Raw genomic sequence first — 56842 nt, forward strand, 5'->3', positions numbered from 1 at the left:
GTGGAAATGGACGGCTTCGAAAGCAAGCACGACATCATCATCTTGGCGGCGACGAACCGTCCGGACGTGCTGGACGCGGCGTTGCTGCGCCCGGGTCGCTTCGATCGGCAAGTGGTGGTGGACGCGCCGGACGTGCGCGGCCGAGAAATGATCCTCAAAATCCACGCTCGTAAAAAACCTCTCGATCCCACCGCTAACTTGCACCTCGTCGCGAAGCGCACGGCGGGCATGGTGGGCGCGGACTTGGAGAACCTGCTCAACGAAGCCGCCCTGCTCGCTGCGCGGGCCAACCGCAAGCGCATCACCATGAAAGATCTCGACGAGGCGCGCGACCGCGTTCTGATGGGCCCCGAGCGCCGCTCGCTCGTCATTCCCGAGAAGGACAAGCGCGTCACGGCCTACCACGAGGTGGGACACGCCCTGGTGGCGCAGTTGCTGCCGCACGCGGACCGCGTGCACAAGCTCACCGTCGTGCCGCGCGGTCGCGCCGCCGGAATGGCCGCGTACACGCCGCAAGACCGCATGCACTACACCCGCGCCGTCCTCGAAGACATGATCACCGTCGCCCTCGCCGGACAAGCCGCCGAGGAAGCGGCCCTCGGCGAGATCACCACGGGCGCGCAAAACGATTTCCAAAAGGCGACGAACATCGCCCGCAAGATGGTCACCGAGTGGGGCATGAGCGACCTTCTCGGCAAGGTGGCGCACGTGGGCGAGCAGGAAAACTTTCTCGGCACGGCGTCCGAACGCGGCAACTACTCCGACTCCACGGCCGAACTCATCGACATGGAAGTCAAGCGCATCCTCGACATGCAGTACGACCGTGCCAAGCTGATCCTCGCCGACAACCTCCACCTCGTCCACCGAATCGTGGAGGTCCTCTTGAGCCGCGAGACCCTCACGGGCGAGGAGTTCGAGACGGTCTTGCGAGGCGGTACCCTTCCCGAACTCGAGGTGGAAGAAACGCCCCCGAGGGAGGACGCGCCGCCCTTCGGCCACCTCAAACCCGGGCAGGCCTGAACGCCGAGCGGTCGCGAGGACGGGTCACGTGACCCGCCCTTTCGCCGTCCGGTTAAAATCCGCTCATGTACACCTTCGCCGAGGCCGCGCGCCTTTCTCCGCTCCTCGTGGGGCGCGAAGCCGCGCGGCTCGCCGCACAGACCTCCCTGCTCGCGCCGGGCTTCGTGATCGACCGATTGTTCGAGGAGGACTTCTACACCAGCAACAACCTTCCCGAGCAACTGCGCAATCTCTTCTCGCCGATCAATCCTCGCCGAATCGACGAGGACGCCTTGGAGCCCTTGTGCGACAAGGCCCAGACGCTCGTCCGCGCGTCGTACCTTCTCGACGACGCCGTGCAGAAGTTCTACCGCGCCGTGCGGAACGCCGACGTTCTCGGCGGCAAAGTGCACGTTCGGCGAGACGGCGAGCCGACCGGGGAGGTGGCGACGGCGTTCGCGCCGGGCACCGAGGCGCTCGTGGCCTTGAAGAAACTTTGGGTGAGCGACTGGACGTTCGAGGCGGTGCTCGCGAGGCTCGACGAGGCGGGCAGCGTCGGGCTCGAAGCGCGCCCGGCGCTCATGTTCGCGGGCGGCCCCGGGCAACTCGACGCGGAGGTCGCCGCGAAGCTCGGCGTCGGCCACGCCTTGATGAACGAGCGGGGCCTCGTCGGCTTGAGCTGACCGGTCTTGGCAGCCACCAGTGGGAAAGAGCAGTCGGCGCGTGGCCGATTCACGCGACGTCGGATGCGAGCGACGTCGCCGTCCCACCCCTTCTCGTCGAGCTGCATCGAAAAAAGCTCCCCTTGAAGTAGGGGAGCTCGCGTCATGACGTCGAAGCTTACTCGGTCGCCACGCTTTGATCCATCGCTTGCGCCGCCGGGATGACCATGCGGAAGTGCGTGGCGGGATCCACGAGGAGCTCGGCGACTTTACGCGCCGCACCCGGTTGCTCGCTGGCCACGAGCGCTTGATGGTAATCGCCGAGAAGCTCGCGCACGTCCGCCACGCCCGACGCGCTCAGGGGCAGCACGACGACGTTCGCGCCCTTGGCGAGACGGCGCCGCAGCGCTTCGTCGTCCAAGCCTTGCTCGGGCGCATGCCGCAAGTACACGACGCCGCCCGACATGCCCGAGCAGATCCACGGCCCCGGATCGCCCATCACGAGGGCGCGTCCGGCGGTCATGTACTCGAAGGCGTAGCCTTTGGCGTTGGCGCGCGTGGCGAGCATGCCGAGCGAGTCGTCGACCTTGCCTCGCAACTCGCCGCCGAGGACGACGTCCGCGCCCGACAAGCGCACGCAGAAGCGCGAGTCCGCGCTGCCCTGCACGAGGAAACGCCCTCCGATCGCGCCGTACGCGAAGGACTTGCCGACCGAGCCGTCAATGCGCTCGCCTTGGTGGTTGCGGCCCTTGAGAATCAGAATGCGGCCGCCGAGCGCGCTCTTGCCGACGCCGTCTTGCGCGCCGCCCTCGACGTGGATTTCGACGGGCGCGTTGTTGAAGGCCCCGAGGCCGTTGCCGGGAATCGAGCCCGACTCGAAGTGCAACTTCACGCGGCCCGGCACGCGGCGCTTTTCACGCGTGAGCGTGCCGACCAAGTGCGTGCCCATCGCGCGGTCGCTCGACTGGATGGGACCGTCACGGTAAATGATCTCGTCTTCGTCGAAGGCGTCCGCGATCCACTCGGACAGCATGCGCGTCGTGGAGTTGAGCGGACGGTGGATGACGCGCCGCCCGAGCTTCTCCCATCCTTCGGGTTTCGGCGCGACTTCCAGCATCTCGGAAAGATCGAGGGCGTCCGTGTCGGCCTTCAAAAGGTCGGTGCGGCCGCGCAGTTCGCGCAAGCTCGTCAGGCCGAGGCTGGCGACGAGGCCGCGAAGTTCGTCGCCGAGACCCGTGAAGAAGCGGCTCAGGCGTTCGACTTCCACGGGCAGTTCGCGCGGCACGAAGCGCTTGAAGCCGTGCGCCTTGGCTTCCTCGGCGGTCGTGACTTGCGTCGTGATGCCGACGTGGCACGTGTCGAGTTGACAGCCACGGCAGATCGTGCAGCCGATCGCGACCATCGAGAGGGTGCCGAAGCCGACTCGGTCCGCGCCGAGGGCGACGATGCGGGCGACGTCGAGGGCCGTCTTGAGGCCGCCGTCCGCCCAAAGCTCGACCTTGTCGCGAATCCCGGCCGCGCTCAACGCGCGGTGTGCCCGGGCCACGCCGTACTCGACGGGCATCCCGGCGTACTTGAGGGCGTGCATGCGAGCGGCGCCCGTTCCGCCTTCGAAGCCGGATACGGTGATGATGTGGGCGCCCGCCTTCGCCACGCCGAGCGCGATCGTCCCGATGCCGTGTACGACGGGCACCTTCACGGAGATCTTTGCGGCGGGCGCGATGGTCTTGAGCTCCTCGATGAGCTGCGCGAGGTCCTCGATGGAGTACACGTCGTGGTTGTTGCTCGGCGAGATGAGGTCGACGCCTTGCGCGGCGTGTCGAGCCGCCGCGACCTTCGCGGAGACCTTCTTGCCCGGCAAGTGGCCGCCTTCGCCGGGTTTGGCGCCTTGGCCGACCTTGATCTCGATGACGGCGCAAGAGTTGAGCATGACGCTCGACACGCCGAACCTTCCCGAAGCCACTTGCTGACCGCGCCAGTGGTTGTAGTGCATCAGCATCTCGGGAATTTCGCCGCCTTCGCCGTTCATGGCGACGATGTTGAGCTTCTTGGCCGCCTCGACGTACGAGCGAAAGGCCGTTTCGCCTTGCGAACCGAAGCTCATCGCCGAGATCACGAACGGCAGGCTGTGGCCGCCCACAGCGATGTCCACGGCGTCCGGATCGACTTTCTCGACGTCGCTCGGAACGTCGAGGTCGAGAAGGCTGCGCGCCGCGAGCGGCATCTCCAACTCCAAGGCGCGAATGCGCGCCGAGTAGTCGCTCGGCGAAATTTCGCCGTTGGCGAGCGAGAAGGCCGCTTTGAACAGGCGTGGATTGAAGCGCTGGTCGCGGTCGGGCGCGAGCGTCCCGGCTTGCAGCTTGGCGAGGCGCGAGGACGCGGTCGCTTCGAGATCCTTGAGACCGTAGCCTTTCTCGGAGCCCCAAATGCCCGTGACGTTGAGGGTCTCCAAGATGTCGCTGGCGAGGCCCATCGCCGTGAAGATGCGGCCGTAACCGCGAATCTCGTGGATGCCCATGGTGCTCATGACCTTCTCGATGCCCTTCGACAAGCCCGAGACGATCTGGTCGCCGTGATCGGGGTACGCGGCGAACATGGCGGCGGGCTCGACCGCCTCGGCGCCGAGGCCGATCAGGAGCATGACGTCGTGCAAGTTGCGAACGGCGGCCGAACGCACGACGACCGAGGCGCGGCGGCGCAAGCTGATGCCGCTTTCGTCACGCGCGCCCGCGAAGGCCTTCTCCAAGACGGCGACGGCGAGCAGCACGTCGAGGGCCGCCTCGCCGTTGGCGTACAGCCGCGTGTCGTCGAGAATCAGCAGTTCGGCGTCGGCGCGTAAGGCTTCCAAACCGTCCGCGACGAGGCGGGCGAGCGCGACCTTGATCGATTCGCCCGCGCGCAAGTTGGGCGTGAGTTCGGCGTGGCGGAAGCGCTTCTTGAGCTCGGAGACCGTGAGGGTCTTGTGCTTTTTCGCGACGTCGCTCGTCGCGGCGAGGATCGGCGTGACGAGCTCCACCGAGTGCCCGTCGCTGGAGCCGGGCAGGGGGCGGCGTCCGACGAGCACGCGCGTCGAGAAGTGCTCGATTTCGCGCTCGCGGTCGATGGCGGGGTTGGTGACGACGGCGACGGTCTCCTTGAAGAACTCCGCCAAGTTCGGCTTCTCCGCGCGAAGCGCGGCGATCGGGCCGTCGTAACCGAGACTGGAAATCGGCTCGGCGCCCTTCTCGGCGAGGGCCTTGACGTACTCTTCGTCCCAGCGGTCCCAGCCGAAGGCGACGCGCACGTTCGAGGGAAGCTCGGCGACGTCGCTCTCGGCGACGTCGCCGCCAGGGCCGAGAAGGCGCAGGTGGGCGTTTTCCAAGCCCGCCTCCTTGCCGTGCACGCGCTCCAAGATGAGGCGCTGGACGTTCTCGTTGGCGTGAAGCCTCACGACGCCGTCTCCGAGGCAAGCGACCATCTTTTCGCCGGGAGAGAACGGCGCGGGGTCGCGCACCATCGATCCGAGCGGGATGACGCCGCGCTCGGACGACCAGAAGTACTCCTTTTCCGTCTCGCCGAACCAAAGCGGGCGCAGGCCGAGGGCGTCGACGCTGAACACGCACTCGGTGCCCGAGCGCGCGATGATCGCCGCCGGTCCTTGCGCGAGCGGGCCGCCCGCCGCGCGAAGGCCGAGGTAGGCGTCTTGCAACGAGGACGAGAAGGCGCGCACTTCGCTCAGGACGGGCGGAAAAACGCTCTCGACCGCTTCGAGCAGCGTCAGGCCGTGGTCGTGGATGTAGCCGGCCATGACGCGGTTGAGGTCTTGGCTGTCGGAACCGCCGGTGAGGGGCACACCGAGCTGAAGGCCCTCTTTGCGCAAACGCTCGATGGTGTTGATTTCGCCGTTGTGCGCGAGCATCGTGAACGGCTGTACCTGCTCGAAGGTGGAGAGGGTGTTCGTGGAGTAGCGGTTGTGCCCGATCGAGCACACGGACGTGTAGTCGTTGCGGGCGAGGTCCGGGTAGTATCGCGCGAGGATCTCGGCCGAGCCGCGCACCTTGTACACCACCGTCGCGACAGAGAAGCTCACGACGTGCACGGGCTGCTTTTCTTCGAGTTCGAGGCCGAGGTCGAACAGCTTGCCTTCGCGTTCGCGCAGCGTGTCGCCCTTGATGAGGCCCACGACTTGGACGAAGAGCGGCTCGGTGAGGCGCGCGACGGGTCCGAGCGCGCGCGAGTACACCGCGCCTTGACGTTCCATCAGAATCGACAGGCCGTAACGGCCCGAGGCGGCGTGCAACGCGTCGAGCAACTCGCGCGGCTTGTGGCCTTGCGGAACGAAGAAGTGCCCGACGAAGAACGACGGGTCGTACGCCTTGTCACCGTCGAGGCCCTCGTCGCCGAGCAGCTTGCGCCACAGCTGACGGGGAATGTCGGTTTGGACGCCGCAGCCGTCGCCTTCGCCTCGCACCTCGCCACTCCGGTGCGCCATTCGTGCGAGCGCTTCCACGGTGCGCGTGACGTTGCCGTGCGTGGCCTCTCCCGTTTTGCGAACGTTGGCGATGATGCCGCAAGCGTCGTGGCCGATTTCGTCGAAGGAGCCGGGAAAGTCGCGCTCGAGGCGACGGCGCTCGGCGGTGCGGTAAAGGCTTTCGGGCAGAGGCTGTGAATGTCGCTTCATGTCGGCTCCTCGTTGGCGTCGCAAGGTTTGTGTGACAACTACGCCATCGTAAAATTATTCAAATCAGGCCATAACATTGCTCCTCGTGTTGCGCCTCTGCTTAGACGAGGGAAGACATTCTGATCAAAGATGAGAACTCCTATTGACTTCATGAAGAATCTAAGTCACAATTGAATCAAGCGGTTTTTCGTCGCGGAGGTATTACATCGTGGAAACGTTGCGCGTATCCGGCAAATCACGTCCAAACGCCGTCGCCGGGGCGATTGCCGCTTTGCTTCGAACGCAAGGAGAAGTCGAGGTTCAAGCGATCGGCCCCGCCGCCGTCAACCAAGCGGTCAAGGCGATCGCCATCGCTCGAGGCTACATCGTCCCGGACGATCTCGACCTCAACACCCAGCCCGCGTTCGTCAAGCTCGACCTCGAGGAAGAGGAACGCACCGCCGTGCGCTTCAACATCACGTGCTTTCGCACGAACAGCTGACCGTTCTTTCTCGCGTCACAACTTCGATTGACTCGTGCCTCACGGAGGTGACGTTGGCGTCTCTAGACTGATGTCGGAGACGCCATGAACGACTACTACCTCTTGATGCTGCTGCTGTTCGGCGCGTCGGTGCTCGTGCAAAGCTACTTGTCGAGCACCTACCGCAAGTACTCGCGCGTCGCCAACACGCGCGGCTTCACGGGCGCGCAAATCGCCCGCATGATCCTCGACGAGAACGGCTTGCGAAACGTTCCCGTCGAAATGGTTCCCGGTCAGCTCACCGATCACTACGACCCGATTCGAAAGGTCGTGCGTCTGTCGCAAGTCAATTACGGCGTGCCAAGCGTCGCCGCCGCCGCCGTCGCCGCCCACGAAGTCGGGCACGCCATTCAAGACAAGGTGCGCTACCCCGCCTTGAACCTGCGCGCCCGCCTGCTGCCCGCCTTGCAGATCGGCGCGAACTTCGGACCGCTTCTCGTCATCGTCGGCTTGGTCCTCACGAGCCCCGGCCTGTTTTGGCTCGGCATCGTCTTCTTCGCGGGCGCCTTGATCTTCCACCTCGTGACGCTGCCCGTCGAATTCGACGCGTCGCGCCGCGCCCTGGAGATCCTCTCCGCGCGCGGCTACCTCGTCGGGCCCGAAGTCGTCGGCGCCCGCACCGTGCTGAGCGCCGCCGCGCTCACCTACATCTCCGCCTTCGCGATCGCCCTCGTCCAACTGCTGTCCTTTTTGGGCTTCGCCCGCCGAGACTGATACACTTGGGGGTCATGCCAGCCCCGTTCAATCCTGCCCGCCGCCTCGCCGTCAACGCCCTCGTGCGTGTACGGCGAGGCGACGCGTTCGCCGCGACCGCCCTCGACGAGGGCTTGTCCAAAGCCCGACTCGAGCCTCGCGACGCGGGCCTCGCCACCCACCTCGTGTACGGCGTTTTACGCCACCACTTCACCCTCACGGCGGCCCTGGCGCCGCTGCTACGCGGCAAGACGCCCGACAAGGCGATGGCCTTGCTGCTCGCCGGGGCCTTCGAGAAACTCATATTGGGAACGCCGCCGCACGCGGTCGTCAACGAGTACGTGTCGCTCGCCAAAGCGGAACTCGGCAAGCTCTCGGGGCTCGCCAACGCCGTGCTGCGCCGCGTGGAGGCGCCCGAGGTGACGCCCGAGACGGAGTTCAATTTGCCCGCGTGGCTCGTTTCGGAATTCGAAGGCGGCTACGGCGAGCAAGCCGAGGCGGTCATGCGCGACTTCCTGACGCCCGCGCCGCTGTGGCTGTGGACGACCGACTCGGGCGCGCGCGCCCTCGAAGACGAAGGAGCTTTGCTCGAACCCGGCGTCGGCGACGTTTTGAAGGTCGTGCTGGGAGGGTCGCTGCGCGCGTCGAAGGCTTGGCGCGAAGGAGGCGTGCAGCCCATCAATCCGGCGTCGTACGCCGTGACCGAGTTGCTCGGCGACGTGAAGGGACGGCGCGTGCTGGACCTCGCGGGCGGCTCGGGCGTCAAGGCCGCGATGCTCACCGCCCGTGGAGCGCGGGTCACGTCGCTCGACGTGGACGCCCGCAAGCACAAGGCCGCCGAGGAGAACTTCAAGCGCCTCAACTTGCAAGGCGAGTTTCGCCAAGCGGACCTTCGCACGCCGCCCGACGTGCCGCCCGCCGACCTCGTCCTGCTCGACGCGCCTTGCACGGGCACCGGCACGCTGCGCGCACATCCCGAGATCAAACTGCGCCTCACGCCGACGTCCATCGCCGAACTCGCGGAGTTGCAGCGTCACATGCTGGAGAGTGCCGCCACGGTCACGTCGCCGGGCGGCACCCTCGTCTACTCGGTCTGTTCGGTCACGGACGCCGAAGGACCGGCGGTCGTACGCGACTTTCTGCGCCACCACGCCGACTTCGAATCCGTCGGCGCGCACCTCACGGTGCCGAGCGTGCAAGACGATTTCGGTGCTCGCACGCTCGCCGTGAACGGCATCGACGGGTTTTACACGGCGAAGTTGCGCCGCCTCTGATCAATCCGCCGCTCCCAAGACGGTCGGCGTCTCTTCACGGGTATCGCGGAAGAAGCGGTGCAAGGCCGAATCGAAGGCAGGCATGATACGGCCACGCTCGCTCGACAAGACCGTGTAGGCGGGTCTCGGCGCCCGCAGGTTCAACTCGCTCGTCGCCACGCCGCGAACGAGGGCGGAGTCGAGGTTCGCTTGCTCGGCCACGACGCGGGCGAAATCGGCCCAGCTGAGCGCTCCCTCGTTGGCGAGGTGCCACACGCCGAACTCGGCGTCGATCAGGAGGTCGAGCGAGGCGTTCACGAGGTCGGGCACGTACGTCGGGCTCACCACCGCGTCCTCCGCCGCGACGACCTCGCCTCGTTCGCGCAAGCTTCGCAGAACGTGCACGACGAAGTTGTACTCGTCCCACGGTCCGAAGAACGCCGACGTTCGCACGACGAGCGCGTGGTCGTGCGCGGCGAGCGTCGCTTCCTCGGCCGCCCGCTTGCTGCGCCCGTACGCGTTCAAGGGATTGGGCGCGTCGCTTTCCACGTACGGCCTGCCCTTCGAACCGTCGAACACCAGATCCGACGAGTACGTCACGAGGGGAATGCCGCGCAAGGCGCACTGAGCTGCCAAAATGGCCGCGCCGTCCACGTTCTCGCGGTCGTTTCGCGAATCGCTCTCCGCGTCGTCGACGCGCACGAAGCCCGCCGCGTTGACGACGGCCCACGGTCGCACGGAATCCAACGCCGACTTCACGCTCTCGGCGTCGGCGATGTCGAGGACGTCTCGGCGCGTGAGGACGTACGGCAAGCCGCGAATTTCGCAGACGCGCGCGAACGCTCGCCCCAAGGTGCCCGTCGCTCCGGTCACGAGGATCGGCCTGGCTCGGCGCCGCTCCACCGTCACCGCTCCAAACGCCGGATACAGCAGTCGGTGCGACCGAGCCCACCAGCCGGGCGCGTCGAGGACGGGATGCGACGGTTCCTCGCCGCGCGCGAGTTGCCGCGCGAGCGTCACGAGGGCCGTCGGACGCGGCTTCTCGGCGCGCACGTCCCACAAGCCGGGCTCGTAATGTCCTTCACGGCGCGTCAGGAGGCTGTTCCACTCGAACGCTCCGAACGCCGACCAGACGGTCACGGCGCGCACGTCGGCTCCTTCGAGCCGAGCGTCCTCGGCGGCGTGCCACGCGTCGTGCAACCAACGCAACTGCTCTTCTCGCGTGCAGCCGAGGTGCGCTTCCGTGATCGCCATCGGCGCGCCGTAGCGTTCGTGCGCTTCGAGCAAGCGCGCTCGAAAGCCGCCCATGCCTTCGCCGAGGACGCGCACGGCCTCCACGTCCGCGTACGCGTCGCGTTCGTTGCCGCCGTGCACTTCCTTCGGATAGAGGTGCAAACGGTGGTCGAGAAAGCGTTCGCTCGTCACGTACGCGTTGATTCCCAGAATGTCGGGCGGCAAGGGATTGTCTTGGAACCACGCGAGGTCGCGCTCGTCCGCGCCGATCCAGCGCAAAAACTTCCACATGGTGTGCTCGCGGTCCACGCGTCCCGACAGCAAGTCGAACGTCAGCCAGCGCCGCACGTTCTCGAAGTCCGCCTGGTACTGCAACTTCGGCGTGGCGCGCGTGCAGCCGAGGTCCTCGGTTTGCACGAGCAAAGCGCCCGGAGTGACGTCGCGAATGGCGCGCATCGCGAGGACGGTGCCCATCAGTTCGTTTTTCAGGCACGCCCACCACGTTCGTTCGTCGCGGCCGTGCGGATACCAGTGGCCGTACAATCCCGCGAACCGCGCCGTCGTGAGCGGTTCGTTCACGGGCGTCCACGCGTCGATCCACGGGTAGCGCTCGGCGACTTGCCGCGCGTAGCGCGCGAGCAACTCGGGAAAGGCGTCGTCCACGAGGCTCGTGCCCGTGGGGCCGCTTCCGTGGTGCAGCAGGCCCGCGATGGGCTTGAGGCCCGAACTCTTCACGACTTCGAGGCGTCCGTCGCTCCACGTCCAGTTCGGCTCGTCTCCGAGGGCTTTCGTCACGCGTTCCCACAGCACGGGGAAGCGCACCCGCGACGCGCCGAGGCTGGCGAGGCGAGCGACGTCCTCGGGTCGAGACGCGAAGCCGCTCAGTTCGCTTTGATCCAGATATTCGTTGCCGACGCGACTCACGGTCGCTTCCGGACCAACCCACAACTCCAGAGGCGATCTTGGTAAATGCGTCATGTGCCTCCCGCTCGATGTGAACGGGCGGGTCGTCGACCCGCCCACACGAGGAATATGCTCAGTCTCCGAGCGCCGCGTCTTCTTGCAGCAGCCCTTCATGTTTGGCGCGTAGCTTTCCGAAGACCGTGAGGGCTTGGGCCACGACTTGATCCATGTTGTAGTAGCGGTACGTCGCGAGCCGCCCGACGAAGGTGACGTTGTCGAGTTGCTTGGCCTCGGCTTCGTAGAGCTTGTAGATCTCTTGCGTCTCGGGCTTGGGCACCGGGTAGTACGGATCGCCTTCGGCGCGCGGATACTCGTACACCACCGAGGTCGCGTCGTGCTTTTGGCCCGTGATGTGCTTGAACTCGCTGATGCGCGTGTAGCCGTAGTCGTTGGGGTAGTTCACCGTGCCGACCGGCTGGAATTCGTCTTGCATGAACGTCTGGTGCTCGAAGTGCAGCGAGCGGTAAGGCAACTTGCCGTACTTGAAGTCGAAGTACGCGTCGACGGGTCCCGTGTAGATCATGTGCGTCCAGGGAATGACGTCGACGATCTCGCGGTAGTCGGTGTTGAGCATCACCTTGATGTTCGGGTGGTCGAGCATGTTTTCGAACATCCGGGTGTATCCGTGCAGCGGCATCGCTTGGTAAGTGTCGGCGAAGTAGCGGTCGTCGCGGTTCGTGCGCGTGGGAACGCGCGCCGTCACGGAAGCGTCGAGCTCGCTCGGGTCCATGCCCCATTGTTTTCTCGTGTAGCCGCGGAAGAACTTGTTGTACAAGTCGCGCCCGACCTTAGACACGACGACGTCCTCCGAGGTGCGGACCTGCTCGACCTTCTCGGCGACGGACGCGAAGAACTCCTCGACTTGAAACGAGGTGAGATTGAGGCCGTACAGCTTGTTCACCGTGTCGAGGTTGATCGGGATGGGCAGCAGTTGCCCGTCCACGCTCGCGAGAACGCGGTGCTGGTAGGGACGCCACTTCGTGAACTGCGACAGGTAATCGAAGACTTGCGCGGAGTTGGTGTGGAAGATGTGCGGTCCGTACGGGTGGATCAGGATGCCCGCGTCGTCGTACTTGTCGTAGGCGTTGCCGCCGATGTGCGGACGCTTGTCCACGATGAGGACGCGCAAGCCCAGTTGGGACGCCAAACGCTCGGCGAGTACGCTGCCCGCGAAGCCCGCCCCGACGATGAGGTAGTCGAATCCGTAGGCCGTATTAGTCATCCGCCACCCCCGCGACGTTCGCGCCGCTCGCATGATCGGGCGCGATCACGCGCACCGCCTCCAAGTCCTTCGTTCGCGCGACGTCGCTCGTCCGATTGCTTCCCGTCACGCGGTTGACGCTGGCGTCGTCGTAGTTCGTGACGCCCTTGATCATTTCGCGGTTCGTCATCGCTTCGAGAATCAGTTCTTCCATGCCCGCCCACGTACGGTCCCACGACAAGCGCGCGAGCATCCGGTCGGCCTTGGCTTGCCGCGCGGCGTTGTCCACCGCGAGCGCCTCTTCAATGGCCGCTTCGAATTCGTCGGCGTCGACGGCGATGCGCACGACGTCTTCTTCGCCCCACGGACGGATGACGTCGCGAATGTTCGTCGACACGACCGGGACACCCGCCGCGAGGTACTCGGGCGTCTTCGTCGGCGAGATGTACTCGGTCGCGTCGTTGCGCGCGAACGGCAGCAGCGCGACGTCCCAGTGCGCGAGGTACGCGGGCAGTTCGGTGTACTTCTTCATTCCGAGGTAGTGGATGTTCGCGCCCCTGGGAAGATCGTGCTCGGAGATCTTGACGACGGGCCCGAGGAACACGAATTGCCACTCGGGACGTCGCGCGGCGACTTCACGCACGAGGTCGATGTCGAAGCGCTCGTCGATCACGCCGTAGAAGCCGAGCTTCGGCCCTGGAATACCGATTTGGTCTTGCGGTTCGGCGAGGCCCGCGCGCGCCTGCGCGAAGTGCGAGACTTCCACGCTCGACGGGAAAGGGTGGGCGTTGTCGTGCTGCAAACGCTTGTTTTCCCAAATGCGGTAGCCGCCGGTGAACACGACGTCGGCGAGCCCGAACAATTGGCGTTCGCGCTCGCGCAGTTCGGGCGGCGCGCCTCTGAATTGCGCGAGTTCGTCCATGCAGTCGTACACGGTGCAGGCCGGGGCGGGGCCTTCCTCGAACAACGGCGCGGTCACGGGCAATTCGAAGGGCGTGTAGACCCACAAGACGTAGTCGCGAACGTCGTGCTCGCGCATGTAGGCGTGCAACAGCTTTGCGGTCAGCGCTTGTGATTCGGCGGGACCGTGCCCCGCTTCGACGTGTGGGGTGAGCACGACGACGCCGCTCGGGTCGACTTTGCATTCCAGAAAGTCGCCGTCGCCGAAGATGGGCTCTTCGAAGTAGAGCACCCGGCGGTGCCGGGCAGCTCGGGTCATGAGGTGTTGTGGACGTTGAAAGACGAAATTCCAGCGAAGGTGGGAAATGCAGACCAAATCTGGGGAAGCGTTCAATTCGGGTCCTTTCTTGGGCGCTCAGAAATGAGATTGTGCGCTTGCCCAACCGTGTAGTGCAATGCACACTGAGCGTACCCTGTACACCAAGGAGGGCGGTGAAGCGAGCCTTAAGGCGCGCTCCGACTTTTCATGATGATTCCTCCATCTTTCGAAGCAAATGGCAAGGAAAGCCGGGGGGCTGTTCGAGGCGGATGCTAGGCTCGTTGCATGTGGTTGCACTCTCTTACGGTCGGTGAGGCGCGCGTCACGTCGCTTTCCGACGGCTTTTTGCGTCTCGACGGTGGAGCGATGTTCGGCGTGGTGCCGAAGAACCTTTGGAGCAAATTGCACGCGCCCGACGAGCAAAACCGCGTCGCGTTGCGCATCAATCCGCTGCTGATCCAACTGGGTGGCAAAAACGTTCTCGTCGAGACGGGCATGTGGGATCGCGGCGGCGAGAAGTTCGAGGCCATTTACGGCGTCGAGCGCGACACGACCGTGTTCGACGGACTGCGCGCGATGGGACTCGCGCCGTCGGACATCGACCTCGTCATCAACACCCACCTGCACTTCGATCACGCCGGACGCAACACCACGGCGCTCGGCCGACCGACCTTCGAGCGGGCGCGCTACGTCGTTCAGGCGCAAGAGTTGCACGACGCTCTGCATCCGCACGACCGCGCGCGCGCGAGTTACATTCCAGAAATCTTCGAGCCGCTCGCCGAGGCTGGGGTCTTCGAGATCGTGGAGGGCGAAGCGGAGTTGCTCGCGGGGTTGTCGGTCTTGCCGCTTCCCGGGCACAACCTCGGCCAGCAGGGCGTGGTCCTGCGCTCGGAAGGGCAGACGCTCGTGTGTACGGCGGATCTCATGCCGACCCTCGCGCACGCGCCGTATCCGTACGTCATGGGCTACGACCTTTATCCGGTGACGTGCGTGGACGTTCGGCAGACCTACTTTCCGCGCTGGGCCGAAGAAGGCGCGATCATCGCGCCGCCTCACGATCCACGGATACCGTTCGCGAAGTTCGAGGCCAATCCGAAGGGGGGCTACGTCGCTCGACCGCTGCATTGACACCACGGCAAAAAAATCACGCGCTGTTTTATCGTGAAACAAATCACTTGGCTTACGATGTCCCCATGCGGATTCTCGTCATCAACAGCGGCTCCAGCAGCCTGAAGTATCGCTTCCTCGCCTCGAACGGCGAAGTGATCGCCAAAGGCTTGATCGAGCGCGTCGGCACGGACGTTCCGAACCACCGCGCCGCACTGGAGGCCGCGTTGCGCGACATCGACGTGCCGACCGTCGACGCGGTCGGTCACCGCGTCGTTCACGGAGGCGAGCGCTTTCGAGACGCCACGCCGATCACGCCCGACGTCATCGCCACCCTCGAGGAACTCACGCCGCTTGCCCCGCTTCACAACCCGCCGGGTCTGGAAGGAATTCGCGCCAGCCTCGACCTTTTGAAAGGCAAACCCAACGTCGCCGTGTTCGACACCGCCTTCCACGCGACCCTGCCGCCCGAAGCGTACTTGTACGCGCTCCCGTACGACTTGTACCGAGAGCACGGCGTGCGCCGCTACGGCTTTCACGGCACCAGCCACGCGTTCGTCGCCCGAGAAGCCGCCCGCATCGTGGAGCGCCCTCTCGAGACGCTCAAGATCGTGACGCTGCACCTCGGAAACGGCGCGAGCGCCACCGCCGTGAAAGGAGGCGTCAGCGTCGACACCTCCATGGGCTTCACGCCCCTCGAAGGGCTCGTGATGGGCACGCGAAGCGGCGACATCGACCCCGCCATCGGCTTGTGGCTCGCCGAACGCTTCGGCGCGGCGCAAGCGAACGACATTCTCAACCGTCGCAGCGGCGTCCTCGGCGTGTCGGGCGTCTCGAACGATCTGCGCGACGTGCACCGCGCGCGCATCGACGGCGACGAGCGCGCCCTGCTCGCGCTGCAAGTCATGGTGCACCGACTGCGCCAATACGTCGGGGCCTACGCCGCCGTGCTCGGCGGACTCGACGTATTGGCGTTCACGGGCGGCGTCGGCGAAAACGACGCCTGGGTTCGCGCGGAAGTGCTGCGCGGCTTGGAATTCCTGGGCCTTCGGCTCGATTCGAACGCCAACGAGCGCGGCGCGGCGCGCATCACGCTCGGCGACCTGCCCGCCGCGCTCGTCGTTCCGACCGACGAGGAAGGCGAGATCGCACGGCAGACGGCGGCGGTGCTGTCCCGGCGTTGACGGCGAGAATCGCTTACACTGCTCGTCATGAACCCTTTGAATACGCCGAAAGTCGTCGACAAACCTTGGGGTCGTGAAATCTGGTACGCCGATCAGGAGCGTTACGCGGGCAAGGTGCTCGAAGTCAACGCCGGAGCGCGCCTCAGCCTGCAGTACCACGAACGCAAGACCGAAACGCTGTACCTCCTGTCGGGCCGCGTTCGCCTCACGTTCGGAACGCTCGGTGCGGAACCCGAGGTGTTCGAGTGGACGCCCGGCCAAGCCGTGCACATTCCCGCCAACACCGTTCACCGCTTCGAAGCCGTCGAGAACAGCGTCTTGCTCGAGGTCTCCACGCCCGACCTCACGGACGTCGTGCGTCTCTCGGACGACTACGCCCGACCCGAGCGCGACTGACGTCCGAACGACGCTGCTTCGGTCGCCTCGCGCGGCGCGCGAGGCGACCGTTTCGTGTCGAGCCTTGTCCTCTCTACGCCAGCAATGAAGATCTCGTCGAAACGCGCGGGCGCTTCACGCGACGGCCACGTGACGACAAATTGGCGGGCCGTCGCGCCTGAATCCTGCCGATCCGTCCCATCCAAAGGCCGCTCTGCCGAGGAGCGCGGGCGACGGCGAATCGGTCCTTCGCGGAGTTTGCGTTCTTTTTCATGGTCGCGCCCGCCGGAACGGTTCAAGGTGAGCTATGTCTCACAATCGAACGCTGCGGCTCGGCCGCCTCGTCCTCGTCGCCTCTCTCGCGTTCTGTCCCTGGGCAAGTTCGACGGGCGCCCTGGCGAACGCGGTGACGACCGACACCACGACCGCGCGAACGCTGCACGCGAGCGTCAAGACGGTGTTCGAGGACGGCACGATCGTGCTGGAGGTCGGCGGTCGGCTCGTGCCCGTGCGACTCGACGGGGTCGTGCCATTGCCGGGCGCGTATCAAGCGATGCTCGCCGCGTTGCCGTCGGGCGTGCGCGTTCGCTACCAGGTCGTGAAGAAGGGTCCTCCCGCAACGGTTCTGCTGTGGCGAAGCGCGCTCACCTTGCAAGAAGAACTGCTCAAGAAGAAGGTCGTCTTGAAGCGTTGAAGCAACAATATTGCTTTTCCCTCTCTACATAGGGCCTCCCTTGCAATTCTGACTAGAATAAGAGTAGGATTTACGCGACATGTTGCGCTCGCATTCGAAGCTCGTTCTGCTCACCCCCGGCCCGACGCCCCTCCACGACGAAGCGGTGAGCGCCCTCGCTTTGCCGATGCTGGGTCACATGGACGCCGAGGTGCTGAACCTCAACGCCGAGATTCAAGCGGACCTGCGCGTCATGTACGGTGCTCCGAACGCCTTCACGGCCTTGCTGTCGGGCACGGGAAGCCTCGGGATGGAGGCGGGCTTCGCCAACCTCGTGGAAGCCGGAGACGACGTGCTCGTGCTCGTCAACGGCACTTTCGGCGCACGCATGGCCGAGATGGCCGCTCGGTACGGCGCCAACGTCCGCGTCGTGACCGCTCCGAGCGGCGAGGCGATCGATCCCGACGACGTCGCTCGGCACCTCGGACGCGCCCGCATGGTGGCCCTGGTGCACGGCGAGACGAGCACGGGCGTCCTCAATCCTTTGCCGGACATCGCGCGCATCGTGCGCGAAAAGTCCGACGCCTTGTTGTGCGTCGACGCCGTCACGACCGTCGGGATGGGCCCGTTCGACATGGAAGGCCTCGGCATCGACTACGCCTACACCGGCTCGCAAAAGTGCTTGTCGGCACCTCCCGGCGTCGCGCCCGTCGCGATTTCTCCGCGCGCCCTCGCCCGCTTCGACGCGCGGCGCACGCCGACGCCCTTGTGGTACTGCGACTTCGGCGGCTTGCGTGACTACTGGGAAAAGCGCTCGTACCACCACACGGTCCCCGTCAATTTGCACTTCGCCTTGCACGCCGCCCTGCGCGCGGCCTTGCGCGAAGGCTTGTACGCCCGTGCGGCCCGCGCGCGCGACGTCGGGTTTGCCGTGCTGTCCGCCCTTCAACCCGCGGGCTTCACGCCCTTCGTGCCTACCGAGGCGGCCCGTCTGCCCACGGTCCTCGCGTTGCGCCTGCCGCCCGGACTCGACGACGCCGCCGTGCGCGCCGAATTGCGGCGTCGCGGCATGAGCGTCACGGGCGGGCTTGGCGACACGGCGGGCCTCATCTGGCGCCTCGGGCTGATGGGGGAGAGCGCTCGGCCCCACCTGTACCGTCCGTTTCTCGCCACGCTCGAGGATCTGCTGGGTGAACGCGACCTCGTGCGGCGCTTCGACGCGGCCCTGTCTTTGCAAGTCGCGGCCGACTGACCCGCCGAGGCGCGTACAATTCCCGGCATGTACTTGCCCGCGCACTTTCAAGAAGACGATCCGGCAGCGTTGCTCGCCTTCATGCGGGCGCATCCGTTCGCCGTGGTCGTCACGGCGCCGTCCGGCGTGCCCTTCGCGTCGCACGTTCCGCTTCTGATCGACGAGGACGAGAGCGGTACGGTGACGCTGCGCTCGCACCTCGCGCGGGCGAACAAGCAGTGGACGCACTTCGAGGCGGGCGAAGTCCTCGTGATCTTCGGCGGTCCGCACGCCTTGGTACATCCCGCCTGGTACGAGTCCCAGCCCAACGTCCCGACGTGGAATTACGTCGTGGTCCACGCGTACGGAACGGCCACCTTGGTCCACGACGCCGAGCGAGTCCGCGACATCGCGTACGGGCTCGTTCGCGAGCACACGCCCGATATGGCGGCCGTCCCGGCGGACTTCGAACGACGCTTGCTCGCCGGGGTCGTCACGTTCGAACTGCGCGTCACGCGCCTGCAAGGCAAGTTCAAGCTCAGCCAGAACAAGACGGCGCTCGATCGCGAGCAGGTCGCCCGCCAACTCGAAGGGTCGGGCCGCGACGAGGAACGCGCCGTCGCCGCCCTCATGCGGGAGCGCGAATGAAACTGTCGCCCGTCACCTTGCGCGGCGCGCTCGTGACGCTCGAACCCTTGACGCTCGATCACGTGCCCGCCCTCGCCGCCGCCGCCGTGAAGGCGCGTGACGCGGCCGACATCACCTCCATCCCGCTCGGAGAGGCGGCGGTCACGGCCTACGTCCGCGCCGCCATAAGCGCCTTCGAGGCGGGCCGCGCGTTGCCGTTCGCGACCTTGAACGCTTCGGGAGTCGCCGTGGGCTCGACCCGCTTCGGCAACGTCGAGTTCTGGTCGTGGCCCGACGGCCGCACGTCCGTCACGCCCGACGCGCTGGAAATCGGATGGACGTGGCTGGTACCGACCGCGCGCCGCACGGGACTCAACCGTGAAGCGAAGCGGCTCATGCTGAGCCATGCTTTCGACGTCTTGCGCGTCAAGCGCGTGACCCTCAAGACCGACGCGCGCAACGCGCGTTCGCGCGCCGCCATCCTCGGCATCGGCGCGACGTTCGAGGGCGTGCTGCGCGCCCACGTGCCCGCCGTGGACGGCGGCGTGCGCGACTCGGCGATGTACAGCATCCTCGCGGCCGAATGGCCGAACGTGAAACGGCGTCTCGAAGCGCGTTGAGGCGCGTCAGCCGCCCATGCGGCCCGAGCGGATGACGTCCGCGATGACGGGCGGCAAGTTCCAGGCGACGATGTCGAACGCCGCGGCGTGAAAGTCGTACGGAATCTTGTGCAAGCTGACCTTGACGTCGCGGTCGATGTCCACGATGGCGACGTCGGCGCCCGGCTCGGAGTTCAGCGACAAACCGACCGAACCGGGATCCACGATGAACGTGTCGCCGACTTTACGAAAGAACGGCACGTGCGTTCCGCCGCACACGAGGATCTTCGCGCCGAGATTGTCGATGATGTTCTGCAGTTGCCGGTCGTCCGCGAGCAGGTCGAGTCGAGCGTCCGGATCGTGCGGGGAGCCGTGGAAGTACCGAACGCGGCCCGCCTTCGTCATGACGCGCCCTCCCGCCGGAAGGCGCCGCAGGAAATCGAGCTGTTCGGGCGTCAACATCGTACGCGTCCACTGCAGCGTCTCCTCGGCGACGCCCGAGCGCCCCGAGCGTTCCGCGAACCCGAAGGCGACGCGCGCGTCCGAAGAGCCGAGCGAGCACACCCACTCCTCGCGTTCGATCAAGTCGATGACCGCTCCCGGAGAAGCGCCGTAGCCGACGAGGTCGCCGAGAATGAACACGCTCTCGACTTCTTGATGCTCCAAGAAACGCTGCACCGCGCTCAACGCTTGGATGTTGCCGTGAATGTCGCTGAGGAACGCCAATCTCAAAGTGCTTTCACTATACGCTACGTGCGGCGCTTCGAAGACGACATTTTTCATGGTTGTTTCATCCCAGCGCGGCGCGCGCTAGCATGGCGACGTGCCGATTCTCATCGCCGCCTTGGCCCTCCTGCTGGGCGCCGCGCTGGCGGGCTGCTCGATTCCCTTGCCGTGGAGCTTTCTCGCGCCCGTTCCGCTCGCGTTCCTGTTCGCCTTCGTGGCCGCCGCGCCAACGCCCAAGAACGGCGCTTGGCGCGCGTTCCTGGCGGGCTTCGCGTTCTTCACGCTTCACCTCATGTGGCTGCCCGAAAGTTTCGGCGCGGGATTCGGGCCGTTCGGCGTCGTGATGTTCCTGCCGGTCTTCGCGTTGCTCGGCGTGTTCGTCGCGCTGCTCGCCTTCGTGACCTCGAGCCTCACGAGTGCGTGGTGGGCGCGCGTCTGGCTGCTCGCCTTCGGCTGGGTGCTCGTCGAGTGGCTGCGTCACCTCGGGCCGCTCGCCTTTCCTTGGGGCACGCTCGGCTACACGACGCTGCCCACCCCCGCCGTGCAAATCGCCGACCTCGGCGGCGTGCTGTTGCTGAGCCTCCTCGTCACGTCGACCGGCGCGACCCTCGCGATGCTCGTGCGCCGTGAGTGGCGCCCGCTCGTCCCCATGACCTTGCTGTGGCTCGGCGCGCTGGGTTACGGCGCCAGCCGCACCTTGCCTCAAGGCGAGCCCGGACGGGCCTTGCTGCTGCGCACCACCTTCGCGCAATTCGAGAAAGTCTTCGACTTCGACGCGTACTGGAATCAGCAACTCGCCCTCACGTCGCAAGTCCAGCCGGGCGAGCTCGTCGTGTGGAGCGAGACGTCCGTGCTCAGTCCCGCGTGGATCGACCGTCTGCCCAACCGCCCGATGATCACCGGCGTCAACTACAGCAATTCCGACGGCTCGTGGTCGAACTCGGTCATCTCGTGGAACGACGGCGTTCTCGCCCGCGGAGACAAAGTCAAGCTCGTGCCATTCGGCGAGTACTCACCGCTGGCGCGCGAGCTGCGGCCCGTGTACGACTTCTTCTACACCCGCTTCGTCGGAGCGCCCTTCACAGTTCGCCGCCCGGGTACCGACATGCGGCCGCTGCCGCTCGAAGGCCGCGCGTATGGAGCGTACATCTGCTACGAAAGCGTCTTCGGCGCGCTCACGGCCAAACTCGCCCGAGAAGGCGCCGAGGTTCTCGTCAACGTCTCGAACGACGGCTGGTTCAATCCGCTCGGCGTCGCTCAGCACTTCGCGATGGGCCGCGTGCGCGCCATCGAGACGCGTCGCTACGTCCTGCGCTCGGTCAATCTCGGCGTGGCGGGCGTCGTCGATCCGCTCGGTCGGCCCGGCACGACCTTCGACGGGCCGAGCTCCGGCGTCGTACACGCCCGCTTCGACTTCCTGAGCGCCGAAACGCCGTACACGCGTTTCGGCGACTTGCCGGTCGTGCTGCTGAGCGCGGCGCTCGCCCTCGCGACCCTTTTTTTGGCGAGGCGCGCGTCACCTCAAGAATCGTCCAAACAACGCTTGTGGTATCGCGGGCGCGGTGAAGGCTAACATGAAGTCGGTCAAGTCAGCCAAGAGGTGAAGAGCATGCGAACACTTCATCGACCCCGACGCGAGGTGCGCGCTTGAAAGCGCCCGTCTTGCACCTGCCCGTTCTCGTCGTCACGCCGCACAATTCCGGGCACGCGCCCCTCGACATTCTCGCGCAGATGCTCGGCGCGGCGGCCTTCGACCGTACGACCCGCGAAGCGAAACTCGAGCACCTTCTGCACGCCGCCGAGCCCTTCACGGACGTGATCTTCCACTCGGCGCGCGCCCGCATGTGGCACGCCGGAATCTCGCCGTTCGTCGTGGACGTCGCCGAGGACCGCGACGACGACGCCCTCAACGGCGCGCCGGGCGGCGTCATTCCTTATGCCGACACGCTCCTGCGTCCTCTGTACCCGCACGGCTTCCACCTCACGACCGAGGAGCGCGAAGACCGCTTGCGCCGCTACTGGGATCCGTTTCACGAGGAGATCGAACGGACGATCGCGCGTCACAAGGTGCGCATGATCGTCACGGGGCACGCCATGCACACGCTCGGTCCGATCGGCTCGCACGACGAGGGACGGCGTCGCCCCGCCCTCACGCTCGTCACGGGCGGCGACGCCTTCGGCGACAAGCGCACGGGACGTCCCGTCACCGTCGACGCGTCGACGGCACGCGCCCTCCACGGTTTGCTGGAGTTGCACTTCGGTTCGCTCGTCGCCGCGACGCGTGACGTGCCGCGCGAAGTGGCCCTCAACGTTCCCATCGCCGGCGATCCACTCGCCGTTCGCTACGCGACGCGACCGCGCCCCGTGCCCGTACCCGCCTTCGGAATTCTGCTCAACCGCGCCCTCTTCCTGCGCGGCGATCAGCCCGACGACGTGCGCGTGCGCGCCCTGAACGCCGCGTTCGAAGCGTTCTTGCGAGACGCGACGCGCGTCGTTTTGGATCAAGACGTGGCGTGAATCGTTGAAGGCGTCGCGTCGCCGTGAGCGCGTGAAGTGCGCGTGAGCGCCCTGCTAGAATGCGCGCGTGTATACGAACCGGCGAGCGCATTTTGAGTACGAGCTGCTGGAGCGCTTCGAGGCCGGCATCAGCTTGACGGGCAGCGAAGTCAAGAGCATCCGCGCGGGCGGCGTGGACTTCCGGGACGCTTTCGCGCGGCTCGTGAACGGCAATGTCGAACTCGAGGGGTTGTACATTCCTCCGTACAAGGACGCGACGTACAACAACCACGAGCCGCGTCGCACACGCCGCTTGCTGCTGCATCGCGAAGAGATCCGAAAGTTGCAACGCTCCTTGGAGCAAAAGGGGTTGACGCTCGTTCCCACGAAGTTGTACGCGAAGGGGCGACGCTTCAAAGTGGAACTCGCCGTGGGACGCGGCAAGAAGCTGCACGACAAGCGGGCGTCCGAGCGCGAGCGTGAAGCGAAGCGGGAGATGCGCGAAGCATGAAGAGCGCCCGCATCGCCCTCACCGCCTTGATCGGCGTGGCGGCCCTCGTCGGCGCGGCCTTCGCGCAATTCACGACGTCGCGCGTGACCCTTTTCGGACGAGAAGCGCCCAGCGTCGTGCTCGGCGGCGGCGAGTACGTCCTGGCCGACACCGTGGCAGGATCGCTCGTCGTGTCGCGCTCGGGCGAAGTCGTGCGCGTCGAGGGCTTGGGCCGCGTGCTGTTGCTGCCGCTCGACCGTGACGCCGACCGCGCCGCGACGACGTTCAACACGGTGCAGCTCGGCACGCAACGCGTGCAGGCCCGCACGGCCACCTTGCTCAACGATAACCTCTACCTGCCGCTCGACACGTTGGCGCGCGGTCTCGGCGCTCAGTACTCGCCAGGTTCGTTCGCCCTGCCCGAACCTCGGCTGTCGGCCGTTTCGTCACGCGCGGGACGCGACGCCGACCGGCTCGTGCTGGACTTCAACCGCGACGTGCGCTACGAGACGACCGTTCAAGACGCCACGCTTCGACTCACGCTGCGCGGCGTGCAAGGCAAGGCGGGCGCGTACACGACCCGTGGAACGTTTCTGCCCCGCGTCAACCTCGCGCGCTCGGGCACGGATCTCGTCCTGACCGCGCCGCTTCCGGCGGGCAGCGGATACCGCGTGTACCGCAGCGAGCGCGGCTCGCTCGTGCGCCTCGTCCTCGACGTCGGGCCGGGCGTGCAGGCGGGCGACGTGAGCTTGCAGCAGCGGCTGAGGCGACCGCTCATCGTTCTCGATCCGGGCGCTCCGAATCCGGCGAGCGGCCTCGGGGACGTCGCGCTCGAAGTGGCGCGCGAAGCGGGCGAACTGTTGACCAAGGCGGGCTGGCAAGTGCGCCTCACACGATCGGGCGCGACCGCCGCGTCGATGAACGCTCGCCAAGACCTCGCGCGGCAAAGCGACGTGTTCCTGACGCTCGACGTGGGCCGCTTTCCCGGCAGCGACGCGAGCGGCCTCACGGTGTACGAAGGCGGCGGCGACAGCGACCTCGTGCTGACGTCCGCGCTGCGCGACAAGGAATCGGCGAACGCGCTGCAGCGCCTCGCCGTCGCGAGCCCCGGCTCCACGCGGCGCCTCGCGCAACTCGTGGAGAACGAGCTGAAGGTCGGCGGCGTGCAAGCTCGGCGCGCGACGGTCCAGCGGGCGCTTCTGTTACGCGAATCGCCTGGCGTGTCGTTGCTGCTGGAACTCGGCTGGTCGTCGAACGAGGCGGACGCGGCGCGCCTTCGAAACGCCGATCGCCGAGACCGTCTCGCGGCGGCGCTCGCGCGCAGCGTCGCCACGTACTTGCTGAGCCGCCTCGGCGCGGCCGGAGGCGCGTCGTGAGGCAACTCCTGACGCCCTTCAACCTCCTGAGCTTGCTGCTGCTCGCCGCCGCCGCGTACGCGTATCAAACCGTGCGAATGCCGCCTCCGACCCCTGCCGCGCCGCAATACGCCGACGAGGACAAAGGCCAGTCGACGAACGTGACGCTGTACTTCGCGGCGAAGGACGTGCAGTCGTACGTGCCCGAGCGCCGGTCCGTCACGGTCGCTCTGCAAAACGCGCAGCAGACGGCGCAGGCGATGTCGGCGGCCTTGGTGGACGGACCGCGCAAGGACGGCCTTCGCCTCGTGCCGAGCGGATCGGACGTTCCCAACGTGTGGGTGCGGGCCGGGCACGTCATCGTGGACTTGCCGCCGAGCTACGCGAAGCTGCAGTACGGCGTGAGCGGCGAGCGCGCCTTGCTGTGCGGCTTCACGCGCACGCTGCTCGGCGTGCGCAACGCGCGAGACGTCACGTTCCTCGTCGGCGGGAAGAACGTCGACACGCTGCTCGGCTTCCTCGACTTGCGAGAGGCGTTCACGAGCGAGGACTGCCCGGATTCATGATCGATACGATCACCCTGCAAGGATTCAAGAGTTTCGCGGAGCGCGCCCGAGTGGAGTTCGACGGAGGCATCACCGCCATCGTCGGTCCGAACGGCAGCGGCAAGAGCAACGTCGTGGAAGCGATTCGCTGGGCGACGCACGCCGCGCGCGCACGCGAGTTGCGCGCCGGGAAGTCGACCGAGCTGATCTTTCACGGCTCGTCCGCCAAGGCGCCGCTTGGCTTCGCCGAGGTGACCTTGGAACTCAGCGGCGCGTCCGTCGGGCGCCTCGGCATCGCGCGGCGCGTTTACCGTGACGGCGCCGCCGAGCAAGACCTCGGCGGAAAGCCCGTGCGCGCGCGCGACGTGCACGCCGCCCTTCGTGGAAGCGGCCTCGGACCCGGCGGCTTGGCGGTCATCGGGCAAGGCGAGGTCGGTAGCGTCGTCACGGCGGACGCCCGCGCCCTGCTGGGCTTTTTGGAGGAAGCGGCCGGTTTGAGCGCCGCTTCCTCCGCGCGCGACGAGACGGTCGCCCGACTGGCCGAGGCCGACGAGGCGTTCGAGCGCGCGAAGCTGCTGGAAGACGAGGTGAGCGCCCGCGTGGAACGCCTCGCGCGCGACGCGGAGTCGGCGAGGCGCCACCGTGCATGGACGCTTCGCTCGCTCGCCTTGGAGGACGCGCTCGAGCGATCGCGCTCGGAGGCGTTGCAGCGCGAGGTCGCGTCCCTGCGGACGCGCGAGGTGGACTTGACGGGCGCCTCCGAAGCCCTCGCCGCCGAACTCGCCGAAGCGCAACGTCTTTCCGAGGGAGTGCGCGAGGCGCTCGCGGCCGCGTTGCTGGAGCGCGCCGAGCACCGCCAAGAATTGGAGTTGGAACGCGCCGCGCACGACGCCGCGCGTTCCGCCGCCGACTTGCTGGCCCGACTCGACGCCGAGAGCCGCCGCCTGCAATCGGAACGCGCCGAGCTTGCCACCGCGCCGCCAGAGCGCGCGGCGCCGAACGTCGAGGCGTTGGAGGCGGACGTGAAGCGCGCGCGCGACGAGGCGACGCGCGCGGAACGCTTCGTGCGTCTCGCCGAAGAGCAAGCGGCCACGGCACGCTCGGCGCACGCCCGAGCGACCGAGCGCCGAGCGCGCGACGAAGCTCGGCTGGCCACGCTGAACGCCGAACTCGAACGCGCCGAGCTCGTCTTGCTGGACGCACGCGGACGCTCGGAAGCCGCTTCGATCGCGCTTCAAAGTGCGCGTTCGAAGCGCGAGGCGCACGACTCGCGAGTCACCGGGGTGACGTCCGCCCTCGAAGAACTCGCCGCTCGGTTGCGCGCGCTCGACGCCGAAGCGAAGGCGCTTCAAGCGGCGCGCGAACCTTTGAAGCGCGAGCTCGCCCGTCTCGAGAGCGCGTTGTCGAGTTACGCACGCTTCGGCGAAGGGCCGCGCAACGCGTTGCGCAGCGGCTTGCCGGGCATCGTCGGTGCGGTCTCGGACTTGCTGATCGTGCCGCGCGAGTACGAGACGGCCGTCACGGCGGCCTTGGGCCGCCGCTTGGAGCAAGTCGTGGTGGAGGACGCGGACGTCGCCCGCGACGTCGTGGAGCACTTGCGCCGCGTGGGCGGCCGAGCGACGTTGCTGCCGCTCGACTTGCTGCGCGTTCGTCCTCGCCGCGACGGTCCACTCGCGCGAGACTCGGCGGTTCTCGGCAACCTCGCCGATTTATGCCCGAGCGATCCGGCGGTGCTGTCCGAGTATCTGCTCGCCGACACGCTGCTCGTGCGCGATCTCGGCAGCGCGACGCGCCTCGCGCGCGCTCATGCCTCCCGGCCGCGCCTCGTGACGCTCGACGGGGACGTGCTGGAGTCGGGCGGCGCCGTCACGGGCGGTCGCTTGCGGGACGCGGGCATGAGCGTCCTCGCCGATCAACGCCGCTCGACCGAACTCACAGCGGAACTGCAAGACGGCGACGCGCGGTCACGGCAACTCGAGAGCGAGGCCAGCCGCGCTCGCGTGGACTTCGCCGCGCTGGAGGTCGCCGTGGGCGACGCTCGGCGCGAACGCGACGAGGCGGTGCGCGCAGAGCGTGACGCGGAACGCCGAGCGAACGAGGACGCGGCGGCGGTCAAGGCCGCCACGGCGACGCTGAACGCCTTGCGCGCGCGCCTCGCCCCGAACGACGACGCGCGCGAGGAGACCTTGCCCGACCTCGGCGGCATCGAGGCCGACCTCGCGTCCGCACGAGGCGACGCGGAACGGGCCCGCGAGCGCGAGCGTTCGCTGCTGGCCGAACTCGGTGGCGCGCGCGAGCTCGCCGCCGCTTGGCGAGCGCACACCCTCGCCGTGTCGCGCCTCGAGACGCTCGACGCGCGACACGCCACCGTCCTCGCCGAGCGGGAAGCGGCGGCGAGGCGCTCAGGGGACGCGCACGCCGCGTGGCAGGAGCGTCGCGCGAACCTCCAAGCGTTCGACGGGGCGCGCGTCGAACGCTTGGAGCGCGAGCGGACCGAGTCGTCGAACCGCCTCTCGAACCTGTTGGCGCGGCAGAACAAGTTGCGCGCGGACCTCGAGGAGACGCGCCTCACGCTCGCTCGCCGTTCGGCCGCCGTGGAGGAGGGCGTGCCGGGCGCCATCCTTCCGGGGCTCGCGAAAGCGTGGAGCGCCGAACTCGCGACGTTGCGGCGTGACCTCGACGCGTTGGGTCTCGTGAACGCCCGAGCGGAAGTCGAGCATGCCGAGGAGTGCGCGCGCCTCGAAGCGTCGCGGGCGCAACGCGAGGAAGCGTGCGAAGCCGCCGAGGAAGTCAGAAGCGCTCTTCACGCGTTGGAGCGCGACACGCAAGCGCGCCTGGGCGTGGCCTTCTCGCGCGTGGAGCGGTCCTTCTCGTCATACGCGGCCGAGTTGCTGGGAGGCGTGGGCGAACTGCACGCGGAGCGCGACGATCGCCATTTCCTGGTCGGCGTGCGGCTCAGCGTGCAGCCCCGAGGAAAGCGGACGCGGGCGATGAACTTGTTGTCGGCGGGCGAGCGGACGATGGCGGGGCTCGCCTTCCTGTTCGCGCTCGGGCACGCGGCGGAAGAGCGTGGCTTGCCGCTCGCCGTACTCGACGAGGTGGACGCGCCGCTCGACGAAGCGAACATCCGGCGCTTCACGCGTTTTCTGGAGGTGTTCGCCGCGCGCGGTACGCAGTTCATCCTCGTGACGCACCAAAAGGCGACGATGGAGGTGGCGAGCTCGCTGTGGGGTGTGACGACGGACGCGAGCGGCGCGTCGCGCGTGCTGAGCATCCGCTCGAGCGCGGAATTGAGCGCTTGACAGAGCGAAGGGAAGAAGGACGAGTCTCGAGACTCGTCCTTCTTCCCTTGCTCGTTCACGCGGCTTGATCGTCGGGTTTGAGGGCGGCGAGTGCGGCGCGCAAGTGCTTGTAGACTTCGCGTTGAGCGCCGAGATCGGCGGGCAGTTCGAAGCGCAGTTGCTCGATGGCTTGAACGAGGTGGGCGCCGCCGGGCGTGCGCTCGGGTTCGGGCCGGGCCCACTCGGGCAGTTCGGGCTCGCGAACGGGGGTGCGCTTGGCGTCGTCCCACTCGACCCACGACATCGGCAAGTCGTAGAGGTAGCGGCCCACGCCGAAATGAACGGCGCAGCGCTTGAGTGCATCGCTGGCGGCCGCCTTGAGGGTGCCCGCCTCGCCTTCTCCCGCCTCGCCGATGTCCTCGCGTGTCACGCCGAGGACGGTGAGTCGGCCCTTGACGGTCGGGGTGGGCGTGCCGTCGATAGGGGTGATTTCGAAGTGCCAGTCGTTGGGGCAGACGGCGTCGAGCCGGTCCATGACGGCGCGAGCGTCCACGTACGCGACCATCAAGGCGCGCTTCTTGTCCTTCGTGACCGCTTGCGGCTTGAAGTCCACGAGGTGCGTCGGGAAGGGGGCGCTGAGTCTGCGTTGGACATCGCTCAACTTCATGTATTTAGTTTACAACAGAATGGCGTTTCGTTCAAGGCAGAATGCATGTAAGGTCTTACGGCAGTCGATTAGGGCTCTGAGAGTTCCCCTGCTTGCGGGCACGGACTGAAACAAAAAGATCACACGTCAGTATTATAGTGAATATTTTCACTTGCTGCGTAATTTTAAGGGCGCTGGTCAAAGCGCCCCCGAAGTCATTCGCGCAACGCCAAACCCACCTCGGCGAGTTGACCTTCGTCCACGGAACCCGGCGCCTCCACCATGAGGTCCACGCCTCGATTGTTCTTCGGAAATGCGATGACTTCGCGAATGGACGTCGCGCCCGACATGACCATCACGAGACGGTCGAAGCCCCACGCGATGCCGCCGTGTGGCGGCGTGCCGTACCCGAGGGCGTCCATGAAGAACCCGAACTTCGCGCGCGCCTGCTCCTCGCTGAATCCGATCGCCGTGAACATCGTCGCTTGCACCTCGGGCGAGTGGATGCGCACCGAACCTCCGCCGATCTCGAAGCCGTTGAGGACGAGGTCGTACGCCTTGGCGCGAATCTCGCCTTGCCGGTCCGTGCCGAAGAGAGGCAAGTCCTCGTCGTGCGGCGCCGTGAACGGATGGTGCATGTACGTCCACGTGCCCGTCTCGGGATCTCGGTCGAGTTGAGGAAAGTCGGTCACCCACAACATCGCGAACTTCGGACCGTTCGCGGCGAGGTCGAACAAGTCGCGGAGCGCCAATCGGACCGCGCCGAGCGCCTCAACGGCCGTGCGCCAAGCCCCCGCCGAGAACAGCAGCGTCCCGCCCTCGGCGAGCCCCGTGCGCGCGATCAGCTCGCTCGCCTGCGCGCCGACGAACTTGCTGATTCCGCCCGTGAGCGAATTTCCCTCGCGCTTGGCCCAAGCGAGACCGCGCGCTCCGTTCTGCTTGGCGACGCGCTCCAACTCGTCGATCTGCTTGCGCGTCAATTCGGGCGCCGCAACGACCTTCACGACGCCGCCGTTCGCGACGGCGTCCGCGAAGGCTTTGAACTCCGCGCCGCCGAAAACGTCGGTGACGTCGGCGAACTTCATATCGAAGCGCACGTCGGGCTTGTCCGAGCCGTAGTCGTTCATCGCGTCCGCGTACGTCATGCGAGGCAGGGGAGACGGCAACGCCTCGCCCAGCACCGTCTGGAACACGTGGCGAAGCAGACGCTCGTTGAGCGCCAAGATGTCCTCTTGATCCACGAAGCTCATCTCCATGTCGAGCTGCGTGAAGTCGGGCTGACGATCGGCGCGCAAGTCCTCGTCACGAAAGCAGCGCGCGAACTGGTAGTAGCGGTCGACGCCCGCGATCATCAACAACTGCTTGAACAACTGCGGACTTTGCGGCAGCGCGTAGAACTCGCCTTTGGAAAGGCGGCTCGGCACGAGGAAGTCACGCGCGCCTTCCGGCGTGCTCTTCGTGAGCATCGGCGTTTCGACTTGCAAGAAGCCTTCCGCGTCGAGAAAGCTTGTCAGCGCGGCGATCACCTTGGACCGCAAGCGAAGCTTCTCGAACATCTCCGGGCGGCGCAAATCCAAGTAGCGGTACTTCATGCGAATTTCCTCGGAGACGCGCTCGCCTTGCTCGAGCTCGAACGGCGGCGTCTTGGCCTCGTTGAGGATCTGGAGGCGCTTCGCGACGACCTCGAACTGTCCGAGGCCTTCCTTGCGCTGCGACTCGGGTCGAAGGCGAAGTTCGCCTTCGATTTCCACCACGAATTCCGCGCGGACCTTTTCGGCTTCCGCGAACGCGGCCGAGTCGGGTTCCACCTCGACTTGCAGCACGCCCGTGCGGTCTCGAACTTCGAGGAAGATCAGCTTGCCGAAGTCGCGTCGCCGCGCCACCCAGCCTTGCAGCGTCACCGTTTGCCCGAGTTGTTGTTCGCCGACGCTGGCGACGTACCCGCTTCGTTTCATCGCGTTCCTCCTAGAATGTCGTTCAAATTCGCTTGAGGTACGTCGCGCACCTCGCCGCTTTCGAGGTTCTTGAGGCTCACGCTGCCGCGCGCCGCCTCGTCCGATCCGAGCAGCGCGAGAAAACGCGCTCCCTTTTTCGCCGCGTCCTGCGCCGCCGCGCCAGGCTTGCGGGCCTTCACGGCGAATTCCGCGCGTCCCACCGCTCGGACGCTCATCGCCACCTTCGCCGCCGCCGCCAGCAACTCCTCGTCGAGCGCCGCCACGAACAGGAGCGGCCCGTCCGCGCTCGGCAAGGCCACGCCTTCTTGCTCCAACGCGAGCAAGGCGCGCTCCACGCCGAACGCCCACCCGACCGCCGGGGTGTGCGCCCCGCCGAGTTCCTCCGCGAGGCCGTCGTAGCGTCCGCCGCCGCCGAGCGCGGACTTCGCGCCGATGCGGTCGTGGTGGATCTCCCACGCCGTGCGGCGGTAGTAATCGAGGCCGCGCACGATACTCGGATCCACCTCGTACTTCACGCCCCACGCGTCGAGGTACGAGCGTACCGCGCTGAAGTGAGCGCGCGCGTCGTCACCGAGGAAGTCCAGCATCGCCTTGGGCTGAAGTTCGTCGATGAGGACTTGGTCGTCCTTGCTCTTGGAGTCGAGGATGCGCATGGGATTTCGAACGAGGCGGTCCTTCGAGTCCTCGGAGAGGCGCTCGGCGTGCCGCCCGAACAACTCCCTGAGGTAGGCGTTGTACTGCTCGCGGTCCTGGGGATCGCCGACCGATCCGAGCTTCACGGTCGTCTCCTTCACGCCGAGGCGCGCGTACACGGCCACCATGAGCTGAATCGCTTCCGCGTCCACGATAGGATCGGCGCTGCCGATCACCTCGTAATCCACTTGATGAAATTGACGGTAGCGTCCCTTTTGGACGTTCTCGGCGCGAAACATCGCTCCCGCCGTCCACAGGCGCAGCGGCGAGCCGAGTTGCTTGAGGCCGTTTTCCAGGTAGGCGCGCACGATCGACGCGGTGCCTTCGGGACGCAGAACGAACTTGTCGCGCTCCTCGAAGTACGAGACGGTGAACATCTCCTTGCGGACGATGTCGGTCGAGCCGCCCACGCCGCGCTTCACGAGGTCGACGGCCTCGAAGATCGGCGTTTCGACGAAGGCCGCGCCCGCACGTTCCAGCACGTCTTTCGCGGCGTCCACGACGAACGCGTGCCAACGCGCGCTCGTGAGCGGTTCTATTTTCGGTGAGCCGTCGGGCAGGTGGTCCAGCGTGCCCTTGGGCCGTTGCAACGAAGCCATGAAGGCGATTCTAACGCCTCACCGCAAATTCCGCCGAAAGAACGCGGTCACGCGCGCTTGAAACGTCGCGTCGGCCGCGCCACGAAAGGTGTGCGGCGCCCGGGCGTACTCGAAGCACTCGGCGCTCTTGCCCGCCGCCTTCAACTTCGCGCACGTCTCTCGCGCCCACCCGGCGGGCACTTGATCGTCGGCCGCGCCTTGATGCACGCTGAACACCGCGTTCGACAATCGGTAGAAGTGCGCGGGAGACACGGCGTCCGTCACGCTTCGCGGCGCGTCCAATTCCTCGCGTCCGCGCGTGCCCTTCGAAAACACGTAGAACACTTGACGGGCGTTCTTGCGGTCGTCGCCGCTCATCGCGCCGTACAGCACGACCGCCTTGATCTTAGGATCGACCACGGCGACGCGTTGCGCGATGCCGCCGCCCATCGAGTGGCCCCACAAGCCGACGTTGGCGGACGCTTCTCGCAGCGGCCCCGCCTGACCAGCGCTTTTCCGCACGATCGACGCGAGGTTGAGGACGTCACGCGCGTACTCGATGCGAAAGGCGCCGTCGGGCCGTCCTTGCGAAGCTCCGTGCCCACGGTAATTGGGGTGGATCACCAAAAAGCCCGCGCGGGCGAGCGCGTCCGCGTAACGCGTGGTGTAATCCAGCAATCGGTACGTCGACGGATCGACGTAGCCGTGCAGCACCAGCACCACCGGAAACGGCCCTTTGCCGCTCGGGACGTTCATGAAGCCCGCGACCTTCAAGTTGTCCGAATCCCAGCGCACCTCGCTGCGCGTGAAGGCCGCGTTTCGCTCTAGCACGCGCGTCACCGTGAACGCGCCCGATCCGAAGGTGTCGGCGCGTAGTTGCTCGATCGACGCGTACCTCGAAGCGGCGTTCACGCCGAGCAAGGCGTTGAGGGCGAGCACGACGCGCATGCCCTCACCGTACACCACGCCGCGTTCGGTTGCATGGAACGGGGGGCCGAAGGCCCCCGTTCCATGCAACTTCGATTCGACTTACTGCTTCACGCTGAACGGCAAGGCCGTCGAGTGCATGTCGCCGACTTCCACGAACAGGTACGATCCGCCCGTCGGGGTGTTGGCGGGCACCGTGAAGACGATTTGGCTGTCCGTCCAAGATTGGACGGCCGAAGCGGGCAGCACGAAGCCGCCCGAAGCGTCGGCGTTCGCGCCGATGCGAATGCGACCGGTCGCGGGACCGCCCAGGTAACGTCCTTGCAGCGTCACCGTGCCTCCGACGCTCGCGCTCTCGCTGACCTTCACGAGGACGGGCGTCACCGTGACACCGCGAATGGCCGCTGTCGGCGCGCACGACGCGAGGACGGGGAACAGCAGGGCGCCAATGATCAGCAGTTTCTTCATGCAAAGCCTCCGATTCGCACGCTCGACCTCGGGAACGTTCCCGAGGGATCGAGCCGCTCTCGAGGTCAGTGTATGATTCATTAGAATGGACGGTCAAACGGCGCCGCGCCGTGTATTACTTCTCGAAAATCCGCGTTCCGGTCAGTCGCTGACAGATCTGAGCGTGTTCACGTCGCTGTTGGAGGCGCGCGGCGTCGAAATCACGCTGCGTCCGCACTTGCCCGGCGTGCCCTTCGCGGATCTGCTCACGGACGTTCGCGCGTTCGACGCGGTCGTCGCCGTCGGTGGGGACGGCACGGCGTCCAGCGTGGCGTTCGCCATGCGCGGCTCGAACGTTCCCTTGCTCGTGTACCCGGCCGGCACGGCGAACCTCATCGCGCAGAACTTGCACTTGCGCGCCGACCCTGCTTTTCTCGCGGACGTGCTGCTGAGCGGACAGACGATCGTCACGGACCTCGGGCAACTGCACGCGGGCACGACGATGTGCGGCTTCACCCTCATGGCGGGCGTGGGCGCCGACGCCGTGATGATCAAGGATTCCGAGGAGCTCAAGCCGCGCCTCGGCGTCGGCGCGTACGTCGTGAGCGCCCTGAGGCAACTCACGCCGAAAGCCGTGAAGTTCAACGTCACCATCGACGGCCGAACGATCGAAACCGAGGGCATCAGCGTCGTCGTCGCGAACTTCGGAATGGTGAACTTCCGCCTTCCCGTCGCGAGCGGCATCGATCCGACCGACGGCGTCCTCAGCATCATCGTCGTGAAAGCGTCGTCGCCGCTTTCGCTCGTTCCGAACGTCATCGACTCGGTTCGCATGCGCTTCGGGCTCGGCGATCCCATGTTCGACGACAACCTCGAATTCTACGAGGGCCGCGAAGTGCACATCGAAGCCGAAGAACACCTTCCCATCCAATTCGACGGCGAGTCCTTCGGAGAGCGCTTGCCGCTCACGGCCCGCGTGTTGCCCGGCGCGGCGCGCTTCCTCACACACGTCGAACTCGACCGCATCACGACGTGAACCCATCCCAACGCCCGTTCGGTTACACTCGAACGTGATGCCCGATCTCAACCTCGAACTGCAAGAACTCGTCGCCGAGATGGAAGCGCGCCGAGCGAACGTCGTCGCAGGCGGCGGTCCCGACCGCGCCAAGAAGCAGCACGAAGGCGGCAAGATGACCGCCCGCGAACGCATCGAGCACCTTCTCGATTCCGGCTCGTGGCTGGAGTTCTCCACCTTCACCGAGCACGGCGGCGGCCCGCTGATGCGCGGCGTGGAAGCGCCCGGCGAAGGCGTCGTGACGGGACGAGGCACCATCAACGGCCGTCAAGTCTTCGTGTTCTCGCAAGACTTCACCGTCCTCGGCGGCAGCTTGGGCAAGATGAACGCCCAGAAGGTCACGAAGATCATGGATCTCGCCGCGAAGACGGGCTGTCCCGTCATCGGCCTCAACGACTCGGCGGGCGCGCGCATTCAAGAAGGCGTCGACAGCCTCTCGGGTTACGGCGAGATCTTTTACCGCAACGCGATCTACTCGGGCGCCATTCCGCAAATCTCGGCCATTCTCGGTCCGTGCGCGGGCGGCGCCGTGTACAGCCCGGCGCTCACCGACTTCGTCTTGATGAGCGAGGGCACGTCGTACATGTTCATCACGGGCCCCGAAGTCATCAAGAGCGTCACGCGCGAAGACGTCACCTTCGACGAACTTGGCGGCGCGCACGTCCACACCCGCCGTTCGGGCGTCGCGCACCTCGCCGGGCAAGGCGACGAGGACACCTTGCGTCTCGTGCGCAGCCTGCTCGCGTACTTGCCGCAAAACGCGAAGGAAAAACCGCCGACGCGTCCCACGAGCGATCCCGTCGACCGCGCGACGCCCGAACTGCTCGACGTCGTCGTGCCCGATCAACGCAAGCCGTACGCGATGCACGACGTGATCGAGAGCCTCGTCGACGACGCGACCTTCTTCGAGATCCAGCCGCACTTCGCGCGCAACATCCTCGTCGGCTTCGCGCACCTCGGCGGCAAGGTCGTCGGAATCGTCGCGAACAACCCGAAATTCATGGCGGGCACGCTCAACATCGACGCGTCCGACAAGGCCGCGCGATTCATTCGTACCTGCGACTGCTTCAACATTCCCATCTTGACGCTCGTGGACGTCACAGGCTTCTTGCCGGGCGTGGCGCAAGAGCACGCGGGCATCATCCGCCACGGCGCGAAGATGCTGTACGCCTACGCCGAGGCGACCGTTCCGAAGGTCACGCTCATCACCCGCAAGAGTTACGGAGGCGCCTACCTCGCCATGAACTCACGCGACATGGGCGCCGACGTCGTGTACGCGTGGCCGACCGCCGCCGTGGCCGTCATGGGCGCCGAGGGCGCCGCGAACATCGTGTACCGCCGCGAAATCCAGAAGTCCGACAATCCCGCCGCGACGCGCGCCGAGAAGATCAAGCAGTACAAAGACACCTTCGACAATCCGTACGTCGCCGCCGCCAAGGGGTACATCGACGACGTCATTGCCATCGAGGACACGCGCCGCGTCCTCATTCAGACCTTCGAGATGCTCGAGCACAAGGACGAGGCGCGGCCGTACAAGAAGCACGGCAACATCCCCCTTTGACGACAAAAGCGGGAGGAGGACCGACGGTCCTCCTCCCGCTTCGAAGTGCGGTCAGCGTGCGCCGAAGTCTTGAACCCAGTAGTGCTTGTAGGTGCTCGTGGCGTTGTAGACGTACCCGACGCCCAATTCGCGCAGCGACGCGTTCATGATGTTGCGGCAGTGACCGGGCGATTGCAGCCAGCCTTGCACGACTTGCTCGGGCGTCGTTTGACCTGCCGCGATGTTCTCGGCGAGCGTGCGGTACCCGGTGTACCCGGCGGCGACGACGCGTTGCACGAACGTCCGTCCGTCGAGGGAGGTGTGCGAGAAGTAGTTTTTCGCAGCCATGTCCGCCGCGTGGTTGCGCGCGGCGGTCGCGAGGTTGGCGTTCCACGAGAGGGCGGGCGCGGCGACGAAGCTCTCCGTGCCGCACACGCGCGCGACCGCGCGCGCTTGGTTGGTGAGCGTGAGAACGCGTTGCTCGAAGTCGCTCGGAGTGGGCGACGGCGTGGGAGTGGGGGTTGGCGTCGGCGTGGGCGTGGGCGTCGGTGAGGGAGCCGGAGCCGGGGCTGGCGCGTTCGCGGGCGCCGTCACGACGACTGGAATGTCCAAGAAGTTGCTGGGCGCCGCGACGAGCGTCGCGCGCACGACCGCCGTTCCGGCCGCGACGGCCGTGACGTAACCGCTTTGCGTGACCGTCGCGACGGCCGCGTTCGACGTGGTCCACTGCAGTTGGCCCGGTTGCGCGGGTTGACCGTTGATGGTGAGGTTGATTTGCGTCGAGGTGCCCGCGACGAGTGTGATCGTCGAGCCGATGGCTTGCGCGGCAATGCGGTCGACAGGCGCTCCGGCGGTCGGAAGCGGCAAGGTCGCCGTGCTGCACGCGGCCAAGGACAAGGCGAGTCCAAGGAGGATGAAAGGGCGCTTCATAAGCACCTTATTAAAGCGCGGATTTATCCGAGGATTCTATGAAAAATTTGAGGACGCTCATCCCGAGGTCCTCGGGCGTGAGAGGGGCGCTCACGAAGATCGTTCCTCTCACCCCTCGCTTCAGGCGAGTTCGGCTTTGCGCGCCGTCACGATTTTCTCGGTGACGTTCGCCGGGACTTCCTGATACCCGGCGGGCTTGACGGAATACCCGCCTCGGTCGCCCGTCATGGAACGCAAGTCCGCGCTGTACGTTTGAATCTCGGCGAGCGGCACGACCGCCGAGATGGTGATGACCGTTCCTTCGGGCTCCATGCCTTGCACGCGTGCGCGGCGCGTTTGCAAGTCGCCGATGACGTCGCCCGTGAATTGCGCGGGTACGCGCACCTTGAGCGTCACGATCGGTTCGAGCAAGGTCGGCCGCGCTTTTTCCATGGCGGCGCGAAAGCCGATGCCGGCGGCGGTCTTGAAGGCGATGTCGCTAGAGTCCACGTCGTGATACGACCCGTGGTACACGACGACTTTGACGTTCTGCACGCGGTACCCGGCGAGCGCGCCTTTTTGCCGAGCTTCCTCCACGCCCTTCTCGATCGACGGAACGTACTTGCTGGGAATGACGCCGCCGACGATTTCCGATGCGAACTCGAAGTCCTCGCTGCTCGGCGAGACGCGCAGCCAGCAATCACCGTACTGCCCGTGTCCGCCCGACTGCTTCTTGTGCTTGCCTTGCGCTTCCGCGACCGCCCGCACCGTTTCCCGGTACGCGATTCTCGGCGTGCGCCCGCTCACCTTCACGCCCATCATGGCGAGCTTCTCCATGGCGATCTCGAGGTGCGTGTCGCCCATGCCCGACAAAATCAATTCGCCCGTCTCGGCGTTGCGCTCGAAGTGCAGCGTCGGATCTTCCTCGAGCAACTTCGACATCGCCGCGCCCAACTTGTCCTCGTCGGCCCGCGTCGCGGCCGTCACGGCGACGCTCATCACGGGGTCGGGCAAGTACAGCGGACCGAAGTCGATCGGCGCGTTCGGATCGCACAAGGTGTCGCCCGTGTGCACGTCGGCGATCTTCGTGAGGGCGCCGATCATGCCGGCGGTGAGCTCGCCGACTTCCACGAGGTCCTTGCCGTTGAGCACGTACAAGTGCGCGGGTCGCACGTCCGCTCCCACGGTCGTGTTGCGAATCGTGTCGCCCGCCTTGAGCACGCCGCTCCACACCCTCACGTACGCGATCTTCCCGACGAACGGATCGATGGTCGTGCGCCACACGCGGGCGCTGAACTTCTCGTCGTCCGTCGGTTCGCGCTTTTGCCCGTCCACGCCCGTGAGCGCGCCGCGTTCCTGCGGCGAGCGAAGCCCTTGAGCCATCAGGTGCAGCAGGCACGACAACCCCACGCCGGAGAACGCCGAGATCGGCAGCACCGGGTACAGCAATCCGCCGTGCACCGCCCGCAAAAACGCCGCCTGCAACGCCTCGTCGTCGATGGGCTCGTCGGCGAGGTACGCTTCGGTGAGGGCGTCGTCCGTTTCAACGATGCTTTCAACGAGGGTCGTTCGGTACTCCTCGACGATGTCCGTCATGTCCGACGGCACGTCGCCGCTCGCGCTCGCCGTGTACGCTTTGCGCGCCAGCAAGTCGACGACGCCGCCGAAGCCCGCTTCGCGCCCGATCGGCAGGTACGCGGCGACGGCCGGGCCCTTGAGGCTCGTGCGAATGTCGGCGAGCACCGCGTAGAAGTCAGCGCGCTCGCGGTCCATCTTGTTCACGGCGATGATGCGCGGCATGTTGAAGTTCTCGGCGGTATTCCACACGCGTTCCGTGCCGACTTCCACGCCCGACACGGCGCTCACGAGGACGAGGCTGGAGTCCGCCGCGCGAATCGCTCCGCGAATTTCACGCACGAAGTCCGCGTAGCCCGGCGCGTCGAGCACGTTGATGACGACGCCTTCGTGCTCGATCTTGAGCACGGACGTTGTGATGGAAATGCCGCGCTTGCGCTCGGCTTCTCCGAAGTCCGACGCGGTCGTGCCGTCCTCGACGCGGCCCATTCGCTCGCGCGCCCCGGTTTTCGCCAGCAACGCTTCCGTGAGACTCGTTTTACCGACGCCGCTATGACCGATGATCGAAACATTCCGAACACGCATCGAACCACCTCGCGAACACAGGAAAGAAGGCGACGGGCCAAAAAGCTGACTTGGAGGCACTTGTGGTGAGTGAAGTGTACACCGCGCGCTTCGAGTTGGCGTCGAACCCCGCGCCGAGTCTGACCGCCGCGAAGCGAGCGTGCCCGAGGCGACGGTGCCTTCGCGGCTCCGCGCGAACACTGAGGCCATGACCCTTTCCCCCGAGGAGTTCTCGTCGTTGCCGAGCGGCTGGAGCGGCGACGCGTCCGGCATTTCCCGTGAGTTCTCGTGCTCGTCGTACGCGGCGGGCGTCGCCTTCGCGCTGCGCGTGGCCCTGCTCGCCGAGAAGCGCGACCATCATCCCGACGCGCTGACGATCGCCTGGAAGAAGGTGCGGGTGACGTTCGTGACGCACTCGGCGGGCGGCGTGACGAACCTCGACGTGCGCGCCGCCCTCGAAGTGAACGCGCTGTTCGACGAGTGAAGTGCTAGGCTTCCTCGGTGGATCGTTCGCGCTTCTCGCACGACGTGACCGTGGAAGCTTCGCACATCGACGAGCTCGGTCACGTCAACAACGTCGTGTACCTGCAGTTCATGGAGGGCGTGGCCCGCGCGCACGCCAGCAGCGTCGGCATGGGCCTCGAAGTCTTGTCGACGCTGCGCTGCGTGCCCGTGGCGCGCCAGTCGACCATCAAGTACCTCAAGCCGACCTTTCTCGGGGACGTGCTGACGATCGAAACGCGCATCTTCAAAGTGCAGGGCGCGCGGGCGTGGCGCGCGTACGAACTGCGCCGCGGCGACGAACTCGTCGCGAGCGGTGAGACGGAGTGGGTGTGGCTCGACCCCGTGCGTCAACGTCCGCGCGCCGCCGCGCCCGAAGTGCTCGCGGCGTTCGGCGTGCCCGCGTCGTGACGAACCTTCCTCGAGGACGCCGACGCGGCCACGCCGATCTTCACTCGGCGGACGTCACTTCACGAGGCTGGCCGCCACGGCGTCTCGGTGCGCGCCCGAGTCGAGCAAGTCGCGCAAGACGCGCACGGTGCGCTCCAAGTCCGCCTCGTCGTTGTACAGCGCGACGGGCGCGAGGCGCAGGATGTCGGGTTCTCGAAAGTCGGGAACGATGCCGCGCGCGCGCAGCGCGAGCGACAACGCTCCTGCCTCGGGATGCGCGAGCGCCACGTGCCCGCCGCGCCGCGCCGCTTCACGCGGCGTGACAATGCGCACTTCCGGCAGGACCTCGTCGACGAGGCGCGTCAAGTGCGCCGTGAGTTCGAGCGATCGCCCGCGAATCGCGGTCATGCCGAGCTCGTCGAACGCTTCGAGCGCTCCTTTGAGCGCGCCGAGCGCGAGGATGCTGGGCGTTCCGATTTGAAAGGCGCCCGCGCCGCGCGCTTTGCGAAACGTCGGCGCCATTTCGAACTGCGAGGCCTTGTCGTGCCCCCACCATCCGGCGAGGCCCGGCACGCGGTCGAAGTGCCGATCGTGCACGAACAGACCGCCGGGCGCGCCCGGTCCGGCGTTGACGTACTTGTAGTGGCACCACACGGCGAAGTCGACCTCGTCGTCGTGAAAGGCGTGCGGCACGCTGCCCGCCGAGTGCGCCGCGTCCCACCCGATCAGCAGACCGCGGTCGTGCGCGACGCGCGTCCAGCGGGAAACGTCGAGCAGTTGCCCGCTGCGGTACAGCACGGTCGGCAGCCACGCCAGGGCGACGTCGCCTGCGAGCGCCGCGTCGACGTCGTCGTCGTGCAGCGTGTACCCGTCGCGGCTGGGAATCAAGCGAACTTCCGCGCCTTCGCGCTCGGCCCAGCTGTTCAAAGCGTACAAGTCCGACGGAAAGTCGAGGCTCGTCGCCACGAGATGCCGCCGTGGCCCTTGAGGTCGATAGAACGTCGCCAGAAGCGCGTGCATGTTCGAGGTGATCGAACCGGTCGCGATGACCTCGTCGTCCCTCGCGCCGACGAGGCGCGCGAGGGACGGCGACAACCGCTCGGCGAAGTCGAACCAGGCGTCCCAACCTTCCACCGCGCGCTGCTCCCACTCGTCGAGCCGCGCGAGCAACTCTTCCTTGGCGCGCGAGGGCAGCGGTCCGAGCGAGTTGCCGTCGAGGTAGATCTTGCCGCGCGGCGTCGCGAAGTCGCCGCGCCTCATCGCAAGATCACCCGCGCGGGCGCGCCGTCGCCGCCCCACAGCGGCAGCGGCAGGCACACGAGTTCGTATGCGCCGGGCGCGACGCCGTCGAGGTCGAGACCTTCGAGGATGAACACGCCCGCCTCCTTGCACGCCATGTGCGCGTCGAGCGTCTTGCTCGTGAGCGGATCGACGCTCGGCGCGTCCGTGCCGACGAGTTTGACGCCGCGCTCGGCGAGCGCGCGAATCAACTCGGGCGACAACGCCGAGAAGGTCGTCGGAAAGGTCTCCCAACGCGCGGGTTGTCCCGTGTACAGCAGCACGCGTTCGGGCAGATCGCCCGCGCCGTCGAGGACGCTGGCGGGAACGACGTCGAAACCGGTCGCGCTCAAGACGCGGCACGGCCCGACCCACACGCTCAGCGGCACCTCGTGCAATTGCAAGCCCGCGTCGTCGTAGTGAAAGGGCGCGTCGACGTGCGTGCCGGTATGCGAACTCGTCGCGATGAGGACCGTGTTGACGGCGTCGCCACCCGAGATGCGCAAGCGCGGTTCGAGACGGTACGGTTCGTCGCCCGGCCAGTTGGGATGGCCGGGCGTGAGTTGACGAGTGACATCACGCATGCCGCCAGTGTAACGGCTGCGCGGCGACGTCCTTCACGCGGTCGGCGTGGCGAGGTCCGCGTGAAGGACGTCGCCGACCGTCGTGCTCTTCGCGGACCTCGCCTTCTGCATCACGTCGTGACGCCGACGTCGTGCAGCAGCACGCCCGCGCGCACGAGCAGATTGCGGAACGTTTCGGACGGTTCGCGCGCGCTTCGCCGCCACATCGCCACGAAGTTGAGAATCGCCCCGACGCGCAACTCCGCGTGCAAGTCGGGCTTCACGCCGAACGGCTCCAGGGCGCGCGCGTACGCCGCGAGCACTTCGTCTTCGAGGGCGCGGCGTTCCACGAGCGACAAGCGCAAGCCCAGCAGGTGCGCGAGGTCGAATCCGAGCGGGGCGACGCCCGCGTGCTGGTAATCGACGAGGTACGCGCCCCGCTCGGAGAACAGCACTTGGCCGAAGTGCAAGTCGCCGTGCGTCATCGTCGCGATGGTCGGCGCGCTCAGCAAGGTCTCCAACGCGTTCGGGGCGCGCAAGCGCTTGGCGGCCGCTTCGATATCGCTCGGCACGCCGAACGCCGGGACGCGCGCCAACGCCGCTCGGGCTTTCTCAGCGACTTTCACGGGCGCCCACGGAAAGGTCGGGTGTTCGCTCAGCGCGGCGTGCCCGGCCCACGCGCCGTGCAACCGCGCGACGATCGCCGTGAAGTGCGGCAGCTTCGCGAGGCGTTCGCGCTCGTCGAGGTCGCCCCAGCCGCGCGTCTCGTCGGTGAGGTCGCGCAGCACGACGTGCGCTTTGCGCGTCGCGTCGTCGCTCGCCGCGTGCAGCAACGCCGCGTGCGGCACGTCCACGCGAGGCGCGAAGGCGCGCAAGTACAGCGTTTCACGTTGAAAGCGCGCGAAGGCCCGCGCGTCGAAGTCGAGCGCGCGGCGATACTTCACGAACAAGGGCGGCGCGCCGTCGGCGCGCGCGCGCGCGTAACTCGCCGTCTCGCCGTTCCAACCGTCGAGCGTCTCGACGGAACCGAACGTGGAGCGCAGCGCCCGAGGAATGTGACGCGCCGTGACGATCGGACCGCCGCTCAAAGCGCGAGCGGCGGTCCGAACGGCGAGCGAGACGTTCAGGCGAGCCACATCACCGCGCCGCCGATGAGGGCGGCCGTGCTCACGAAGAGCCCCAGGAACACTGCGCAACCGAAGCTGCGACGGTGCGACGCGCGCCGATATCCGCCGTGCGAGCGATGATGGTGATGGTGATGCCCGGACGAGTGCGAGTGCGAACCGAAACTGAAGCCACCTCCGGAAAAGCTGCTCATGCCTCAATGTACGCGAACGGCCACCCGAAAGTTGCGCTTCAGCGCCGCAACCGCTCGGGCCGCAATCCGTACGCGGTGATGTAGGCGGGCACGCGCCGCAAACCGGGAAGGCGGTGCAACATCCGTAGCGCCAGCATCGGCACGTGCAGCGTCGCCCCGCCGTGAATCGTGATGACTTCGCGTTCCTCCACGACTTGCTGCGCTTGCAACACCGCGATTTGCCAAGCGCGCGCTCGCTGCACGCTGCGAAGGTGCCGTTCGCGCAGCGCGCCCGCGCGAAGCGGTGCGGAGAGGCGGTTGGCGGCGGCGATCGCGTCTTGCACGGCCATGTTGATGCCGAGCCCGCCGATGGGGGAGATCGGATGCGCGGCGTCCCCGATCAGCAGCAAGCCGTCACGGTGCCACCTCGGCGCGCGCGCCACTTGCACCGACAAGAGCTGCACTTGCCGCCAGTCCGTCAGAAGCGACGCGCGGTCGGCGAGCCACGGAATGGTCTCCTCCACGGCGCGCCGCAACGCCGTCACGCCCGCCGCCTTGGCGCGCGCGTACGATCCTTTCTCGATAGAGTACCCGACTTGCCAGCGTTCGCCGTGGTCGGTCGTGACGATGCAGTGCGGCCCGCCGAGGTACAAGTCGACGAAGCCGCTGGGATCGCTTGCACGGCGCGGCAGCGCGAACCACAACACGTCTTGCCCGGGCGAGTGGACGTGCAACGGCAAGCTCGCGAGGTCGCGCACTTTCGAGAAGCGGCCGTCCGCGCCGACCGTGAGGGTCGCCGGGACGTCGATGATGCCGTCGTCCGTGCGGGCGGTGACACCCGTGACGCGCCCGTCACGCGTGGTGAGGCCTTCGACGCGCGCGCCGAAGCGCACACGGACGTGCGAAAACGCTCGCAAGCGTTCGTGCAAGAACTCCAAGAAGCGCGCTTGCTTCATGACGGCGAGGTACGGGTAGCGCGTGTTGAGCGTCGTGAAGTCGGCGACGACTTGCGTGCTCTGCGGTGAGATGAAGCGCGCGCCGCGCGCGCGCGTGTGCGGCAAGGCGAGCAAGTCGTCGGCCAACCCGAGGTCGGCCATGAGCTCCAAGATCGCGGGATGCAGCGTGTCGCCGCGAAAGGAACGATCGAAGTTCCGCGCGGCTTCCAACACCGTCACGTCGATTCCTTGGCGCGCGAGCAGCAACGCGAGGATCATTCCCGCCGGTCCGCCTCCGACGACGCACACGTCCGACATGCTCGGCATTCTCGGCGGCGACGCCGCCGCTCGGTGTATCCACCGAGGCGATCTCAAGGTCGCATGCAGCACGAGGCGGCGTCACGGCGAAGTTCATGAGGACCGTGTAAACTCGAGGTCGGAGTCTCGTGTTCACCCTGGGTCTGCTGGCACTCAACTTGTCACTGCTCGTGACGCTGTCCTTTCTGGGCAGCCTCGCGTTTCGAGCGTGGCCGTTGTCGCACGATCGCCGCACGCGCTTTTGGCTGTCGGGGTTCGCGGCCGTGTCCGGCGTGGTGTTGATGCTCGCCTCCGTCGAAGGGCAACCCGGGGTGCGCCTCGACCTTCGCTACGTTCCCATCGCGTTGATCACCTTGCGGTACGGCTTGGCGTGGGGCGCGCCCGTCGCGGCCGTGATTCTCGCCGCTCGTTTCGGCATCGGGGGGCCGGGCGCGACGTACTCGATTTACGTCGCGCTGGGCGTGCTCGCCATCTCGGTGTGGGCGCAACCGCTCGCGCGCGACCTTCGCGCGTGGCGTCCTCGCGCGTGGCGCCGCTTTTCGCTGGCGTTCTTGCTGCTCGGCGCGCTGGTCGTGACCGGAACGGCCGCCGGGCTGTTTCCCGGCGCGAGCGGCCTGCACGCGAACCTCGTGATGTTGACGGCGTACACGGTCCTCGTCGTGGCGCTCAGCGTACTCGGCCTCGCGCTGAGCTTCGCGGTGATCGATTCGCGCTTGCGCTTGCTGGAACTCGGCGCGACGTACCGAGCGCAAGCGTTCACGGACGCCTTGACGGACTTGCCCAACCGCCGAGCGTTCAACGAAGCGCTTTCGTCGCTTCCGGCGGGGCAGTCGTTGCTGCTGCTCGACGTCGATCACTTCAAGCGCGTCAACGACTCGTTCGGGCATGACGTCGGCGATGACGTGCTGCGCTGGATCGGCCGTCGGCTTTCGGACACCGTCCGCAAGGAGGACGGCGTGTTTCGGCTTGGCGGCGAGGAGTTCGCGGTGCTGCTGCGCACGACGTCGAGCGAGGAAACGCTCGTGGTCGCGCGTCGCCTCGTGTCGAGCGTGCGCGACGCGCCCAACGGGCCCGCCCACGGCGTTCGCGTCACCTTGTCGGGCGGGTTGGCGAGGCGCGCCGCGCACGAGCGGGGCGCGGACGCGTACCGCCGGGCCGACGAAGCGTTGTACCTCGCCAAGACGAGCGGCCGCGATCGCCTCGCGATCGCGGCGCGCGCCTCGACGCTCACCCCGAGCGGCGTGACGACGCAGGAAGTGCTGCCGGGCGCGACGGATTTCAGCGCGCGCCGGTCGTTGTGGCGCACGGTGCGCGCGACGTTGTCGGCGCTTCAGAGCGAGCGCGACGTCACGCTCGACGAGTGGGCGGCGCTTCTCGACGGAGCCGTGACGAGCGTGCCGGGCGCGGACGCGGGCACGCTCGACGTGCTCGACGGCGGCGAGTTCCGCACGGTCGCGCAGCACGGCTTGACGCCCGACGTCGTGAACGGTCGGCAATCGGTCGGCGAACGCTTCGCTTGGTACGGCGGTTCGGACGCCGAGTGGCGCGCGGGTTCGCCGAGGGTGTTGCACGGCGAGCGCGTCGCGGCGCGCGCCGCCAACGCCGCGAGCGCCTTGGCGGACGCGCGCGACTTCGAGGACTTGCCGGACGTGGCGAGTCGAACGAACAGCGTGCAGGCGACGCTGTGCTTGCCCATCGTGGTGGACGGGCACGTCGTCGCGCACCTCAACCTCGATTCGTTCGTGCGTTTCGACGCCTTCGGGCCCGACGCGCACGTCGTCGCGTCGGAGTTCGCCGTGCAGATCGGGGCGCTCCTCGGCGCGCGCGCGCGTCGTGAGCGAGAGCGGCGACGCCGTTCGGAACTCGAGGCGCTCGTGGACGTCGGCGTGGCTCTCGGGCCGGTGCGGACGTTGGAGGACGCCGCGCTGGTCTTGACGCAGCATGCGCGCGCGCTGTTCGACACGACGCGCGTGACGTACTTGCGGTACGACCCCGTGGAGGACACGCTGCGAAGCGACATCCTCGGTGGGCGTGGCGGCAAGTTCAAGATGCCGCGCGGCACGGGCGCCGCGTGGGCGGCGTTGTCGAGCGGCGCGATCGTCCGGACGGGCAAGGCGGAGGCGGTCCTCGCGATTCCCCTCGACGAGCACGGCGTCCTCGTCGCCGTTCGAGACGCGTCGCGGCCTTTCACGGACGACGACGAGCGCCTCGCGCAAGCCTTGTCGAACTTCGCCGTGGCGGCCTTGTCGCGCACGCGTGGCTCCGAGCGCCTCAGTGACGTTCCGTGACGCGGCGCGACAATCAACAAGGCGGGGGACGTCACCGTCCCCCGCCTCGCAAGACGTCGCTCAGTCGGCGCTCACGGCGACTTCTTGGCGCAGCAACGGCGCGATGGCCGCGTTGAACGCGTCGAAGTCGTGGAAGCTGAGTTGCTGCTCGTTGTCGCTCAGGGCCGTGGCGGGATTGGGGTGCACTTCGAGGTACACGCCGTCGGCGCCCACGGCGAGCGCGGCGCGCGCCAGCGGAATGAGCAGGTCGCGGCGTCCGGCGGCGTGCGCGACGTCGACGATGACGGGCAAGTGCGTTTCTTGCTTCGCGAGGGCGACGGCGCTGAGGTCGAGGGTGTTGCGCGTCCACTTCTCGAACGTGCGAATGCCGCGTTCGCACAAGATGACGTTCTCGTTGCCTTCGCTGAGAATGTACTCGGCGCCGTACAGCCACTCTTCGACGGTGGCGCTGAGGCCGCGCTTGAGCATCACGGGCACCTTCGAGCGGCCCACTTCTCGCAGCAACGAGAAGTTCTGCGCGTTGCGCGCGCCGATTTGCAAGACGTCGGCGTGCTCGGCGACGACTTCGATGTCGCGCGTGTCCATGACTTCCGTGACGAATTGCATGCCGAATTCACGCGCGACGGACGAGCCGATGATGAGGCCGTCGACGCCCATGCCTTGAAAGCCGTACGGTGACGTGCGCGGCTTGTACGCGCCGCCGCGCAAGAACTTCACGCCGCGACTGGCGAGGTGACGCGCCGTGGCGATCATCTGCTCTTCGCTTTCGATGGCGCACGGCCCGGCCATGATGACTTGCGCGGCGCCGCCGCCGACGCGCACGCCGTGGATGTTGAGCGTGGTGTCGTGCGGCCTCACCTTGCGCGACACGAGCAACTGCTTCTTGTCGTTGCTTTCCTCGAGGTCGAGGCTGGCGCGGAAGATTTCCGTGAAGATCTTTTTGATGACGGCGTTCGAGAAGGGGCCGGGGTTGCGCGCTTCGAGGTCGCGCAGTTGCTGCTCTTCACGCACGGGGTCGTAGTGGCTTTGGCTTTTGCCTTCGAGGCTCTTGATGCGTCCGATTTGCGCGACGATCTCGGCGCGCTTGCTGAGCAACGCCAGCAGTTCGTGGTTGATCCCGTCGATTTGACGGCGCAGTTCTTCGATGGTCTGCATGGCGCTCAGTGTAGGTCCGCGCACGACGGTGCGTCGTGCGCGGAATAGTCAACTGCTCGAAGTTGTCCAGCTTTCGCTGGTTTCGCGTGTTTCTCAAGCGTCGCTGGCGACGAGGCGGTCTCGGGGCGCGGCGAGCCTCGAGATGATGATGCCGAGTTCGTACAACACGTACACGGGCAGGGCGACGATCATCATGTTGAACGGGTCGGGCGTCGGCGTGATGATGGCGGCGGCGAGGAGGATGACGACGAAGGCGATTTTGCGAAGCCGCCCGAGGAGGCGGGCGTTCACGATGCCGATCTTCGTGAGGACGAAGGACAGCACGGGCAATTCGAACACGGCGCCGAGGGCGACGAGCAAGGCGATGATCGTGCCGATGTACTTGGCGACGTCGAGGTTGACGGTGACGCCGCCGCCGAGGAAGTCGAGCAAGAACGGCACCATGTTCGGCAAGAGCGCGTAGTACCCGAAGATGACGCCCAATCCGAACATGAGGCCGGCGCCGATCACGAACGGCACGGCCCAGCGGCGCTCTTCGGGATACAAGCCGGGCGCGACGAACAGCCACACTTGATGCAACACGAACGGCAACGCGAGCGCGAGGCCGCCCCAGAAGGCGAGGTTGAGGCTCATGATGAGTTGATCGGTGAGTTGCATCACCACGATGTTCACGGTGGTCGACGCGCGGTGGATGGGCGCTTCGAACCACGCCAGCAACTGCGTTCGGTACGACCACGCGACGCCCATTCCGACGGCCCAGTAGCCGATGGAGATGACGATGCGCGTTCGCAGCTCTTCGAGGTGATCGAAGAGGGGCGCTTCGGCCGTGTTCTTCTTGACGGGACTCCTCGCCATTCGCTTCGTTACGCCTCGTCTTTCTTGGCGGCGGGCGTGGCTTCGTCGTCGTTCATGCCTTTCTTGAATTCACGCATGCTTTGCCCGAGGCCCTTGCCGAGCTGAGGTAACTTGCGCGCTCCGAAAAAGACGACGACGAGCACCAAAATGATGATAAGTTCGAGCGGTCCGAAAGGCATGGGAAGTCCTCCTGTGTCGTCACCCTAGCGCGCGGATGGGTCGGCGACTGTGCGTTGACGGCGAACGTCACGCCACACCTTGTTGTACGCGTCACTCACTCGGCGTGGATGCGCGCCGAGCGAGCCAATCGGCGAGAAAGCCGCCCTTGGCCTTGAGCGCGCCTTGGGATTTGCTCCAGTAACGCGCGCTCCAACCGGGCACGATCTTCGCTTGGCCGCGCGCCACGATGAGCGCTCCTTCGGGAACGTCGCCCGTGACGGCGCTGCCTCCCGCGACGAAGGCGGCGTCTCCGAGCGTGGCGGGCGCGATGAGCGTGGTGTTGCTGCCGACGAACACGCCGCGTCCGATGACGGTCTTGTGCTTGTTCAAGCCGTCGTAGTTGGCGGTGATGGTGCCCGCTCCGATGTTGGTGTCCTCGCCGATGTCCGCGTCGCCGAGGTACGCGAGATGCCCGGCTTTCACGCCTCGGCCGAGCCGCGCGTTCTTGACTTCCACGAAGTTCCCGACGTGGGCGTGCTCTTCGAGCACGGCGCCGGGCCGCAGGCGCGCGAACGGACCGACGTTCGCGCCCGCCTCGACGCGCGCTCCTTCGAGTACGCTGTGCGGCTTGACGTGAACGTCCTCGCCGACGAACGAGTCGCACACGACGCTGTACGCGCCGATGTGCGCGCCCGTCTCGACGCGCGTCGCGCCGCGCAGGATGACGCCCGCTTCCAAAATGACGTCGGGCGCGATCTCGACGCTGTCCTCGATCGTCGTCGTGGCCGGGTCGTGCATCGTGACGCCGCCGCGCAAGTGCGCCTCGTTGACGCGCGCGCGCATGAGACGCTCGAGCTCGGCGAGTTGCACGCGGTCGTTGGCGCCCATGACCTCGCCGGGATCTTCGATCTTGAAGGCGTCGACGTTCGCGCCGATCGAGCGGTACAACGCGACGAGGTCCGTGAGGTAGTACTCGCCCGCCGGCGGCGTCTTCTCGATGCGCTCGGCGAGCGTGACGGATCGGTCGTCCATAAGGTACACACCCGAATTGAATTCCCCGATGGTCTTCTCTTCGGCGTTCGCCGCCTTTTCCTCGACGATGCGTTCGACCGTGCCGTTCTCGGCGCGCATGATGCGGCCGTACCCGGTGGCGTCGGCGAGCTCGCTCGTCAAGACGGTGAGGCCCGCGCCGTGCGCGCGGTGCCGTTCGAGCAAGGCCCGCAAGGTACCCAAGGCGAGCATCGGCGAGTCGCCGTACAGCACGAGGACGTCCGCGCCGCCCGCGAGTTCGCGCGCGCCGATCAAGAACGCGTGCCCGGTGCCGAGCTGCTCGCCTTGCCGCGCGAAGCGCACGCCTTCACGCGCGAGGATCGCTTCGACTTCGGCCGCGCCGTGCCCGGTGACGACGACGATGTCGCGCGCGCCGAGGTCACGCGCGAGCTTCGTCGACCACGCGATCATGGGTCGTCCGAGCACTTCGTGCAGCATCTTCGAGCGCTTGGATTTCATGCGGGTGCCTTGACCGGCGGCGAGGATGACGACGTCGAGAAGGCGGTCAGGCACGGCGCGCCTCCATCGTTTCGCGCGGTCGGCGCGCGAGGCGAACGAGCATGACGATCGAGATGACGACGATCGGAATGGACGCGAGTTGCGTGAAGGTGAACAGCCCGACGCCGGACTTGCCGAGCCCTTCGCTGAGGTACACGTTCCACGTCAACGGATTGAGGCGGAAGGTCTCTTCCCAACCGGCGCGCAGCAGCGAGTACCACAACCAGAATTGCCAAAAGGCCCAGCCGGGAATCTTGGAGCGCAACCAGTAGAAGCTCGCGATGGTGACGATGATGCCGATGATGACGCCGTAGATTTGCGTGAAGTGCACGGGTTGCGGCATGACGAGGCCGGCGGCGCGTTGCACGCAGTACGTCGCGAGGTTTTCTTGAGCGTTGGGGTTGCACATCGCGTCGTGGAAGCCGCGCGCCCAGTCGGGCCACACGAAGCCGACGGGCCACGAGGTGATGCGTCCGACGGTGTCCGAGCCGTTCATGATGTTGCCGAGCCGACCGCCGATGATGCCGAGCCCGACGCCGGGAACCATGAGTTCGGCGTACGAGTAGAAGTTGACCTTGTGCCGCCGAGCGTAGTAAAGCAGCACGAGCAGGCCCGCGGCGAGGCCGCCGTGAATGGAGATGCCGCCTTGGCGGATGTTGATGACCTCGACGAGGTTCGTGAGGAGGTTGTCGTGCTTGAAGAACAAGCCGGGGCTCGTGAGGACGAAGACGAGGCGCGCGCCGATCACGCCCCACAAAATCGCCCAGAAGGCCATGTCCGAGAACAAGTCGGGATTGAGGCCGCGCGCTCGGGCCAAGCGCAACGCGATCACCCAGCCGACGGCGATGCCCGCCGTGATGAGAAGTCCGTACCACGCGACGGACAAGCCGAAGATGCTGAATGCGACGGGATCCATGACGCCTCAGTGTACAGCCCGACATGAAAGGAGCAAGAGTTCCTTCACGATTCGAGGGCGGCTTGCACGCGCGCGCGCGTGAACACGCCCTTGACGAGGACGCGCTCACCGCTCGTCAGCACGGGCACGTCCCAGCCGTACTTCGCCTCCAAGGTCGCGTTTCCTTCGATGCCGACGCGCTCGAACGCGACGCTCAGGCGCGTCAGCAAGTCCTCGGCTTGCTCGCACAAGTGGCAGCCGTCGCGGGCGTACAGCGTCAGAACCACACGAGCCTCGCGATTTCGACCAAGCCGATCAGGACGTGCAAGAAGAACTTCGCGGCGATTCCGGCGAGCAGACCGAGCAGCGTGCCCCACGCGGCGCGCGCCGCGTCGGGCAGCGAGCGTCGCTCCACGGCGATTTCGGCGAGGAACGCCCCGCCGAGCGGGCCGAGGACGAGGCCGAAGGGCAAGAAGATTCCGGCGACCGAACCGATCACCGCGCCCCACATGGCGGACTTCGATCCGCCGAAGCGGCGCGCGCCCCAGCCGGACGTGACGTTGTCGACGAGCGAGATCAGCACCGTGACGACGCCGACGCCGCCCAGCCAAAGCCAGTCGTACCATTGAAAGCCGTCGATCCACGTGGCGGCCACCGTCCCGACGAAGATGATGAGCGTGGCGGGCACGACCGGAACGAACGTTCCGATCAACCCGGCGATCCAGGCGACGAGGAACACGGTGAGGGCGAGGCTCATAACGATTCACCCTACGCGGCGCCCACCTTAGAAGTTGCGAAGCCTCGCGGGATTTTCCTTGAATTCCTCGATCGACGACGCCTTCCTAACGTATGTTAGACTCCCGTCGTGAAGAAAGTCGTGATCGTCTCGGCGTCCAGGACGCCGATCGGCAAATACCTCGGCGCCTTGAGCTCCCAGTCGGCGATCGACCTCGGCGCGACTTCCGCGCGGGCGACCTTGCAACGCGCGGGCGTCGATCCGGCGGTCGTGGAGGACGTCATTCTCGGGCAGGTCGTGAGCGCGGGCAGCGGGCAAAATCCGGCGCGTCAAGCGGCGATGCGCGCGGGCGTTCCGTCCTCGGCGGGCGCGCTGACCATCAACCGCGTGTGCGGCAGCGGCCTCAAAGCGGTGATCCTCGCGTCCCAAGCGATTCGCGCGGGCGACTCGGACGTCGTCTTGGCGGGCGGCATGGAAAGCATGTCGACGTCGCCGTACCTGCTGCCCGGCGCGCGCAGCGGCTACCGCATGGGCAACGCTCAAGTCATCGACGCCAACACCCACGACGGCTTGTGGTGCTCGATCACCGACGAAGGCATGGGACTCACGGGCGAGCGCGTCGCGCGTCACTACGGCATCACCCGCGAAGAGCAAGACGCGTACGCCTTCGAAAGCCACCGCCGCGCGGTGGACGCGCAACGCGCCGGACGCTTCGACGACGAGATCGTTTCCATAGAGATCACGAGCCGAAAAGGCGCGACGCTCGTCACTCAAGACGAAGGACCGCGCGCCGACTCCACCGTCGAAGCGCTCGGCAAGCTCAAGCCCGCCTTTGCGAACGACGGCACCGTCACGGCGGGCAACGCGCCGGGCCTCAACGACGGCGCGGCGACGCTGCTCGTCACGAGCGAGGAGCGCGCCCTCGCCTTGGGCCTCACGCCCCTCGCTGAAATCGTCGCGAGCGCGTCGTCGGGCCTCGATCCCGCGTGGGTGATGATGACGCCCGTACCCGCCGTGCGCAAGCTGCTGGAAAAGACGAACCGCGGCGTGTCGGACGTGGATCTTTGGGAGCTCAACGAGGCGTTCAGCGTGCAAGCCCTCGCCGTGTCGCGCGATCTCGGCCTCGACACCGCCAACGTCAACGTGAACGGCGGCGCGGTGGCCCTCGGTCATCCTATCGGCGCTTCCGGCGCGCGCATCCTCGTCACGCTGCTCGCGGCGCTTCAGCAGCGCGACCGGGAAACGGGCGTGGCGACGCTGTGCATGGGCGGCGGCAACGGCCTCGCGCTGCTCGTGCGCCGCCTCGGTTGACAAGGACACTTCCCGAGTAAGCTTGGCTCATGCTGACGATTCTCGACACGACGTTGCGTGACGGCGCCCTCGCCGAGGGCATCGACCTCACCATCGAAGACAAACTGCGCGTCACGCCCCTCATCGACTCCCTTGGCGTGCAGTACCTCGAAGGTGGGTGGCCGCTCGTGTTCGAGCGCGACCTGGAGTTCTTTCGGCGCGCGGGCGAAGAGTTGCAACTCGGCGCCAAACTCACGGTGTTCGGCGCGACGCGCCGCCCCGAAACGCTCGTGACGCGCGACCGCGGCATGGCGTTGCTGCTCGAGTCGGGCGCGCCGGTCGTGCACTTGTACGGCAAGGTGTGGACGCTGCACGTCGAGAAGGTGCTCGGCACGACCCGCGAGGAGAACCTCGCGATGCTGCGCGACTCCGTCTCGATGATGAAAGGTGAAGGGCGCGAGGTGATCTTCACCGCCGAACACTTCTTCGACGGTTTTCGCGCCGACCGCGAATACGCACTGGCGAACTTGCACGCGGCGGTCGAGGCGGGCGCCGACATTCTGTCGCTCGGCGACTCGAACGGCGCGAGCTTGCCCGACCTCGTTCAGGAGGGCGTGCGCGCCGCCCTCGGCATCGCGACGGGCCGCACGGTCGGGCTGCACCTTCACAACGACCTCGGGCTCGCGCTCGGCAACACCATCGCGGGTCTCTCGGCGGGCGCGACGCACGTGCAAGGCACCGTGAACGGCTACGCCGCTCGGTCGGGCATCACGGACCTCACGGCGCTGTTGCCGATTTTGAAACTCAAGATGGGCGTGGACGTCGTGACTGACGCGCAACTCGCCCGCTTGAGTTCGGTCGCGCGCAAAGTCGCCGAGATCGTCGGGCTCGGTGACGAGATGGACCACAAGCCCGTCGTGGGCCGCAAGGTCTTCTCGCACAAGACGCAAACGCACGTCGCGGCCGTTCTGAGCGCGCCCGAAGCGTACGAGGCGATCGCGCCCGAAAGCGTGGGCAACCAACGACGGTTGTTGCTGCCGGGCCTCACGCGCCCCACGTACCTGGCGGAAGTCGCGCGAACGTACGGCGTCGACCTCAGCGTGTCGAGCGCCGCGAACGCGAACATCCTCGCCGTTCTCAAAGGCTTGGAGGATCAAGGGTACACGTACGAGGACGCCTCGGCGAGCCTCGAGCTTCGTCTCGCGCACCTCACGGGAAGCGCCACCGCGACGTTGGCGGTGGAGCGACTGCGGTTGTTCGAGGTGATTCGCGGCGCGAACCAGACGGTCGTGGAGGCGAGCCTGCGCGTGCGCGTCGGCGCGGACAGCGTGTACGTCGCCGCCGAGGGCGCCGAGCCGCTCGAGACGCTCTACCTCGTGCTGGTCGCGGCGTTGCAAGCCGTGCCCGACACGCGCGAGCGCGGCACGGCGATGCGGTTCCTCGGCGCGCGCGTTCGCAACTTGGGTCGAGGGAAAGTGCGCGTCGTCGCGACCCTCGGCGACGGCGAGCGCGAGTGGACGACGGTCGGTATCGACCGTGATCTCGTCAAGGCCGCGTGGACGTCGCTGCTGGACGGCGTTGAGTACGGACTGAGCGGCTTGCAAGGTCAGACAGTGGTTTCCCCGTGAGGAGTTTCGTTTCTTCCCGCCAAGCGTTCGCTTGGCGGTTTCGTTCGAGGTGATACATGAAGTTCGGCGTGATCGGTGCGGGACAGATGGGCGCGGGCATCGCGCAAGTGGCGGCTCAGGCGGGATTCACGGTGGTGCTGCGAGACGTCGAGGAGCGCTTTTTGCAGCGCGGCCGTTCCGTGATCGAACGGTCCTTGGCGAAACTCCACGAGAAAGGCAAGCTCGACGCGACGCCCGAGGACGTGATCGGGCGCGTCTCGTTCACGACGGCCCTGGAGGATTTCGCGGCGTGCGACGTCGTGGTGGAGGCGATCGTCGAGGACGAGGCCGTCAAGAAGGCCTTGTTCGCCGACCTCGGCCGGATCGTTCAGCCGAGCGGTATTTTGGCGAGCAACACGTCCTCCATTCCGATCACGAGTCTCGCCACGGCGTCGGGTCGCCCGGAGCGGTTCATCGGCATGCACTTCATGAATCCCGTGCCGCTCATGGCGCTCGTCGAAGTCATTCGTGGATACGCGACGAGCGACGAGACGGCGGCGTTCGTGGTCGACGCGGCGCGCCGGATGGGGAAGACGCCTTTGTCGTGCAACGACTTTCCCGGGTTCGTGTCGAACCGAGTGTTGATGCCGATGATCAACGAGGCCATTCAGTGCGTGATGGAAGGCGTGGCGGAACCCGAGGCGATCGACGGAATCATGAAGCTCGGCATGAACCACCCGATGGGACCGTTGACGCTGGCAGATTTCATCGGTCTCGACACCTGCCTGGCGATCATGGAGGTGCTGCATCGCGGCCTGGGTGACGACAAGTACCGTCCGTCGCCGTTGCTGCGCAAGATGGTTCAAGCGGGCTTGCTGGGTCGCAAGAGCGGGCGCGGCTTTTATACGTACGGCACGGCCTGAACTGGCTCTATCTGTGTTGTGAAAAGGGGAGGGCTGCTTCACGCAATCCTCTCCTTTCCGAGGAAATAAAAATTTCACGCGCTCGACTATCGTGATTAATTTCACTTGTACTCTCATGGTTGATCTTATTTTTTCTGATGACGAGTCAGGTATTAACCTGTAGACCTCTCAAGTGAAGACGTGGGCGCCCTGCGGACAAGCTCCTACTGTGGAGACCAAGCTGAACTGGAAGTCTTTGTCGATCATCACGGCACTCACCAGCACTGCCAAGGTTTACCAGCCCACCTTCGAGCACGCCGTGAACGCCGTGCAGCTTTCTGTCGGTCACGTCCGGCAGAACGATCGGACGGTGGTCGCCAGACCCTGGAACCTTCCCCGCAATGCCGCGCCTTTCGCTGGGCTGGCTTGCTCCTTGAACGACCTGATGAAGTTCGCTCGTTTCATGCTCGGCGATGGACGCAACGCCCAGGGAGAACGACTCCTGAGTGAGCAAGGAATGGCCGCTCTGCTGCACCCCAACGAGAGACGACGGACGGGCGCTGGGTGGGACTGACGTGGAACGTGGCCCTGGTGAACGGCGTGCAGGTGGTGTCGCATGCCGGTTCTATGGGAGGGCAGACAGCAGTACTGGCCTTGATCCCGAAGCTCGGGATGGCTTTCGCGTCGATGACGAACGCTGCTGGGGGCATGGAGATGAATCGTGCGTTGTTGGAATGGTTTTCCCAGCATGTCCTGCACGACGAGCCCCAGGAACCGGCTTGGTTGACCTTGAGGCAGGATGAGCTCGTGGAGTACGAGGGTCGGTATCAAGTTCCCGGAGACCGACATAGCTTTCGCGTCACGGCCCACGAAGGTGGATTGTTGTTCGCGTTCGAGCGAGGTGCAGGAAGGGAGGTGTTTGATGCATCGGATCTCTGGCCCCCGACTCGGTTTGTGTTTCATGCGCAGGACCGAGTGACGGTGCGGGACTGGATTCTCAAGGGGATGAGGTTCGATTTCCTGCGTGTCGACGGTCTGGTTCACTATCTGAGGGCGTTTTCTCGGATCATGGTTTGTCAGCAGAAGGCGTAAGGATCTCTACGCGTCACCTTGCACGCTCGTTC

The 56842-nt window shown here is 66.6% G+C and carries 52 protein-coding genes; 28 read left to right on the plus strand and 24 right to left on the minus strand.

The window, feature by feature from the left end:
* The coding region (locus DES52_RS12895) for an AAA family ATPase (protein ID WP_146237282.1) at window positions 1-1020 on the plus strand (1020 nt) is incomplete at its 5' end.
* Between the two features lie 65 nt (window positions 1021-1085).
* Window positions 1086-1682, plus strand: a complete 597-nt coding sequence (locus DES52_RS12900; RefSeq protein WP_110887235.1) for a hypothetical protein — start codon at window positions 1086-1088, stop codon at window positions 1680-1682.
* A 157-nt stretch (window positions 1683-1839) separates the two neighbouring features.
* Here DES52_RS12900 and DES52_RS12905 read toward each other — a convergent pair whose 3' ends face one another.
* Window positions 1840-6321: a glutamate synthase-related protein gene (locus tag DES52_RS12905; protein WP_110887237.1), complete on the minus strand. Its 4482-nt coding sequence runs from the start codon at window positions 6319-6321 to the stop codon at window positions 1840-1842.
* A gap of 208 nt (window positions 6322-6529) precedes the next feature.
* On the opposite strand from DES52_RS12905, the gene DES52_RS12910 reads away from it, so the two are divergent.
* The 3 genes from DES52_RS12910 to DES52_RS12920 all read left to right on the plus strand — a co-directional run bounded on the left by DES52_RS12910 (window position 6530) and on the right by DES52_RS12920 (window position 8808).
* Window positions 6530-6802 (plus strand): stage V sporulation protein S, encoded by a 273-nt coding sequence (locus tag DES52_RS12910; protein WP_110887238.1) that lies wholly within the window; start codon window positions 6530-6532, stop codon window positions 6800-6802.
* An 84-nt stretch (window positions 6803-6886) separates the two neighbouring features.
* Window positions 6887-7555 carry a zinc metallopeptidase gene (locus DES52_RS12915; protein WP_110887239.1) on the plus strand — a complete coding sequence of 223 codons (669 nt, stop codon included), beginning with the start codon at window positions 6887-6889 and terminating at the stop codon, window positions 7553-7555.
* A 14-nt stretch (window positions 7556-7569) separates the two neighbouring features.
* Window positions 7570-8808 carry an RsmB/NOP family class I SAM-dependent RNA methyltransferase gene (locus tag DES52_RS12920; RefSeq protein WP_110887240.1) on the plus strand — a complete coding sequence of 413 codons (1239 nt, stop codon included), beginning with the start codon at window positions 7570-7572 and terminating at the stop codon, window positions 8806-8808.
* Here the strand turns inward: DES52_RS12920 and DES52_RS12925 are convergent, their stop codons facing one another.
* Genes DES52_RS12925 through DES52_RS12935 form a run of 3 tightly spaced genes read right to left on the minus strand, consistent with a single transcriptional unit; the run spans window position 8809 to window position 13403 of the window.
* Entirely contained in the window at window positions 8809-10998 is a 2190-nt protein-coding gene (locus DES52_RS12925) for a family 1 glycosylhydrolase (RefSeq protein ID WP_110887241.1), read from the minus strand.
* A gap of 58 nt (window positions 10999-11056) precedes the next feature.
* The gene (gene glf, locus DES52_RS12930) at window positions 11057-12205 is read right to left on the minus strand and encodes a UDP-galactopyranose mutase (protein ID WP_170131044.1); all 1149 of its coding nucleotides are present in this window, start codon (window positions 12203-12205) and stop codon (window positions 11057-11059) included.
* Window positions 12198-13403, minus strand: coding sequence for a glycosyltransferase family 1 protein (locus DES52_RS12935; RefSeq protein ID WP_110887401.1), 1206 nt, complete (start codon window positions 13401-13403; stop codon window positions 12198-12200). The genes glf and DES52_RS12935 overlap by 8 nt, the downstream gene beginning before the upstream one ends.
* Window positions 13404-13688: 285 nt before the next feature.
* On the opposite strand from DES52_RS12935, the gene DES52_RS12940 reads away from it, so the two are divergent.
* The 7 genes from DES52_RS12940 to DES52_RS12970 all read left to right on the plus strand — a co-directional run bounded on the left by DES52_RS12940 (window position 13689) and on the right by DES52_RS12970 (window position 19220).
* Window positions 13689-14531 carry an MBL fold metallo-hydrolase gene (locus DES52_RS12940; RefSeq protein ID WP_170131045.1) on the plus strand — a complete coding sequence of 281 codons (843 nt, stop codon included), beginning with the start codon at window positions 13689-13691 and terminating at the stop codon, window positions 14529-14531.
* A gap of 65 nt (window positions 14532-14596) precedes the next feature.
* Window positions 14597-15694 (plus strand): acetate/propionate family kinase, encoded by a 1098-nt coding sequence (locus tag DES52_RS12945; protein WP_110887244.1) that lies wholly within the window; start codon window positions 14597-14599, stop codon window positions 15692-15694.
* Between the two features lie 27 nt (window positions 15695-15721).
* Window positions 15722-16090, plus strand: a complete 369-nt coding sequence (locus DES52_RS12950) for a cupin domain-containing protein (protein WP_110887245.1) — start codon at window positions 15722-15724, stop codon at window positions 16088-16090.
* A 286-nt stretch (window positions 16091-16376) separates the two neighbouring features.
* Window positions 16377-16763, plus strand: coding sequence for a hypothetical protein (locus tag DES52_RS12955; RefSeq protein ID WP_110887246.1), 387 nt, complete (start codon window positions 16377-16379; stop codon window positions 16761-16763).
* A gap of 79 nt (window positions 16764-16842) precedes the next feature.
* Window positions 16843-17994, plus strand: coding sequence for an aminotransferase class V-fold PLP-dependent enzyme (locus DES52_RS12960; protein ID WP_110887247.1), 1152 nt, complete (start codon window positions 16843-16845; stop codon window positions 17992-17994).
* Window positions 17995-18021: 27 nt separating this feature from the next.
* Window positions 18022-18621 carry an FMN-binding negative transcriptional regulator gene (locus DES52_RS12965; protein ID WP_110887248.1) on the plus strand — a complete coding sequence of 200 codons (600 nt, stop codon included), beginning with the start codon at window positions 18022-18024 and terminating at the stop codon, window positions 18619-18621.
* A complete protein-coding gene (locus DES52_RS12970) occupies window positions 18618-19220 on the plus strand; it encodes a GNAT family N-acetyltransferase (RefSeq protein ID WP_110887249.1) in 603 nt (200 codons plus the stop codon). The genes DES52_RS12965 and DES52_RS12970 overlap by 4 nt, the downstream gene beginning before the upstream one ends.
* Before the next feature lie 6 nt (window positions 19221-19226).
* Here DES52_RS12970 and DES52_RS12975 read toward each other — a convergent pair whose 3' ends face one another.
* A complete protein-coding gene (locus DES52_RS12975) occupies window positions 19227-19931 on the minus strand; it encodes a metallophosphoesterase family protein (protein ID WP_110887403.1) in 705 nt (234 codons plus the stop codon).
* 91 nt (window positions 19932-20022) lie between these two features.
* Between DES52_RS12975 and lnt the strand changes: the two genes are divergently transcribed.
* From lnt to DES52_RS13005, 6 genes are all read left to right on the plus strand, one after another.
* Entirely contained in the window at window positions 20023-21498 is a 1476-nt protein-coding gene (lnt, locus tag DES52_RS12980) for an apolipoprotein N-acyltransferase (RefSeq protein WP_110887250.1), read from the plus strand.
* Window positions 21499-21572: 74 nt separating this feature from the next.
* Window positions 21573-22442 carry an N-formylglutamate amidohydrolase gene (locus DES52_RS12985; protein ID WP_110887251.1) on the plus strand — a complete coding sequence of 290 codons (870 nt, stop codon included), beginning with the start codon at window positions 21573-21575 and terminating at the stop codon, window positions 22440-22442.
* Between the two features lie 67 nt (window positions 22443-22509).
* Window positions 22510-22932 (plus strand): SsrA-binding protein SmpB, encoded by a 423-nt coding sequence (smpB, locus tag DES52_RS12990; protein WP_110887253.1) that lies wholly within the window; start codon window positions 22510-22512, stop codon window positions 22930-22932.
* A complete protein-coding gene (locus DES52_RS12995) occupies window positions 22929-24287 on the plus strand; it encodes an N-acetylmuramoyl-L-alanine amidase (RefSeq protein ID WP_110887254.1) in 1359 nt (452 codons plus the stop codon). The genes smpB and DES52_RS12995 overlap by 4 nt, the downstream gene beginning before the upstream one ends.
* A complete protein-coding gene (locus DES52_RS13000; RefSeq protein WP_110887255.1) occupies window positions 24284-24832 on the plus strand; it encodes a GerMN domain-containing protein in 549 nt (182 codons plus the stop codon). The genes DES52_RS12995 and DES52_RS13000 overlap by 4 nt, the downstream gene beginning before the upstream one ends.
* Window positions 24829-28113 (plus strand): AAA family ATPase, encoded by a 3285-nt coding sequence (locus DES52_RS13005; RefSeq protein ID WP_110887256.1) that lies wholly within the window; start codon window positions 24829-24831, stop codon window positions 28111-28113. The genes DES52_RS13000 and DES52_RS13005 overlap by 4 nt, the downstream gene beginning before the upstream one ends.
* 55 nt (window positions 28114-28168) lie before the next feature.
* On the opposite strand, the gene DES52_RS13010 is transcribed toward DES52_RS13005, so the two are convergent.
* From DES52_RS13010 to DES52_RS13030, 5 genes are all read right to left on the minus strand, one after another.
* Entirely contained in the window at window positions 28169-28759 is a 591-nt protein-coding gene (locus tag DES52_RS13010) for a Rad52/Rad22 family DNA repair protein (protein WP_110887257.1), read from the minus strand.
* 194 nt (window positions 28760-28953) lie between these two features.
* Window positions 28954-30693, minus strand: coding sequence for an aspartate--tRNA ligase (gene aspS / locus DES52_RS13015; RefSeq protein ID WP_110887258.1), 1740 nt, complete (start codon window positions 30691-30693; stop codon window positions 28954-28956).
* Window positions 30690-31985, minus strand: a complete 1296-nt coding sequence (hisS, locus tag DES52_RS13020) for a histidine--tRNA ligase (protein ID WP_110887259.1) — start codon at window positions 31983-31985, stop codon at window positions 30690-30692. Before hisS ends, aspS begins: the two co-directional genes overlap by 4 nt.
* Before the next feature lie 18 nt (window positions 31986-32003).
* The gene (locus DES52_RS13025) at window positions 32004-32912 is read right to left on the minus strand and encodes an alpha/beta hydrolase family protein (protein WP_110887404.1); all 909 of its coding nucleotides are present in this window, start codon (window positions 32910-32912) and stop codon (window positions 32004-32006) included.
* A gap of 81 nt (window positions 32913-32993) precedes the next feature.
* Entirely contained in the window at window positions 32994-33359 is a 366-nt protein-coding gene (locus tag DES52_RS13030) for an IPT/TIG domain-containing protein (protein ID WP_110887261.1), read from the minus strand.
* A gap of 85 nt (window positions 33360-33444) precedes the next feature.
* On the opposite strand from DES52_RS13030, the gene DES52_RS13035 reads away from it, so the two are divergent.
* Window positions 33445-34374: a diacylglycerol/lipid kinase family protein gene (locus tag DES52_RS13035; RefSeq protein WP_110887262.1), complete on the plus strand. Its 930-nt coding sequence runs from the start codon at window positions 33445-33447 to the stop codon at window positions 34372-34374.
* Window positions 34375-34411: 37 nt separating this feature from the next.
* Complete coding sequence (locus DES52_RS13040; protein WP_110887264.1) at window positions 34412-35974, plus strand: acyl-CoA carboxylase subunit beta; 1563 nt, start codon at window positions 34412-34414, stop codon at window positions 35972-35974.
* A 51-nt stretch (window positions 35975-36025) separates the two neighbouring features.
* Here the strand turns inward: DES52_RS13040 and DES52_RS13045 are convergent, their stop codons facing one another.
* Window positions 36026-36883: a CAP domain-containing protein gene (locus tag DES52_RS13045; protein WP_170131046.1), complete on the minus strand. Its 858-nt coding sequence runs from the start codon at window positions 36881-36883 to the stop codon at window positions 36026-36028.
* Window positions 36884-37003: 120 nt separating this feature from the next.
* Window positions 37004-39022 (minus strand): elongation factor G, encoded by a 2019-nt coding sequence (locus DES52_RS13050; protein ID WP_110887266.1) that lies wholly within the window; start codon window positions 39020-39022, stop codon window positions 37004-37006.
* A 187-nt stretch (window positions 39023-39209) separates the two neighbouring features.
* On the opposite strand from DES52_RS13050, the gene DES52_RS13055 reads away from it, so the two are divergent.
* Together DES52_RS13055 and DES52_RS13060 are read left to right on the plus strand one after the other, a co-directional pair.
* Window positions 39210-39485, plus strand: coding sequence for a 4a-hydroxytetrahydrobiopterin dehydratase (locus tag DES52_RS13055; protein ID WP_110887406.1), 276 nt, complete (start codon window positions 39210-39212; stop codon window positions 39483-39485).
* A gap of 17 nt (window positions 39486-39502) precedes the next feature.
* The gene (locus DES52_RS13060) at window positions 39503-39913 is read left to right on the plus strand and encodes an acyl-CoA thioesterase (RefSeq protein WP_110887267.1); all 411 of its coding nucleotides are present in this window, start codon (window positions 39503-39505) and stop codon (window positions 39911-39913) included.
* Window positions 39914-39967: 54 nt separating this feature from the next.
* Here DES52_RS13060 and kynU read toward each other — a convergent pair whose 3' ends face one another.
* From kynU to DES52_RS13085, 5 genes are all read right to left on the minus strand, one after another.
* A complete protein-coding gene (gene kynU, locus DES52_RS13065; RefSeq protein WP_110887268.1) occupies window positions 39968-41152 on the minus strand; it encodes a kynureninase in 1185 nt (394 codons plus the stop codon).
* Window positions 41149-41754: a cyclase family protein gene (locus DES52_RS13070; RefSeq protein ID WP_110887269.1), complete on the minus strand. Its 606-nt coding sequence runs from the start codon at window positions 41752-41754 to the stop codon at window positions 41149-41151. Before DES52_RS13070 ends, kynU begins: the two co-directional genes overlap by 4 nt.
* Window positions 41755-41864: 110 nt before the next feature.
* A complete protein-coding gene (locus tag DES52_RS13075; protein WP_110887270.1) occupies window positions 41865-42869 on the minus strand; it encodes a phosphotransferase family protein in 1005 nt (334 codons plus the stop codon).
* Window positions 42857-43051 (minus strand): hypothetical protein, encoded by a 195-nt coding sequence (locus DES52_RS13080; protein WP_110887271.1) that lies wholly within the window; start codon window positions 43049-43051, stop codon window positions 42857-42859. The genes DES52_RS13075 and DES52_RS13080 overlap by 13 nt, the downstream gene beginning before the upstream one ends.
* 38 nt (window positions 43052-43089) lie before the next feature.
* On the minus strand, window positions 43090-44283 hold the full coding sequence (locus DES52_RS13085) for an FAD-dependent oxidoreductase (RefSeq protein WP_110887407.1): 1194 nt from the start codon (window positions 44281-44283) through the stop codon (window positions 43090-43092).
* A gap of 128 nt (window positions 44284-44411) precedes the next feature.
* On the opposite strand from DES52_RS13085, the gene DES52_RS13090 reads away from it, so the two are divergent.
* Window positions 44412-46571 carry a diguanylate cyclase domain-containing protein gene (locus DES52_RS13090; RefSeq protein ID WP_110887272.1) on the plus strand — a complete coding sequence of 720 codons (2160 nt, stop codon included), beginning with the start codon at window positions 44412-44414 and terminating at the stop codon, window positions 46569-46571.
* 60 nt (window positions 46572-46631) lie between these two features.
* On the opposite strand, the gene DES52_RS13095 is transcribed toward DES52_RS13090, so the two are convergent.
* From DES52_RS13095 to DES52_RS13125, 7 genes are all read right to left on the minus strand, one after another.
* On the minus strand, window positions 46632-47726 hold the full coding sequence (locus tag DES52_RS13095) for a bifunctional 3-deoxy-7-phosphoheptulonate synthase/chorismate mutase (protein WP_110887273.1): 1095 nt from the start codon (window positions 47724-47726) through the stop codon (window positions 46632-46634).
* A 93-nt stretch (window positions 47727-47819) separates the two neighbouring features.
* Window positions 47820-48581, minus strand: a complete 762-nt coding sequence (gene tatC / locus DES52_RS13100; RefSeq protein ID WP_110887274.1) for a twin-arginine translocase subunit TatC — start codon at window positions 48579-48581, stop codon at window positions 47820-47822.
* 8 nt (window positions 48582-48589) lie between these two features.
* Window positions 48590-48760 carry a twin-arginine translocase TatA/TatE family subunit gene (locus DES52_RS13105; protein WP_110887275.1) on the minus strand — a complete coding sequence of 57 codons (171 nt, stop codon included), beginning with the start codon at window positions 48758-48760 and terminating at the stop codon, window positions 48590-48592.
* A 91-nt stretch (window positions 48761-48851) separates the two neighbouring features.
* Entirely contained in the window at window positions 48852-50303 is a 1452-nt protein-coding gene (gene glmU, locus DES52_RS13110) for a bifunctional UDP-N-acetylglucosamine diphosphorylase/glucosamine-1-phosphate N-acetyltransferase GlmU (protein WP_110887276.1), read from the minus strand.
* The gene (locus DES52_RS13115) at window positions 50296-51204 is read right to left on the minus strand and encodes a prolipoprotein diacylglyceryl transferase (protein WP_110887277.1); all 909 of its coding nucleotides are present in this window, start codon (window positions 51202-51204) and stop codon (window positions 50296-50298) included. Before DES52_RS13115 ends, glmU begins: the two co-directional genes overlap by 8 nt.
* Before the next feature lie 44 nt (window positions 51205-51248).
* Entirely contained in the window at window positions 51249-51470 is a 222-nt protein-coding gene (locus DES52_RS13120; RefSeq protein WP_110887278.1) for a glutaredoxin family protein, read from the minus strand.
* Entirely contained in the window at window positions 51461-51940 is a 480-nt protein-coding gene (locus DES52_RS13125; RefSeq protein WP_110887279.1) for a DUF456 domain-containing protein, read from the minus strand. Before DES52_RS13125 ends, DES52_RS13120 begins: the two co-directional genes overlap by 10 nt.
* Before the next feature lie 108 nt (window positions 51941-52048).
* Here DES52_RS13125 and DES52_RS13130 point away from each other — a divergent pair, with 108 nt between their 5' ends.
* From DES52_RS13130 to DES52_RS13150, 5 genes are all read left to right on the plus strand, one after another.
* Window positions 52049-53230 carry a thiolase family protein gene (locus tag DES52_RS13130; RefSeq protein WP_110887280.1) on the plus strand — a complete coding sequence of 394 codons (1182 nt, stop codon included), beginning with the start codon at window positions 52049-52051 and terminating at the stop codon, window positions 53228-53230.
* Window positions 53231-53259: 29 nt separating this feature from the next.
* Window positions 53260-54837 (plus strand): homocitrate synthase/isopropylmalate synthase family protein, encoded by a 1578-nt coding sequence (locus tag DES52_RS13135; protein WP_110887281.1) that lies wholly within the window; start codon window positions 53260-53262, stop codon window positions 54835-54837.
* Window positions 54838-54893: 56 nt separating this feature from the next.
* Complete coding sequence (locus tag DES52_RS13140) at window positions 54894-55739, plus strand: 3-hydroxyacyl-CoA dehydrogenase family protein (RefSeq protein WP_110887282.1); 846 nt, start codon at window positions 54894-54896, stop codon at window positions 55737-55739.
* 208 nt (window positions 55740-55947) lie between these two features.
* A complete protein-coding gene (locus DES52_RS13145) occupies window positions 55948-56292 on the plus strand; it encodes a hypothetical protein (protein WP_110887283.1) in 345 nt (114 codons plus the stop codon).
* A gap of 17 nt (window positions 56293-56309) precedes the next feature.
* A complete protein-coding gene (locus DES52_RS13150) occupies window positions 56310-56810 on the plus strand; it encodes a hypothetical protein (protein WP_146237283.1) in 501 nt (166 codons plus the stop codon).
* The last annotated feature ends 32 nt before the right edge of the window (window positions 56811-56842 follow it).

This window comes from Deinococcus yavapaiensis KR-236 (genome assembly GCF_003217515.1).
GTDB lineage: Bacteria > Deinococcota > Deinococci > Deinococcales > Deinococcaceae > Deinococcus_A > Deinococcus_A yavapaiensis.

Bases quoted from the DNA above. Each gene is read 5' to 3' on its own strand.
- DES52_RS12900 (WP_110887235.1), top strand. From the start codon at position 1,086: ATGTACACCTTCGCCGAGGCCGCGCGCCTTTCTCCGCTCCTCGTGGGG.
- DES52_RS12905 (WP_110887237.1), bottom strand. From the start codon at position 6,321: ATGAAGCGACATTCACAGCCTCTGCCCGAAAGCCTTTACCGCACCGCC.
- DES52_RS12915 (WP_110887239.1), top strand. From the start codon at position 6,887: ATGAACGACTACTACCTCTTGATGCTGCTGCTGTTCGGCGCGTCGGTG.
- DES52_RS12920 (WP_110887240.1), top strand. From the start codon at position 7,570: ATGCCAGCCCCGTTCAATCCTGCCCGCCGCCTCGCCGTCAACGCCCTC.
- DES52_RS12925 (WP_110887241.1), bottom strand. From the start codon at position 10,998: ATGACGCATTTACCAAGATCGCCTCTGGAGTTGTGGGTTGGTCCGGAA.
- glf (WP_170131044.1), bottom strand. From the start codon at position 12,205: ATGACTAATACGGCCTACGGATTCGACTACCTCATCGTCGGGGCGGGC.
- DES52_RS12935 (WP_110887401.1), bottom strand. From the start codon at position 13,403: ATGACCCGAGCTGCCCGGCACCGCCGGGTGCTCTACTTCGAAGAGCCC.
- DES52_RS12940 (WP_170131045.1), top strand. From the start codon at position 13,689: ATGTGGTTGCACTCTCTTACGGTCGGTGAGGCGCGCGTCACGTCGCTT.
- DES52_RS12945 (WP_110887244.1), top strand. From the start codon at position 14,597: ATGCGGATTCTCGTCATCAACAGCGGCTCCAGCAGCCTGAAGTATCGC.
- DES52_RS12950 (WP_110887245.1), top strand. From the start codon at position 15,722: ATGAACCCTTTGAATACGCCGAAAGTCGTCGACAAACCTTGGGGTCGT.
- DES52_RS12955 (WP_110887246.1), top strand. From the start codon at position 16,377: ATGTCTCACAATCGAACGCTGCGGCTCGGCCGCCTCGTCCTCGTCGCC.
- DES52_RS12960 (WP_110887247.1), top strand. From the start codon at position 16,843: ATGTTGCGCTCGCATTCGAAGCTCGTTCTGCTCACCCCCGGCCCGACG.
- DES52_RS12965 (WP_110887248.1), top strand. From the start codon at position 18,022: ATGTACTTGCCCGCGCACTTTCAAGAAGACGATCCGGCAGCGTTGCTC.
- DES52_RS12970 (WP_110887249.1), top strand. From the start codon at position 18,618: ATGAAACTGTCGCCCGTCACCTTGCGCGGCGCGCTCGTGACGCTCGAA.
- DES52_RS12995 (WP_110887254.1), top strand. From the start codon at position 22,929: ATGAAGAGCGCCCGCATCGCCCTCACCGCCTTGATCGGCGTGGCGGCC.
- DES52_RS13005 (WP_110887256.1), top strand. From the start codon at position 24,829: ATGATCGATACGATCACCCTGCAAGGATTCAAGAGTTTCGCGGAGCGC.
- DES52_RS13010 (WP_110887257.1), bottom strand. From the start codon at position 28,759: ATGAAGTTGAGCGATGTCCAACGCAGACTCAGCGCCCCCTTCCCGACG.
- aspS (WP_110887258.1), bottom strand. From the start codon at position 30,693: ATGAAACGAAGCGGGTACGTCGCCAGCGTCGGCGAACAACAACTCGGG.
- hisS (WP_110887259.1), bottom strand. From the start codon at position 31,985: ATGGCTTCGTTGCAACGGCCCAAGGGCACGCTGGACCACCTGCCCGAC.
- DES52_RS13025 (WP_110887404.1), bottom strand. From the start codon at position 32,912: ATGCGCGTCGTGCTCGCCCTCAACGCCTTGCTCGGCGTGAACGCCGCT.
- DES52_RS13030 (WP_110887261.1), bottom strand. From the start codon at position 33,359: ATGAAGAAACTGCTGATCATTGGCGCCCTGCTGTTCCCCGTCCTCGCG.
- DES52_RS13035 (WP_110887262.1), top strand. From the start codon at position 33,445: ATGGACGGTCAAACGGCGCCGCGCCGTGTATTACTTCTCGAAAATCCG.
- DES52_RS13040 (WP_110887264.1), top strand. From the start codon at position 34,412: ATGCCCGATCTCAACCTCGAACTGCAAGAACTCGTCGCCGAGATGGAA.
- DES52_RS13045 (WP_170131046.1), bottom strand. From the start codon at position 36,883: ATGAAGCGCCCTTTCATCCTCCTTGGACTCGCCTTGTCCTTGGCCGCG.
- DES52_RS13050 (WP_110887266.1), bottom strand. From the start codon at position 39,022: ATGCGTGTTCGGAATGTTTCGATCATCGGTCATAGCGGCGTCGGTAAA.
- DES52_RS13055 (WP_110887406.1), top strand. From the start codon at position 39,210: ATGACCCTTTCCCCCGAGGAGTTCTCGTCGTTGCCGAGCGGCTGGAGC.
- kynU (WP_110887268.1), bottom strand. From the start codon at position 41,152: ATGAGGCGCGGCGACTTCGCGACGCCGCGCGGCAAGATCTACCTCGAC.
- DES52_RS13070 (WP_110887269.1), bottom strand. From the start codon at position 41,754: ATGCGTGATGTCACTCGTCAACTCACGCCCGGCCATCCCAACTGGCCG.
- DES52_RS13080 (WP_110887271.1), bottom strand. From the start codon at position 43,051: ATGAGCAGCTTTTCCGGAGGTGGCTTCAGTTTCGGTTCGCACTCGCAC.
- DES52_RS13085 (WP_110887407.1), bottom strand. From the start codon at position 44,283: ATGTCGGACGTGTGCGTCGTCGGAGGCGGACCGGCGGGAATGATCCTC.
- DES52_RS13095 (WP_110887273.1), bottom strand. From the start codon at position 47,726: ATGCAGACCATCGAAGAACTGCGCCGTCAAATCGACGGGATCAACCAC.
- tatC (WP_110887274.1), bottom strand. From the start codon at position 48,581: ATGGCGAGGAGTCCCGTCAAGAAGAACACGGCCGAAGCGCCCCTCTTC.
- DES52_RS13105 (WP_110887275.1), bottom strand. From the start codon at position 48,760: ATGCCTTTCGGACCGCTCGAACTTATCATCATTTTGGTGCTCGTCGTC.
- DES52_RS13115 (WP_110887277.1), bottom strand. From the start codon at position 51,204: ATGGATCCCGTCGCATTCAGCATCTTCGGCTTGTCCGTCGCGTGGTAC.
- DES52_RS13125 (WP_110887279.1), bottom strand. From the start codon at position 51,940: ATGAGCCTCGCCCTCACCGTGTTCCTCGTCGCCTGGATCGCCGGGTTG.
- DES52_RS13135 (WP_110887281.1), top strand. From the start codon at position 53,260: ATGCTGACGATTCTCGACACGACGTTGCGTGACGGCGCCCTCGCCGAG.
- DES52_RS13140 (WP_110887282.1), top strand. From the start codon at position 54,894: ATGAAGTTCGGCGTGATCGGTGCGGGACAGATGGGCGCGGGCATCGCG.